Source organism: Komagataeibacter europaeus LMG 18890 (genome assembly GCF_000285295.1).
Lineage (GTDB): Bacteria > Pseudomonadota > Alphaproteobacteria > Acetobacterales > Acetobacteraceae > Komagataeibacter > Komagataeibacter europaeus.
This window is the reverse complement of the sequence record NZ_CADP01000001.1, coordinates 194,873-252,107: the sequence shown is the minus strand read 5'-3', so window position 1 is coordinate 252,107 and position 57,235 is coordinate 194,873. Positions and strand designations below refer to the sequence as shown.

The window sequence follows — 57,235 nt, the reverse complement described above, 5'->3', positions numbered from 1 at the left end:
ACGGTCGGGTCGCATACCGTGGCGCAGGGTGAATGGATCACGCTCGATGGCGGGACGGGGGCGGTCTATCTTGGCCGCGTGCCGACCATCGAACCCACGCTGTCGGATGATTTCAATACGCTCATGGGCTGGGCGGACGCGGTGCGCCGGCTTGGTGTGCGGGCCAATGCCGAAACGCCGGACGATGCGCGGACTGCCCGCCGCTTCGGGGCGGAGGGGATTGGTCTGGCCCGTACGGAACATATGTTCTTTGGTCCCGACCGGATCGGTTTCGTGCGCCAGATGATCATTGCCGATGACGAAAGCGTGCGCCAGAAGGCCATTGCCGCCCTGCTGCCGTTCCAGCGTGATGATTTCGCCAGCCTGTTCCGCATCATGGCGGGCCTGCCGGTGACGGTGCGCCTGCTGGACCCGCCGCTGCATGAATTCCTGCCGCATGCCGAAGCCGAAATGGCCGAGGTTGCGCAGGCGCTGGGCAAAAGCGTGGACGACGTGCGCACGCGCTGTGCCGCGCTGGCTGAAACAAACCCGATGCTGGGCCACCGTGGCTGCCGCCTTGGTCTGACCAGCCCGGAAATCTATGCCATGCAGGTGCGCGCACTGATCCAGGCGGCGGTCATGGTGGAAAAGGAACTGGGCAAGCCCATCCGTCCTGAAATCATGATCCCGCTGGTGGCGACGCAGGCGGAACTGGCTACCACCCGCCGTGCCGCCGAAGATGAGATCGCACGCGTGCTGAAGGAGGAGGGCACGAACCTCAACTACGACATCGGCACCATGATCGAACTGCCCCGCGCGGCGCTGCAGGCGGACAAGATCGCGGAATATGCCGATTTCTTCTCGTTCGGGACAAACGACCTGACGCAGACGACATTCGGCCTGTCGCGCGATGATGCGGGATCGTTCCTGCCGTACTATGTCGATCACGGCCTGCTGCCGCGCGACCCGTTCGTGTCCATTGACCGTGATGGCGTGGGCGCGCTGGTCCGCCTGGGTGTGGAACGCGGGCGGCAGACATGCCCGGACCTGAAGCTGGGCATCTGTGGTGAACATGGCGGTGATCCGGATTCCATCGCCTTCTTTGATGAAGTCGGGCTGGATTACGTCTCGTGCTCGCCCTTCCGCGTGCCGGTGGCCCGCCTTGCCGCGGCACAGGCGGCGCTGGCCACACGGCAGAAGGCCGGGCAGGCTGCCTGAGGCAGGCCGAACGGACGCAACATAACCATTAAGGACGCCCCACCCGTGGTGGGGCGTCCTGTCAGGCAGGGCCATGGGCGAAGTTATCCTGCATCTTGTCTCCGAAGCGACAGGACAGGCGCTGGAGGCGGTCATGCGCGCCTGCAGCGCCCAGTTTCAGGGGGCGGCGTTTTCGCCACGTAACTGGAACCTGATCCGCACGCGCGTGCAGGTTGCGCGCGTGCTGGCCGGGATCGGGGATGAACCGGGACCGGTGCTGTCCTCGCTGACCTCACCAGACCTGCAGAACATGCTGCGCATGGGGTGCGCGCGCATGGGGGTGCAGGTCAAGAACATCCTGGATGGCACCATCCATTTCCTGGAACAGCAGACCGGGATCGTGGCCGAACGCCATCCCGGCGGCCAGTATGTGATGGATGATACCTACCGGCGGCGTATCGACGCGATGCAGTACGTCATTTCCCATGATGACGGACAGAAGACGACGGACCTGACCAAGGCGGATGTGGTTCTGGTGGGCGTGTCGCGCACTTCCAAGACACCAACCTGTTTCTACCTTGCCAACCGTGGAATACGGGCGGCCAACATCCCGCTGGTGCCGCATGCGTCCCTGCCGGCGGCATTGCAGGATTTTCCCGGCCTGGTGGTGGGGTTGACGATCGACCCGTATACCTTGCTGGAAATCCGGCGTTCGCGCGTGGGGATGATGCTGCCCGGCCGTTCGATTGCAACCCCCGGCATGTCCGCCACCTCGGTCCGGCCTTACATCGATCCGCAGAGCGTGCAGGAAGAACTGCAATGGGCGCGGCGTCTGTGCACACGACATAAATGGCCGGTCATAAACGTGACCCATCGTTCGGTAGAGGAAACGGCCGCCGCCATTATCGACATGCTGGAGCATGATGGCGTGACCGGTACCTCACCGGATCTGGACTGGCCCGGACCGTAAGCCCGCGCGCCTTGGGTTGAACGTGCCATTCTGCGTGGCATGGGACTGCAATACAGCCTGCCGGATGTCATGGAATGTGGCGCGGCAGGCATTCCCTGGACTGGAATGCAGATATGCAGCAGGCTTTAACCAGATATGTGTAATATTCGAGTTTAGATAGAGATTTAAATACTAATAAGAAATTATATAAATAATAAAAAAGTAATAATAGTAATAATGCAATAAATAATCATGCAATTTTTTGATAGGTGAAATATGTGCATTCTATACAAAGGTGAATGATTAGGTGCTGTTTATTTCGTGCAGTGGACATGTGGGACAAAAAACGTACGATATGAGAAAGAGTTATTTATCAGGATATTCCTTACCACATTCGGGTCCATAGAGCTGAAGCATGTCCAAGACAGATCTCAAGCTGCTGATTATCCAGCCGTCGCATTACCGGTCCAAGACCGACCGGACCATTTTCAAGACCAAGCGACGGCAGATGGTACCACTCGCGCTGCCATACCTGGCCGCCCTGACGCCGCGGGAATGGACCGTCACCCTGCTGGATGAACAGCTTGAGGACATTGACTTCGACGTGCCGGTGGATGTGGTCGCCCTGTCGGCGTGGACGCTGCATTCCCCACGCGCCTATGACATCGCGGCTGAATTCCGCCGCCGTGGGGTAAAGGTCATCATGGGTGGCCCGCATGCCTTCTTCTATGCCGATGAAGCCGCCGAACACTGCGATGCCGTGGGCGTGGGCGAAGCCGAACCGATCTGGAAGACCATGCTGGAGGACGCGGCCGGCGACCGGCTGCAGAAAATCTACCGTGCCGCCCCGCTGAAGGAACTCAACGACCTGCCGCCACCGCGGTATGACCTGCTGGACCTGAAGAAATTCGGTCCCTTCCGCACGTTCGCGGTGCAGTCCTCGCGCGGGTGTCCGTTCGTGTGTGATTTCTGTTCGGAACGTTTCTATCTTGGCGGGCGCTATCGCTGGCGACCGGTGGACCAGATGGTGGCCGAACTGGAGCGGATCAAGAACAAGGGCAGCCATTTCTTCTTCGGGGAAAGTAATTTCGGCGGCAAGAAAAGCCGCGCGATGGAACTGATGGAAGGTCTGGTGCCGCTGAAGATCCGCTGGTCCACGCTGTGGTCATCCAATCTGTGCCTTGATACCAATTTCCTTGACCTGGCGCAGCGCAGTGGCGTGATGCACGTCAATATCGGCATCGAAAGCATTGATGAAGAAATGCTGCAGGGCATGAAGAAGGGCTGGAACAAGGCCAGCCGTTATGGGGAGATGTTTGACAACCTGCGCAAGCGCGACATCAGCTACTCGCTCAACTTCATCTTCGGTTATGATGATGAACATCCCGATGTCTACAATGCGACCCTGTCCTTTCTTGAGGCGCACAAGGTGCCCGCGGCGTATTTCAACATCCTGACCCCTACCAAGGGGACGGCCCTGTTCGAACGCATGAAAAAGGCCGGTCGCATCATTGACCCCGAGGACATCGACCGTTGGCCCGGGCAGGTCTGCCATATCTGGCCCAAGAACTGTACGCCCGGCCAGATGGAACAGCGCATCCAGACCATGTACCGCAAATTCTACAGCATGCGTTCCATGGTGCATCGCCTGCCGTTCCCCCGGACCCGGTCGGACATGTCTTCATGGATCCTGAACCTGACCGAACGTCGCATGGCCTTTTCATCCACGGGAAACAATGATTTTGATATCTATTGAATCCCGCCCGGCCAATTCAGGCCGGGCAGCAACAGGTTAGGGAAGTGACGGCATGCGCGGATCAATCGGAAGTATGCTGCTGGACCGGCTCCGGCATATCGGTGTTTCGCGCATTTATGGCGTCCCGGGGGATTACAACCTCGAATTCCTTGAACTGGTCGAACGCACGCCCGGCATTCAGTTCATTGGCACCTGCAATGAGCTGAATGCCGCTTATGCGGCCGATGGCGATGCGCGGATGTCGGGTATCGGGGCCGTGCTGGTAACCTATGGCGTGGGGGACCTGTCCGCGCTGTCAGCCGTGGCGGGTGCGTGCGCGGAAGGCGTGCCGGTGGTGGTGATTTCGGGCATGCCGCCCCTGCACGCCATCGGATCGCGCGCCCTGGTGCATCATACCCTGGCCGATGGCAATTATGATAACGTCATGGCCTGCTACCGTCAGTTTACGGTAGCCAGCGCCCGCCTGCGGCCTGAAACCGCAGTGATGGAAACCGATCGTGTGCTGCACGCCGTGCAGACGCTGAAGCGCCCGGTATATATCCAGTTCCCTTCCGACATCTGTTACGTGGATGTTGATGCGCCGGCGCCGGTAGCGGCGGTTGCAAAACCGGATCCCGCCCTGCTGGCGCAGGCGGCAGGATGGATCGTGCAGCGTCTTGCGCAGGCACGCCAGCCCGTGGTGCTGGTGGATGGCATGGTGCGCCAGTACGGATTGCAGGATCTCGTGCTGCGCCTGTGTACGCAGCGCGGCATTCCCTATGCCGCCCTGTCCACCGCGCGTACGCTGCTGCCGGAAACCGGGGCATTGTGGCTGGGTCCATATGGGGGGCATGCGTCCGCCCCGGGCGTGGCGGACTATGTGAAGAACGCTGATTGCGTGATCGGCCTGGGTGTCCGGTTTGTCGATTCCACGTCGGGTTATTTCTCACAGGAACTACAGCCCGGTGCGCTGATTGACGTGCAGCCGTTCAGCCTGACCTGTGACGGTAAAAACATGCAGGGCCTTGTCGCTGCCGACCTGCTTGATGCCGTGGCGCGGAAAATGGGGGACATGCCGCCCGCGTGTCCGACGCTGCCTGCATCGCCCGATCATGCCGCGTCGGCATTGCCTGATGCGCAGCCATGGGGGCAGGCGGCGTTCTGGCAACAGGTTGAAGCCTTCCTGCAGCCGGGCGACATCGTGGGGGCCGATAACGGTTCATCCATGGTGGCAATGCTGCATGCCCGCCTGCCTGCCGGGTGCAGCCTGCTGGTCCAGCCGGTCTGGGCCGCAATCGGTTATTCGCTGCCTGCAAGCCTTGGGGCATGCCTGGCCATGCCGGAGCGGCGGCATGTGCTGTTTATCGGCGACGGATCGTTCCAGATGACGGCGCAGGAACTGTCCACCCTGCTGCGGCACCGGTGCAATATCACGATCTTCCTGGTCAATAACGGTGGCTATACCATCGAACGGATGATCCTTGGCCCGCAGGCCGCCTATAACGACATCGCCAACTGGAATTATGCAGCCCTTCCCGCGGCGATGGGCGGTGATGCCGCAGCGGTGCTGTCGCTGAAGGCCGGTGACCGGGCGGCACTGGATACCGCGCTGGCACAGGCGCGGCAGCATGAAGGACTCGCCTTTATCGAAGTCGGCTTTACCCCCATGGATGCCCCGGCCGGTCTGGAGGTGATGGGGCAGGCGGTGCGGCGGTACGATTATGGAATCGAAACCCCTGAATTGCCCTGACTGGCGGCGGACAGGTCATTTTTCGATTAATCGGGAATGACCTGTTTTTAGGCTGGACGGGAGGAGTAAGTCAGGTTATTGAAAATACGACTGTTTTTTCAGTGCGCCTCCAAGGCGGGGTTCGGATGCCTCCCGTATGGTCCGGTAGAAGGCGAAAAAGAGCCAATCAACCTCACGAAATCGTGAAGTGGAGTGATTAAATTCTATGCACATGCATGAATTTTAATCTGCTTCATGATGCCGATGGCAGACCTGTAAAAGGGTTTGCCATTTTTTTTGGCATCTTCTTCCGTCTGTCCAAAATAAAGACCTGATGGCTTGTGGTCTTCTGAGTATTTGTTGGACAGTTATAATATTTTCATCATGTAATGATCGGTAAAACGCCCCAGACGGGCATATGATTTCCATTGCGAGTATTTCGGTTCTGGTGTTCTTTCCGGCTTACCAACTCAACACCAAAGGAACTGAAACATGTTTATTGAAAACGTCAGCACCATGATTGCCCATTCCGTGAACGCCATGTCTTCCCTGACCATGGTTGCTTTCCTGCCCATGATCGCCGCCCTGATGGTTGCCACCATCGTGTCCGATCGCGCTGCCTGAGCCCGGGGGTTTCTGTCCTGATACCCCTGCAGCCGGAATTCCCACGTTAATGTGGGAATGGCCGGCGGCCAGCAGGTCATGATGAATAAGACGGGTCAGACGCTTCGGCGTCTTTTTTTATGCCTGTAGGATGGGGCTGGAACGCCCTTTTCTGCATGAAGGCATGATGATGGCCCTGATTGACGACCTGCTGCCCTGTTTTACGTTCACGGAACGCCACGCGCTGCGCATCCATGCCACGGGTGCGACCATTATGGATTGCGTCAGTCGTTATCGTGCCCAGGATGATCCCCTGATCCGCCTGGCCATCAGCCTGCGCGAAGGCCCTGCGCGCCTGCTGGGCCTGTCGCAGCGCAAGACACTGGATCTGGACGACTTCACACCGCTCGGCCGTGTGGGCGACCGGGAAATGGTCATGGGACTGGCCGGGGCGTTCTGGCGAATGGATTACGGACTGGTCGATATCGCATCGGTTGCGGATTTTCTGGCCTGCCGGCACAGGAATGTCTGCAGGCTGGTCATGGGTTTTACGGTCGGACCCGCTGCAACCGGGCAGTCCCTGCTGGTAACCGAGACACGGGTGTCCTGCCCCACGCCAGCCTTGCGGCGACGTTTCGCGCCGTACTGGTATATGATCCGGCCCGTAAGCGGCCTGATCCGCAAGCGTATGCTGGCCCGCATCCGGCAACGGGCCGAAGCCATGGAACAGGACGGGGCAGGACGCTGCGGATAGCGCGGCAGGCCACGTAATATTTTGAAAAAACATGTCACTGAAAGGCGGAAGAAACGTTTTCCGCCCTTTATGGCCATTGACGGGCGAAACCGCCCGGATGGGATGTGTCCGCGCAGGCTTGTAGGCAGCCCGGCATGGGTGTATCGGCGACAAAACGAAGCGTACGGAAGTGCGCTTTTTTATTTTTGTCCAGAGCATATGCATGACTGATACAATCACCATCGCGCGTGGGGGCGTTCGTGCGCCCGTGCAGCCTTCCGGTCATCCCGGCCTGATCTTCTTCATCCTGGCGCTGGGCGGATTTGCCATCGGCACAGCCGAATTCGCGGCCATGAGCCTGGTGCCCATGATTTCGGCGGACATGCATGTCACCGTGCCCGAGGCCGGTCATGCGATCGAGGCCTATGCCGCCGGTGTGTGTGTCGGCGCCCCGTTGATCGCCATGCTGGGTGCGAAATACAGCCGCAAATACCTGCTGATCGGCATGATGGTCCTGTATGTGATTGGTAATGGCCTGACCGCGCTGGCCCCCAATTACCTGTGCCTGCTGCTGTGCCGGTTCATAAGTGGACTGCCGCATGGCGCGTATTTTGGCACGGCGGGTATTGTCGCGTCCTCGCTGGTGCCGGAAAACCGGCGCACGCAGGCGGTGGCGCGGGTCGTGCTGGGCCTGACCATCGCCACCATTGGTGGCGTGCCCATGGCCAACGGGCTGGGCATGCTGGTGGGGTGGCGATGGGCCTTCGTGCTGATCGCGGCGCTGGCGCTGCTGACCATGCTGCTGATCATGCGTTTCGTGCCCACCGACCCGGCGCGCCCCAATGCCAGCGCCATGACCGAAATCCGCGCCCTGCGCAACCGGCAGGTCTGGCTGACACTGGGCATTGGCGTCGTGGGGTTCGGGGGGATTTTCTGCGTCTATACCTACCTTGCTTCCATCCTGCAGGAAGTGACCCATGCGCCTGCCTACATGACGCCGGTGATGCTGGCGGTCTTTGGCGTGGGCATGACGGTGGGCACCATGGCCTGCGCATGGGCGGCGGATCGCAAGATGATGCCGACCATTGGCGGCACGCTGCTGGTCAATGCCGCCGCCCTGGCCGGTTTTCCCGGTTCGGTGCATTCCGTGTGGGGCATGATGCCGATCGTGTTCATGATCGGGTGCGGGGGCGGACTGGGCACCGTGATCCAGTCGCGACTGCTGAGTGTCGCGGTCGATGCGCAGGCACTGGCGGCGGCCATGAACCAGAGCGCATTCAACATGGCCAACGCGATTGGCCCCATGCTGGGCGGCATGGCGATCAGCGCGGGTCTGGGTTGGGAATCCGTGGGCTGGGTCGGGTGCAGTCTGGCCATGGGCGGGTTCGTGATATGGCTGCTGACGCTGAGTGATATTCGCGCCGCCGCCCGCCGGCAGGCTGGCGGCTGACTCGACCGGGGCAGGGCGGTTGATGCCCTGTCCCATCATGCCTATCTTTTTTGCATGACAACTGTACCGATGCGGGATCATCCGCTGCCACCCTTGCTGCGTGACCTGTTCCCCGTGCGGCAGGTTTCCGGGCCAGTGGGCGCGGTGATGCTGCGGGTGCAGCATGTGCTTGATAGCGAAATCGCGCCGACCGCCGCAGCCCGTGACCGCGCGGGGGGCTATCCCCATCAGGTAGTGGCGGCGCTGAAGGCCACGGGCATCCTTGCGTTGGCCGTGCCATGCGCATGGGGGGGGCTGGGCATGGCGCAGGACCTGTCGCTGGAACTCATGCTGCGTATTGCCGTGGCCGATCCGGCGGTGGCCCAGATCTACAAGGTGCATGATGACCTGGTGCGCGAGATTTTCGCCTATGCTCCACCCGATCTGCGCCAGCGCCTCGCGCATCGCATCGTGCACGATCACGTCATCCTTGGCATGGCGGTAGCGGAAAACGGGCGCACGGCTGATGGTTTCCTGCAAACGCTGGCGCGCCCTTGTCCCGATGGCACGCATGTCCTGTCGGGACGCAAGATCTATGCCACCGGCGCATCCGGGGCAGACCTGATCGCGGTGTCGTCCTTTGATCCCGTGCGGGCGCAACGGCTGGGATCGGTTCGCGCGGGCGTACGCATGGACCTTGTGCCACGTAATGCGCCCGGCCTTGTCTTTCATCACGACTGGGACCGCATGGGCCAGCGCGCGACGGATTCCGGCACCGTAACGCTGGCAGACGTGAAGGTGGACGGGCAATGGAACGCGCTGGACCCGGATGCGGCGCTGCCCCAGCATGTCGCCCTGCGTTTTCAGGCCGGTTTCAGCGCCATCCTGACCGGAATCGGCATCGGGGCGGTGCGCGCGGTCTGTGCCTTCGTGCCCGCCCGCGCGCGACCGTGGGGTGCGGCGGGCGTGGACAGCGCGGACCAGGACCCCTATGTGCGTCGACTGCTGGGTGAAATCGGGGCGGACCTGTTTGCCGCCTATTGCAGCGTGATGCAGGCGGGCACGATGCTGGTGCAGTATGAAAATGGACAGGTATCGCGCAATGCGGTCGCCATGGCCGCCAGTGCCGCCCGTTCGGTTGCAACCCGCGCGGCCCTGCGCGCGGCGTCGGATGCCCCGGCGGCAGCGGGGGCGCGGGGTACGGATAACGTGAACGGACTGGACCGCTACTGGCGCGATGCTCGTACGCTGTCGCTGCATGACCCGGTGGACTGGAAAAATGCCGAAATCGGGCGTCATCTGCTGACCGGGTGGGAACCGGAACCGGGTCCCTATCAGTAATCCCGGTCGCGCGTTCAGAAAGCTTCGAAGAACGTCGCATTTTTGAAAAAAGGCGACACCTATAAACTTTTATATTTATTTATCAACAGGTTAATTTAAAACAATTGCCCATGTCTACGTGATTGATCACGGGCAGGATATGAACCGGGGAACAAGCCAGATGCAGCGACCTGTCATTGCCATTATCTCGACCGGTGGCACCATTGCCCGGCGGTCCATGGATCCCCGTGATACGGTCGATTACGCGGAAATTGGCGCAAGCATAGGGGGTAGCGACCTGCTGGCCGCCCTGCCGGAAGCCGTGCGGGCGCGGTTCGCGGTGTGCGACATTCCCTTTTCAAGCTGCGACAGTGTTGAGATGACGCTGGCGCGCTGGTTCGATCTGGCCAGTGTTGTGAACCGGACCATCGTGGCCCGGCCGGATCTGGATGGTGTCGTCATCACGCATGGCACCTCCTCGCTGGAGGAAGCGGCCTGCTTTCTTGATCTCGTGCTGGATGCGCCCTGTCCCGTGGTGGTCGTGGGCGCGCAGCGTCCCGCCAGCGCCATCAGCGCCGATGGCCCGGCCAACCTGTATGCCGCACTGTTGGTGGCGTCATGCCCCGATGCGGCCGGGCGTGGCGTGCTGGTGGTGGCCAATAACGAAATCCATGCGGCGCAGGAAGTGACCAAGGCATCGACCTACCAGCTTGAAACTTTCCGATCCCCCGATTTCGGGCCGCTTGGCATGATCGAGGCCAATCGTGTGTTCTTCGGGCGTGCCGCGGGGTATCGCCGTCATGTCGGCTGGCCGGAGGGATATGGCAGCGGGGGTGAAATCCCGCGGGTGGACATCAGCTACAGCCATGCGGGCGCGGATGGCGTGGGCATACGGGCTTTTATGGCCGCCGGGGCGCGCGGTATCATCACGGCGGGCATGTTGCCGGGCATGTGTACGCCTGCGGAAAACGTGGCGCTGGATGAAGCCGTGGCCCGTGGTGTCGTGGTGGTGCAGGCCAGCAGCGGATATTGCGGCGGCGTGGTCCGGCGACAGGAATTATGCCAGCGCGGTATCCTTGCCGCCGGTCACATGCGCCCCCGGCAGGCCCGTATCCTGCTGTCCCTTGCATTGATGATCGGGGCGGACGGGGATGCCATACAGGCGTTGTACGACATGCCGTAAATGATGGGTCCGGAAAGAAGGTTTTGGTGAAGCGTTTTTCAAAAAGCTTCAGGTAAGGCCGCCCTTTGAAAATGGCGGTACCCAAAAACCTTTGTCATTCTGAATATGCCGGCGGCATCAGAACACGCTGTTGAACGCGACCTGCGGTGAAATGACCTGTCCGGTATTGTGACCCGCAAACATCGCGGTGACACCGGCAATGACGCCAAAGCGGGGGGACCAGTTATATTCGACCGCAGGGGCGATGACCCAGTCCCCCGATGCCTGCCCCAGAATGTTCTGGTATTTTCCCTGTGCATTGTAACCGCGCACCACGGACCCGTTGGCCCAGTCGCGGGCCATGTCCATGGCGATCACCCATTTCTGGTTGACGCCATATTCCAGCGAAAAGCCGCTTTCCCCGTACATGCCCGGATGCGCCAGCCCCCGGAACCCGGCCGAGGTGCCATAGCTGCTGACATCGGCAATATGCGCCTGCGTCAGCGCGCGACGGAACGTGCCCCACATGCGCAGCCGCAGTTCATGATGACCGGGCAGGGTATAGGTGGACTGTTCCGTCAGCGCCACGCGAAAGGTGTAGGTGCCGGTGCCCACCCCGTCCTCATCCCGTCCCAGCTTGGTGTAGTCACCCGATGGAAACGCCACCCCCACGAACAGGCTGAGGGCCGGGATGTAACGCTTCGGGTCGGCATCAAGGTAGCGCCACATCACATCCACCGGCAGGTCGCCCATTTTCAGCCCGCTGGTCGTGCCGCCATGGTGCCCCCTGCGCCAGCCATAGCTTATGTCCGGTGTCATCTGCAGGCTGATCGAATTGGTGATGGAATACTTGTACAGCGTGAAGTTCGATACACTATGCGCCTTGTCCTTCAGCGACATGCCCCGTCCCGTGCTGTCCAGGTAGCCGACAGGCTGGCTATAGGCGAAATAGGGTTCCCACGCGAACACGCCCTTTTTCGTCAGGGCGCCCGACGGTGATACCAGTGACCCGGTGTACCACTGGGCATAATCCTCATGCAGTCCCTGTGACCCGGCGGCCGTGCCATTCCCCGTGCCACCCGCATGGGCCGTGGGCAGGCCGGCGCAGGTCGATGCAATCGATACCGCAACAAATAACATTGATTCCGATATCGAAATATATGATGCTCGTTTGCGGGGGCGACCGGCATCATGTGGTAATGCGGTTGCATTGCGCAGGGATGCGCTGCCCCGCCGCCTGTCGGCGTGGGCACGTATGAAGGAAATCATGGTTGTGGCCATTTCCTGATCGGGGCGTCCCTTCACGCATGGCAGTGCGTGCCGGGCCTTGCTGGTATTGGGGGCAGGGTTGGGGTGTCTGCTACATGCGCTGCAGCGGCAGGTATGGGGATATCAGGACATCAATGCTGTGCTCCCTGGCCGGCAGGCCGGTTGATCTGGCGGGGGAATGGCAGTTCCCCCGCCAGTTTCCTTTCAGGTGGTCGGGATCCGTGGCTGTTCGCCCGTGCTGTCTGATGTCGTGCCGTTGCTGCTGAGGTATTTCCATCCCAGCACCAGCATGATGGCGACCACGGGCATGGTGGCCAGCGTGCAGGTGCCGTTGGGGTAGTCAAACAGCATCAGCACCAGAACGCTGGCCAGAAAGCCAAGCGTCAGCCATGAGGTGAAGGGCGCCCCAGGCATTTCAAAACCGGCTGACCGGATGCGCCCGCTGCGGACCGCCTGGCGCAGTTTCATCTGGCTCACCACGATGAAACCCCACGTGCTGATGATGCCGATCGCGGCCATGTTCAGCACGATTTCAAACACCTGTGACGGGACGACATAGTTCAGCCCGACCCCCACCAGATAGACCGCGACTGTCAGCCAGATGCCGTTTGCGGGCACCGAACTTGCATTCATGCGGGCAAGGGATTGCGGTGCGGCCCCGCCCAGCGCCATGGCGCGCAGCACGCGCCCGGTGGAATACAGGCCGGAATTCAGGCTGGACAATGCCGCGGTCAGCACCACGATGTTCATGATCGTATCAACGCCGGGTACGCCCAGGGCCTGGAAAAAGGTTACGAACGGACTGGTTCCACCATGATAGGCCGTCCATGGCAGCAGGTTGACCAGCAACACGACCGACAGCACGTAGAACAGGCCGATACGCCAGATGACACTGTTGATGCTGCGGGGCAGCACGGTGCGTACATCCGCGCATTCCCCGGCCGCCGTCCCGATCAGTTCAATACCGGAATAGGCGAACACCACCCCCTGTATCAGCAGCAGGCTGGCGATCAGGCCATGGGGGAAAATGCCGCCATTATCGGCAATCAGGTGCAGCCCCGTCGTGTGGCCGCCCACCGGCATGCGCACGCCCAGGATGACACTGCCAATGACCAGGAACAGGCACAGCGCCACGATCTTGATGAGGGAAAACCAGAATTCGATCTCCCCGAACCACCTGACCCCCACCATGTTCAGCGTGGTGACGATACATAGCGCCATAAGGGCGAACACCCATTGCGGCACGGCGGCGAACGTACCCCAGAAATGCATGTACATCGCCACTGCCGTGATATCGACGATCCCGGTCGTGGCCCAGTTCATGAAGGACAGCCAGCCTGCGACAAAGGCGGCCTTCTCCCCCAGGAATTCCCGTGCATACGATACGAAGCTGCCGCAGGTGGGGCGGTACATCACCAGTTCACCCAGCGCACGCATGATCAGGAACGAGAACACGCCACATATAAGATAGACCAGCGCCAGCGAGGGGCCAGCCACCTGCAGGCGCGACCCGGCCCCCATGAACAGGCCCGTCCCGATCGCGCCACCCACGGCGATCATCTGGATCTGGCGCGCGCCCAGCCCCTTGTGATAGCCATCGTCATCTTCAGGTATGATGGGGATGCTGTCTTCCAGCGCGGGGTCCGGTTTGCTCATGCTCTGGTCTCCGCCATGGTCGGCGCGGGGGAAGGGAAGAACGAAGGGACTGTTTCCGCCAGGATGGAAAGCGAAGGGCTTACCGTGAATTCAGCAGGCATCTGCACGGTCTCCGTGAAGGGAACTGTATAAAAAATATGCAGTCCCTGTTTCCGGTATCGGATGGCGGGCCACCGCCGCCGGAAACAGGGCATTTGCATGGGACAGGATATGGAACGGGGCAGAAACAGAACGAAATATCATGCAGCATCAATTGGTTGTTCTGTCATGAACATTGTCATACGAAATAACCACTGACAAGTACGGATGCCTTAATAAAAGCGCTATGATTAAAAATTAAACATTTTTTCCAAAACTTTGGCAGTAAATGCACAATGGTTAATCAGTGAGAAAGCCTTTCGACATGCTTAAAAAGGAATCTGCACGGCGGGTATTATGCGCCGGTGTGATCATGGGGGCGCTGGTGGTTGCCGGTCTGGCAACAGTGCCCGCCCGTGCCGATAACGAGCGTTTTGAAGGCAGCGAACTGACACGGGACGCCCCGCAGTATTTCGTGCTGCGCCCGCAGGACAGCCAGACCGCCGCCACGACAGGGGAACTGCGGCTGTCGGAAAGCGGGATCGATTTTACAAATGGCGAACTTCTGGAAGTATCGCTGGAACGGGGCGGGGACAGCCATCTTGTGTACAAGGTGGATTATGGACAGAACCCGACCCTGCCATCGGGGCGGATGCTCTGCCCGCCGCCGCTCAATCCGGTCTATCTGGATTTTGCCAGCCAGCCCGATGATGCGGACAGCTATCGCATGACCCTGTATTGCGGATCACGTCCCGTGCCGTTTCGGGCCATTACGCCCGATCGCGCGGCGGCGGTGTTCAGTTACCGCCGGGCGGCGGATGCGCAGTGGGCGCACAGTGCGGCCGAAGGGGGGTACCTGCATGGGGCTGTGGCGCAGTACTGCACCCTCCATCATGACAGTGCGGGGGTGAATGCCTGCACAACGCGCGAAGAAGCGGCATACGCCACCATCATGTCCCGCCGGATTGCCCCGCCTGTCCTGAAACAGTGCGCAGCCTATGTCACGGGACTGCGTGACCATGCGGGATATGTCAGTTTTGTCGGCTTGCTGAACTGCACGCGCGTGCGTGACAGCCGTACGCTGTTCGATTACTGCAGCCAGCGCATGACCGGGCAGAAGCGTGAGGATGATACCCGTTTTCTGGATGGCAACCCTGTTCAGGCACAGGGCGCGGCGCTGTGCTTCAACGCGCTTGCCGCCCGTCAGGCGCGGCGGGAATGACGGGCGCTACGTTTGCGTGGGGACTTCAGGCGACATCGGGCACTTCTATGCCCGATACGAATTTGAACACATCTTCATGATGGAGCAGGAAGATACGGTGTTTCTTGCCCAGTTGCAGCGCCTCTTGCGTATAGGGCGCATTGGATACGATCGCGCCCACGCTGGCCTTGCTGTCGGTTTTTTCCTTTATACCCTGCCAGATCACGTCATCATGCACCGGCTTGCGATCCATCCAGCAGTGCACCAGCATTTTCAGGTTGTTGCGGTTGCACTGGATGACGGACCCCAGGCCCGTGGCCACCGGGGGGTGGGTATCCCATCCCGCCTTTTCAATCCATTGTGAACAGAAGGCGGCGTATTCCGCCTGGTTCATGTCCTGGTGATAGGTGCAGGGCGTAATGGCGACGGCCGGCTTGCTGGACGTGCTGGCGGCCAGGGTGGTGATGTGTCCCTGCACGGTCTTGTGAATGCTGGGCCACAGCGTGTGATATCCTTGCCGCGTCAGGGTGGGCAGCAGCGTGCTGCGCACGAAGCGGTCCAGATATGTTGGCCATGAGGTATGGGAGTGCGCGGCCGCCGTCGTGTCATGCGCGTTCTGGTACCACCGTCCCAGCATGGCGGAATGCCGCTGCGCCAGTTCCAGGCAGATCCTGATGGCCCTGCGCCGCCGCGCCATGAGCCAGCATGCCCGCAGGATCAGGACCATGATCCATCCCGTCCCGCAGACCAGCATCAGCGTCAGGATCAGCGATCCCAGTTTCTGGAAACCGCGCGTCATGAAAAAGATGTCGGTCGGTCGCGGCGTTTCCGCCTGCTGCACGATGACCGGCGGGGCAGGGGGCGGACTGTCGTCCGCTTCGGTATGCTGCGGGCCGGTGGGGGTGGGCGTATCGACGGCGGCGGGCGCGGGGGGCGCGACCGGGGCGCGGGGGGCAGGGCGTTCCTCGGCCGCGGGGGACGGGACGGACCCGATGGGGACGATGTCGCCCGTCATGAAATACAGCGGCGGCAGGCCCGGCACCGGCGGCACGCGCCGCATCAGCGGCAGGCCGTTGCGGTTGGCTATTTTTTCCCAGCGGATATCGGGCGTGACATTATGGCAGTCGCCCTGCCGGATCAGCGTCCTGCGCGATGCGGGTGACTGCTGCGCGGCGATGGTCCGGTCGGACAGGGTACGCAGGATGGCATCATCCCCACACGCCAGTGTGGGATGGACGGCACTGAACAGGCCAGCGGCGATCGCGCTTGCCGGCAGGCACAGAAGCAGGCAGGCACTGGCCCATATCCGCATGATGCTCGTTATCCTTCCGGTCTGGGAACGGGAATGTGCAGACCCAGGGTATCAGCAAATTGGAATGTGTTAATGTACAGATGCCGATATGCAGAATACATACCTTTTTGTAAACAGGCTTTATTTAGTCCTGTTTGTCGGTATCGATCCTGCCCCGGCATCGTAGGGCAAAAAAGTGGCATGTCCTTATCGGGGGGCTGCCCCCTTATCCGACTTATGGCGATGTTCACGAACTTCGCGGATGTTCAGAAGGACAGATTGGAAGGCAGGAGCGGATGACTGACCGTTTTGCAATTGTGCTGGCGCGCCATCCCGCGGTCATCGGGGCGGAAGGCCTGTGTTACGGCCAGCGGGACGTTGCCCTGGCGGATGGATGGGAGCGCATGGCCGATGGTTTGCGCACCGTCATGCAGGGGGTGGGATGCAGGATTCTGTTCTCTTCACCGGCCCGGCGCTGCCAGATGGTGGCGGAACGGGTGGCGGAGTTCATGAACCTGGAACTGAAGGTGGATTCACGTCTGCGTGAAATCAGCTTTGGCGAATGGGAAGGTCGTCCATGGACTCACATTTCACGTACCGCGCTTGATGCATGGGCGGCCGATGTTAGTGATTTCACCCCCCCGGGTGGCGAAAGCGGTCGCGACCTGCGCGCCCGTGTCCGGCAGTTCTGGAATGATATGCAGCAGTATGGCCAGTCCTGCGCCGTGCTGACCCATGGGGGGCCGCTGCGCCTCATGCAGGGGATGGTCCATGGCATGCCCGGTAGCCTGCTGGCCCCGTCGCCGCCCATGGGTTCGGTGCGGGTGATCGAACAGGGGCCACCCGGCATCAGGACAGGGCAGCCAGAATCGCACATTCCGTCACAACTGCCGTTGCACCAAGAACGTCTCCGGTTTGGCCGCCAACCTGCTGTCGTGCGAACCGGCACATGACAAGGGCCGCCATGATCGCGACGGCGCAGGCGGGGACCGCACGGGCAGGGGGCAGCAGTACGACCGCGCTTGCGGCGGCCAGAACCATGCAGGCTGCCAGCGCCTGACCCGGCAGGCGCGCCATGGAACTGGCCAGCCCGTCACCGCGCGCGGGCGGCAGGCGCCACAGCACCACCACCATGGATGCGCGTGCCAGCGCACCAGCCACCGGCATGGCCATGACAGCCACGGCCCCCGGCATGGCGGCCAGTGCCGTAACCCGCACCAGCAGCGCAATGACCAGCGCCATCACCCCATAACTGCCCACCCGGCTGTCACGCATGATTTCCAGCTTGCGCGCCCTGTCTTGCCCTCCGCCACAACCATCGGCCATGTCCGCCAGCCCGTCTTCATGCAGTCCGCCACAGGCCAGCAGCAGCATGCCGACACTCCACCCCGCAGCAGGCAGGGGCGCGATGCCCATCCATAGCAGCCCCGCATAAAGCAGGCCGCCGCATGCCCCCACCCCCGCGCCGACCAGCGGCCAGCACCAGATGCTGCGCGTCATGGAATAGGGCGGGTCGTCCCGCGCCAGTCCCCCCACCGGCAGGCGGGTCAGCAGCCCGATCCCGCAGACAAGGTCGGCACGCAGGCGGCCCATGATGGTCATGCCTTTTCGCTGACCCGCGCCTGTGCGAACGTCGCCATGCCGCACAGGCAGGCGATGGCGGAACGGACAAGAGGAATGGCCAGCCCCGCGCCGGACCCTTCCCCCAGCCGCAGTCCCAGTTCCAGCAGGGGGGACAGGCCGAGTGCTGCCGCCAGGTGGGCATGTCCCCCTTCGGCCGAACAGTGGGACAGGCGGGTATGCGCCAGCCCGTGGGGGTGCAGCAGCGCCAGCGGGCTTGCCGCCGCCGTGCAGATGAACCCGTCCAGCAGAACGGGAATGTTCCCGTAACGCGCGGCGATGACCGCCCCCATGATCGCCGCCAGCTCATGCCCGCCAAGGCAACGCGCAATAGCCAGCGGATCGGTCAGGTGCATGCCGTGGTGGTGCAGTGCGCGGTCGATCACCGCCGCCTTGTGCCGCACCCCGGCGTCATCCAGACCAGTGCCGCGTCCCGCCCATTTTGCGCCCCCGCCGCCAAACAGGGCGGCACAGAGGGCAGCGGCGGGGGTCGTGTTGCCAATGCCCATTTCCCCCAGGCACAGCAGGTCCGTATCCGGCCGCACGGCCCGCATGCCGGCGGCCAGCGCGCGCAGGAATGTCGCCTCGTCCATGGCCGGGGCATGGGTCATGTCGGCGGTGGGGCGCAGGTCCTCGACCTCAACCACATGCAGGCATGCGCCGCTTACGCGGGCGATCTGGTTGATGGCGGCCCCGCCATTGCGGAAATTTGCGACCATCTGGCGCGTGACGTCAACGGGCCACGGTGTCACGCCCTGCGCTGTCACGCCGTGGTTGCCGGCAAAGACGATGATATCCACCCGTTCGGCGCGGGGGCGGTCGGTATGCTGCCACTGTCCGGCCCAGCGGGCCAGTTCCTCCAGCCGTCCCAGGCTGCCCGGTGGCTTGGTCAACTGGCTGTCATGCCCGGTTATGGCGGCATCCGCCCCCATGTCGGGCGGCGGCAGGTCACGACATAGCTGGCGCAGCGCGGCCATGTCGCATGGAAAGGAAAGACGGGATGGCATGGGCAGCGTTGTGTGGTCTTATGCGCCCGGATGCAAGATGGCGGAGGATAAAATGAAGATGGCGGCCCAATCCGATACGATGTCCGGCATGCAGGGCTGCATTTTCGTGCTGGGGGGCGCACGGTCGGGCAAGAGCCGTTTTGCCGAAAACCTGTTCCCCCAATGGCCCGCGCCATGGACCTACCTTGCCACCTGCCAGCCCCATGACGGGGAAATGACCGAGCGCGTGGCCCATCACCGCGCGCGGCGGGGGGCAGGCTGGCATACGGTCGAGGAACCGCTGGATCTGCCCGTGGCCCTTGACGCTGCCGGGACATCGCCCGTTCTGGTGGACTGCCTGACGCTGTGGCTGACCAACCTCATGCTGGGCGAACATGATATTGCCGCTGCCACGCGGGCGCTGCTGGCCGCCCTGGGGCGTCGCGCGGGTCCGACCGTGCTGGTGTCAAACGAGGTGGGTCAGGGCATCGTGCCCGATAATGCGCTGGCGCGTCGCTTCCGTGATGAGGCAGGCTGGCTGCACCAGTCTGTTGCGCGGGATGTCGCGCGCGTGGTTTTTGTAGTGGCTGGCCTGCCGATGGAGATGAAATGACCCTTACCCCCGAAGAAATCCGTCACCGTGAAAAAATGGCCAGGCGCAAGGCCGTGCAGGACCGTGAAGTCAGCAGAAAATCCATCGAGAAGGGATTGCTGGCGGTGCATACCGGCGCAGGCAAAGGCAAGTCCACCGCCGCCTTTGGCATGGCGTTGCGCACGCTGGCCCATGGCGGGCGCATCGTGGTGGTCCAGTTCATCAAGGGGGCGTGGAACACGGGGGAGCGCAAGGCGCTGGAACGCTTTGGCGACCAGGTGGAATGGCATGCGCTGGGCGAAGGCTTTACATGGAACACGCAGGACCGCACCCGCGATATCGCCAACTGCCGTGCGGCATGGGATCAGGCGCGCGCAGCCATGAGACGTGCGGACGTGGCGATGGTGATACTGGACGAACTCAATATCGCGTTGCGGTATGACTACCTGCCGGTTGATGAGGTACTGGCCGATATCGCCGCCCGGCCCGCCATGCAGCATGTCGTCGTGACGGGCCGCAACGCCCGCCCCGCCATGATCGAGGCCGCCGATCTGGTGACCGAAATGACGCAGGTCGCCCATCATTTCAAAAACGGGGTCAAGGCGCAGGCCGGGATCGAATTCTGATGGCCCCGCGCGCACTCATGTTCCAGGGCACCGGGTCCAGCGTGGGCAAGTCGGTGCTGGTGGCGGGGTTGTGCCGCGCGCTGACGCGCCGTGGCCTGCGCGTGCGTCCGTTCAAGCCGCAGAACATGTCCAACAATGCCGCCGTTACAGCGGATGGAGGCGAAATCGGGCGCGCGCAGGCGCTGCAGGCGCGGGCCTGCGGGGTGGCGCTGTCGGTGGACATGAATCCCGTGCTGCTCAAGCCGCAGGGCATGACCGGATCGCAGCTTGTGGTGCGCGGGCGCATGCGCGGGCAGGTACGTGCACGCGATTTCCAGTCCTTCAAGCGCGGCCTGATGCCCGAGGTGCTGGACAGTTTCCATACCCTTGCCGGTCAGGCGGACATCGTGCTGGTCGAAGGGGCGGGGTCCGCGTCGGAGGTCAACCTGCGGGCCGATGATATCGCCAACATGGGCTTTGCGCAGGCGGCGGACGTTGATGTCGTGCTGGTGGGGGATATTGACCGGGGCGGCGTGATCGCCAGCCTTGTCGGCACGCAGGCGGTCGTGGCCGATGCGGACGCGCGGCGCATAAAGGGTTTTATCGTCAATCGCATGCGCGGCGATCCATCCCTGTTTGATGCCGGGATGACGGCGATTGCCGACATGACCGGCTGGCGGGCCGTGGGGCTTGTGCCCTTTCTTGACCGCGTGCGTGACCTGCCGGCGGAAGATGCCGCCGACCTGCGCGCCGGTCGCGGCAGTGGGACGCAGGGCGTGCGCATTGCCGTGCCCTGTCTGCCCATGATCGCCAATTTTGATGACCTCGACCCGCTTGCGGCGGAAGACGCGGTCAGCCTGACCATGGTGCGGCGGGGACAGGTGCTGCCGCCCTGTGACCTTGTGATCCTGCCCGGGGCGAAGGCGACCATCGGCGACCTCGCGGCGTTGCGGGATGAAGGGTGGGATATCGACCTCCATGCCCATGTGCGGCGTGGCGGGCATGTCATGGGCATATGCGGTGGCTACCAGATGCTGGGGCGCAGCATTGCCGACCCGATGGGGATCGAGGGCGCGCCATGCACCGTGGACGGCCTTGGGCTGCTGGATGTCGCCACGGTGCTGGAAGGCAGCAAGCGACTGGAGGATGTAGCCGGTCACCTGTTGCCCGAAGGGGCCGCCATGCGCGGATATGAAATGCATATCGGCCGCACCACCGGTCCCGATCATGATGCGCGTCCCCTGATTGACCTGGGCAATCGGTATGATGGCGCGGTCAGTCCGTCGGGCCGGATATGGGGTACCTATGTGCATGGCCTGCTGGCCGATGGCGGGGCGCGGGCGGCATTGCTGGCGCGGCTGGGTGGCCGGTCGGACGGGCATGACCATGACGCGACGGTGGACGCGGCGCTGGATGCGCTTGCCGATCATCTGGAAACGCATCTCGATATCGACGGCCTGCTGGCCATGGCGCGCCCGGTACGGGGCTGAAACGTCCGTCGCCATCCCGATCACGCGGGGCGCGCATCATCATCGCGGGAAGCGGTCTGCAGTGACCCATCGCTTTGTCTGTCTGGATGTCATTGCTGAAATCCGGGCCAGCAGGGCCGTGGCTGTCACACCCGCCAGTGTCTGGATCAGGCAGGCGCGACGGTACAGCGCAAGGGCACGGTGCAGGTCGGCAGGAAGCAGTCCGGACCGGCCATCCCCCACCCACGGTTCCGCCACGCTGACACCGTTATAGGCGCGGGGACCGGACAGGCGTACGCCCAGCGCGCCCGCCATCGCAGCCTCCGGCCACCCGGCATTGGGGGAACGATGGTGACGGGCGTCGCGCCGCAGGATGCGCACGGCGTCCCGCGCATGCATGCCCTTCAGGGTCAGGGCGGCAAGGATGATCCACAGTGCCGACAGCCGGGACGCAGGCAGGTTGACCAGATCATCCAGCTTCGCCGCCGCATAGCCAAAGGCTTCATGCCGGGGCGTGCGGTGGCCGATCATGCTGTCCGCCGTATTGACCGATTTGTAGAAGACCGCGCCCGGCAGGCCGCCCACCGCCATCCACAGCAGGGGGGCCACGATGCCGTCTGAAAAGTTTTCGGCCAGCGTCTCGGTCGCGGCGCGTAGTACGCCTGCCTCATCCAGTTGTTCAGGGTCGCGGCCGACAATGTGGGAGACTGCGCGCCGGGCGGCGGGCAGGCTGTCCTGCGCCTGTAGCGCCACGGCTTTGACATGGTCATGCAGCGAACGCTGGGCCACAAGGGAACTGGCCAGCACCGCCGTCAGTGGCAGCGCCAGCCACTGTGGGAGGATGCGGTGGATGGCACGATCCACCAGTATGGCAGTTGCCGTGGGCACCGATACAATCAGCACGCTGGCCACAAAACCGTTGGCCCGGCGTCGTGCCGGGGTGGCGTCTGGCGTATTGAGACGCCTGTCCAGCATGCCGATCAGTCCCCCGGTCCACATGACCGGATGTCCGACACGGCGCACCAGCGCCTGCGGGTAACCCACGGCCATGTCGGTCACTGACGCGATGCAGGTGGTGCCAAGATTTCGCAGCATGAAAAGGGCAGGGCGCATGCCCGCGTGGATATGGTGCGCCCCGTAACGGGTCAAGGGCGCGCGTCATGTCAGGGCGTATCTGGCAATATCCTGTTGATGAAAATAATAAAAGTTCTTCCGGGTGCTGCCTTTTTTCAAAGAGACGGCGTTTCGCTGAAATTTTGCTGAAAAACATCCCTGGAAAATTGATGCGATCTGCAACCGATCAAACCGGGAATGCCGGGATGCCGCCGTCATTGCGGAGCGGACTGGCGGAATGTGGAAAAGTTTACTCGCCACCCGTTATGCCGTGATCAATATTTCTTGCATTAATAAATATGTCGGAAAAATGGACTAGGCATTTATCCATACCTCACGGATATAGTGAGCATTCGGATCAAGAGAGACATGACAAACGGGTAGGCATTTTTGGGTATCAGTGGTTTACGGTTCACTTCGTCGCGGCGGCAGTTCATGCAGGGACTGGCAGGGGTTACCGCATGCAGTACGGTTCTTGCCTCCCCCCCGGGCCATACCAGTCGGCCCACGCCCTATGCCCCGCGTTTTTTCACCCCTGCCGAATGGGCGTTCCTGATCGCCGCGTGTGACCGCCTGATCCCGGCCGATGAAAACGGCCCCGGCGCACTGGCGCTGGATGTACCCCGTTTCATCGACATGCAGATGGGTACCCCCTACGCCTCTGGCGCGCAGTGGTACATGCAGGGGCCCTTCGTGCAGGGGCCGGACAACCTTGGCTACCAGTTGCCCTACGCCCCGCGTGACCTGTACCGGCGCGGGATCGCGGGCATGAACGCGCACGCCGCCACCCGCCATGGCAGGCCGTTCGCCGGGCTTGCGCCCGCATTGCAGGACGATCTGCTGCATGGTGCTGAAAATGGCAGCATGATCTTTGGCGACATGCCATCCACTGTGTTCTTTGACCAGTTGCTGGCCAATGTGATGGAAGGCGCGTTTTCGGATCCCGTACATGGCGGCAATACCGGCCTTGGGGGCTGGACCATGCTGGGCTTTCCCGGTGCGCGGGCGGATTTCATGGACTGGGTGGACCGCTACGGCGCGCATTACCCGCTGGGCAGTGTCTCCATCTCGGGGGAAACGGCATGAGCGACGACGCACGCAGGCTGCACCCGGTTGACGTGGTGATCGTGGGCGGTGGCTGGGCCGGGTCGATCATGGCCAAGGAAATGACCGAGGCCGGGCGGTCGGTCGTCATGCTGGAACGCGGGCCGTACCGTAGCACGGCGGCAGATGGGGCCTATCCCGCCTCGATCGACGAACTGGAAGCCAATTTCCGCTATAAACTGTTCCAGGACCTGTCGAAAAACACCGTCACCATCCGCAACAACAGCCAGCAGACGGCGCTGCCCTATCGCCGCATGGCCGCCTTCCTGCCCGGTGAGGGCGTGGGGGGCGCGGGCCTGCACTGGTCGGGCGTGCATTTCCGCATGCCACCCGATGATCTGCGCCTGCGCACGCGCGTGATCGAGAAATACGGCGCCAAATTCATTCCCGAAGGGATGAACCTTCAGGATTACGGCGTCAGTTACGAGGAACTGGAACCCTTTTTCGACAAGGCGGAAAAGGTATTTGGCACATCGGGCGAAGCGTACATGGTCAAGGGACAGGTTGTGGGGAAGGGAAATGTGTTCTCTCCCTCACGCTCGGACCATTTCCCGCTACCCGCGCTGAAGGATGTCTATACCGCCCACCTGTTCCGCAAGGCGGCGGAGGAAGTGGGCTTCCACCCCTATTCCCTGCCTGCGGCCAATGCATCGCGACAGTACATCAACCCGTATGGCGCGCAGATGGGCCCGTGCAATTTCTGCGGTTATTGCAGCGGGTATGCCTGCTACATGTATTCCAAGGCATCGCCCAACGTGAACATCCTGCCGGTGCTGCGGCGGCATCCGCTGTTTGAACTGCGCGCAGGCTGCCATGTGCTGAAGGTCGAACTGGATGCGGATGGCAGGCGCGCGACCGGCGTGACCTATACCGACCCCGACGGCAGGGTTGTGACCCAGCCTGCGGAAATGGTGATCCTGACGGCGTTCCAGTTCCATAATGTCCGGCTCATGCTGCTGTCGGGCATCGGCAGACCTTATGATCCCGTACACAACGAAGGGGTGGTGGGGCGCAATTTCGTCTACCAGAACGTGACGACCAGCAATGTCTGGCTCGACCGCAGCATTGATACGAACCAGTATATCGGCGCTGGCGGCGGCGGTGTCGCGTTTGATGATTTCAACAGCGAAAACTTCGACCATGGACCGCTGGGTTTCGTGGGGGGATCGCCGGTCTGGGTGAACCAGGCAGGCGTGAAGGCCATTGCCGCCGCCCGTTCCGGCGGGCCGCCGGGCACGCCGCGCTGGGGCAGTGCGTGGAAGGCGGGCGTGATCGACACCTACCGCCATTCCCTGCGGATTGATGCGCATGGGGCGAACATGGCCTATCGGGACGTGTATCTCGACCTCGATCCGACATGGAAGGATGCCTACGGACAGCCGCTGCTGCGCATGACGTTTGACTGGAAAGACAATGACATCCGCATGAACCGCTATGTGGTGGACAGGATCGGCGATGTGGCGAAGGCCATGGGCGCGCGGCGTGTCAACCTGACAAAACGCGAATTCGGCAAGCCGTTCGATACAAGACAGTACCAGACCACCCATCTGGGTGGGGGGGCGGTGATGGGCAACGACCCCGGGACCAGCGCGCTCAACCGCTACCTGCAGTCATGGGATGTGCATAATGTGTTCGTGATCGGGGCGAATGCCTTTCCGCAGGGAACGGGGTACAACCCCACGGGCATGGTCGCGGCGCTGGCGTACTGGGCCGCCCACCATATCCGCACGACCTACCTGTCCCATCCCGGGCCGCTGGCGGGATGAGGGCCGTGGCATGGGCAGGCCGGTTCTGCATGCTGGCCAGTGCAATACTTGCGGTGACGGTGTGCGGGCCGTCCGCACGCGCGCAGGAACCGGCGCGGGATGATGTGATTGCGCGCGGGGAATACGTGGCCCGCGCAGCCGATTGCGCGGCCTGCCACAGCGTGCCCGGTGAAGCGCCATTTGCCGGGGGCATGGCCTTCCACCTGCCGACCGGCACGCTGTACGCGCCCAACATCACGCCGGACCGGCAGACCGGCATTGGCCAGTATTCCGAAGCCGAGTTCAGTCGTGCCCTGCGCCGGGGCATCCGGCGCGACGGGACGACGCTGTACCCGGCCATGCCCTATCCATCCTATGCACGCCTGACGGATGAGGACGTGCATGTGCTGTATGTCTATTTCATGCAGGGCGTGAAACCCGTCGTGCATGTGGTGGCGCAGGATGGCATGTCATGGCCGATGTCCATGCGCTGGCCGCTTTCCATCTGGCGCATGCTGTATGCCCCCGACCCGAAGGCCGTGCGGCAAGACATGGACCGTCGCACCTTTGCCGACCCGCTGGTCGCCCGTGGCAGCTATCTGGTCGAAGGGCCGGGACATTGCGGCGCATGCCATACGCCGCGCGCCCTGACCATGCAGGAAAAGGCCCTGACGGCGGAGGACGGACCGCTGTACCTGTCGGGGGGGGACGCAGTGGATGGCTGGCGTCCCGTCAGCCTGCGCGGGGAAAACCGCACCGGGCTGGGACGGTGGAATGAACAGGACATCGTGCGTTTCCTGGCCACCGGGCGCATGCCACTGGGGGCTGCCTTTGGTGGCATGACGGATGCCATCGGCCATGGCACGCAGCACATGACGGATGAGGACCGCCTGGCGATCGCGCGGTACCTCAAGACCATCTCTCCCGCGGCACCGGCGCTGGCGCGGGGCTGGACCTATGACCCGGCAGTGACCGACGCCCTGCACGCGGGTGATGTCTCCGCCCGGGGGGCGCGCGCCTATGTCGACAGTTGTGCGGCCTGCCACCGCACCGACGGCCATGGCTATCCCACCACGTTCCCGCCACTGGCGGGCAATCCGGTGGTCATGGACCCCAAGCCCGATTCCCTGATCCGCATCGTGCTGGAGGGAAATACCCTGCGCGCCACGCGGCAGGCGCCCTCCGCCTTTGTCATGCCCGGGTTCGCCGCGCGCATGGATGACAGTACCGTTGCGGATACCGTCACCTTCATCCGCGCGGCATGGGGTAATGACGCGCCTGCCGTAACGGTTACGGATGTCGCGCGGATACGGCGCACACTGTCGCCCGAACACCCGCCCGTATCCGTGCCCATGAACTGATTGTGAACCATGCGCGGGGACGGGTTCGGTTGCCCTTGTTCCCCGGACTTGCATGAATGGCCTGATATCCGGCACCGGGGGGAGACGATGACCATGTCCATGCACAGGCGTGACCTGTTCCGCGCCATCCTGCCACTGGCCATTGGCATGGCAGGTGTCGCGCATGCGGCGGAACCGGCGCATGACACCACCAACCGCGACCACGGCGTGGCGTCGTCCGGCCCGTTTGAAATCGTTGCCCGGTTTGATGGTCCCGGCCCATCGGGGATTGCGGTGACGCATGGGCGCGTATTCGTGGGCTTTCCGCGCCATGCGGTCAATCACCACGGGGCGACCCTGGCGGAGCTGAAGGACGGGAAGCTGTATCCCTATCCCGATGCCGCGCACAGCATGCCGTCCGATCAGGTTCCCGCCAACCGCCTCATGTCCGTGCACGGCATGACAACCGATGCGCGGGGCCGGTTATGGGCCATTGATGATGGCAAGCTGGCGGGGCAGCCACTGGCGCCGGGTGCGGCGAAGGTGATCGGGATCGACCCGGAAACGGACCGGATATTCGCCAGCATCATCCTGCGCGCGCCAACCCTGCTGCCGGACAGCCACATGAATGACCTGCGGGTGGATCTGACGCATGGGGCGCAGGGCACGGTTTATGTGACTGATTCCTCCTTCGGCCTGTCACCCGCCCTTGTGGTGGTGGATATCGCGACAGGACGGCAGCGCCGGGTGCTGGCCGATCATCCCTCCATTCAGGCGGAGCGCCCCTTCATGGCGGTGGTGGAGGGACGGCCGCTGGTATTCGATCCCCCACAGCACCCGCCCGCCTTTGTCTGGGGCGGTGTGGATGGCATTACCCTGTCACCCGACAGCACCACGCTGTATTACAGCCCCCTGACCAGCAGGCGGCTGTACAGCATTCCCACCAGCCTTCTGGCTGATTTTTCCAGGACCGACGCGCAGCTTGCCGCCGGGATCCGTGACCTGGGGGAAAAAGGCGTGGCCGATGGCCTGGCCAGTGATGCAAGGGGGCGGATCTACACCACCAATTTCGAACATGACGCCATCTTCCGTCGCAATGCCGACGGGACGTTCGACACCATGGTGCATGACCCGCGTATCCTTTCGCCCGACGGAATATTCGTTGATGGCGACATGGTTTACTGCACGCTGGGACAGTGGAACCGGCTGGGTGGACTGAATGGCGGGCATGACCTGCGGGTGCCGCCCTATTACCTGATCCGCTTTCCCACCGATGCGCCCATGCCCGTGGACGCGACAAAGCCCGCACACGGTTAGTTGCCCCTTTCCCCCGACGCTGAATTGCGGCAACAATCGCAGCCATGAATATTATGTCGCGTATGATCCTGCCGCTCATGCGGCGTCTGGAACCCGAGACCGCCCATCGTGTCGCCCTTGATGCCCTGCAGCTTGGGCTGGGCGGGGTATCGTGCCCGGGGAAAGATGACCCGGCGCTGTCGGTGCGGGCCATGGGCCTGCGGTTTCCCAACCCCATCGGCATGGCGGCGGGGTTTGACAAGAATGCACTGGTCGTGCGCCCGCTGGCGCGTTCGGGCTTCGGTTTTGTCGAAGCCGGGACCGTGACCCCGCGCCCGCAGCCCGGCAACCCGCAGCCGCGCCTGTTCCGGCTGACGGAAGACCGCGCCATCATCAACCGCATGGGCTTCAACAATCAGGGCATCGACCGCTTTGCCGTGCGCATGGCCCGCCTGCACCGCGTGTCATCCCCGCGCCGCACGCCGGGCGCGCAGGTGCCGGTAGGTGCGAACCTTGGCATCAACAAGACCGGGGCGGACCCCGAACGTGATTATCCCATGCTGGTCGGGCGCGTTAAGCATTATGCCGACTACATCGTCATCAACCTGTCGTCACCCAACACGCCGGGCCTGCGTGACCTGCTGGAGGCCACGCGGCTGAAGGGCATCCTGGACGCCATCAACGCCGCCCACCCCGAACGGCCGCCACTGCTGGTCAAGATATCACCCGACATCGCGCATGATGACGTGGCGGCCGTGGTCGAGGCCGCGATTGCCGGTGGCGCGCAGGGGCTGATTGTCTCCAACACCACCATTTCCCGCCCGGCGGGGCTGCGCAGCCCGTATGCCGATGAGGCTGGTGGCCTGTCCGGTCGGCCACTGCGCACGCTGGCGCAGGACATGCTGACCCGTGTGGCGCAGGTGGCGGCTGGCCGCGTGGCGCTGGTGGCCTGTGGCGGGATCGAAACCGGGGCGGATATCGTGGACCGGGTGCGTGCGGGCGCCGACCTTGTGCAGATATACACGTCCTATGTTTACGAAGGGCCGGGCATCATTGCGCGCCTGAAGGCCGAAACCCTGCGCGCACTGCGCGCCGAAGGGTTCGAGACGCTGGCCGACGCCAGGGGGACCGCACTCAAATGAAATGGCATGACGGGCTGTCCACGCTGAACGATGATTATGACGGCTACATCCTCGACCTGTGGGGTGTGGTGCATAATGGGGTGCAGCCCTATCCTGGTGTTCTGGAATGCCTGCAGCGGCTGCGTGAGGCGGGCCGTCGTGTCGTGCTGCTGTCCAACGCGCCACGCCGGACCGCAACGGTGGAGCCAAACCTGCGCCGCATGGGCGTCAGCGCCGACCTGTATGACGCCATCATGACCAGTGGCGAATGCACCCACCGCATGCTGTCCAGCCGCGATGACCCGTGGTTTGCCGCACTGGGGCGACGCATGATCCATCTGGGGCCGGAAAAGGACGTGGATGTCTATGCCGGGCTGGACCTTGATGTGGTCACCGACCCGGCCCATGCGGATTTCGTACTCAATACCGGGCCTGATGCCGAACTGGGGGAAGAAGACATCGCCCCCTACCTGCCGCTGCTGGAACGCTGCGCCGTGCACGGGCTGCCCATGATCTGCGCCAACCCGGACCAGCAGGTCATCCGGGGCACGCAGCGCCTGATCTGTGCCGGGGCCATGGCGGGCTGGTATGCGGAACATGGCCGTGACGTGCGCTGGATCGGCAAGCCCTATCCCGAAGTGTACGGGCTGGCGCTGTCACTGCTGGATGTACCACGCGACCGGGTGCTGGCATTGGGGGATGCGCTGGCGACCGACATGCGTGGCGCGGCGACTGTCGGGATTGACGGCTGCTGGGTACTGGGCGGCATCCATCAGGAAATGCTGGGTGGCAGCTGGGCGCAGGGGCGTAACCCGGATTACGATCTTGCGGTGGAAGAAGCCACGGCCGCCGGGCTTGCGCCGGTGGCCTGCGTGCCCTCCCTGCGCTGGTAAGCGGCCGGTCCGCGCCTGCGTTCAGGCGTGGCCGGTGGCGGAACTGTACCACGCGGGGTCAATGTGCACGCTGGCCAGCGCCTGCCGCCACTTGGCGTTGTGATCGGCCCCGAATACGATCTTTTCTGTGGCCGGGGCCGCGATCCATGCATCATGGTGCAGCATTTCTTCTTCAAGCTGTCCCGCTTCCCAACTGGCATGGCCCATGGCCAGCAGCGCATGGGCGGGGCCATTGCCGTCGGCTATGTCACGCAGCACGTCCAGGCTGGCCGTAAGCGTGGTGGTGCGGTCCACCGGCAGGCTGCCGTCACCGCTCCAGTCCGATGTATGCAGCACGAATCCCCGCCCGTTATCCATCGGTCCGCCCGCGCACAGGTTGATGCGGCGACGCGGGGGGACGGGGGCGATACCAAGCTGTTCCAGCACATCATCAAGGACAGGCTGGGACAGGCGACGGTTGACGACCAGGCCCATGGCCCCGTCCTCGGGCGAATGGGCGCACAGATAGATGACACTGCGCGCGAAAGCGGGATCAGTCAGGGCAGGGGTGGCCACAAGCAGGTGACCCGTCAGGCTGCAGCCTGGAGTTGTCGCAAAGGAAGCCATACACCACCATAGAACCGGATTTGTCCTCCTTTGCAACCATTTCAGGCGTGATCCGTGGTGTGATTGTTCTCAATGACGGATGTCCTGCAATATGCAAGGCTTGCCGTTACATGCAGGAAGGAGACCGACCATGAAGCAGACCGCATTGGTAACCGGTGCCACAGCCGGATTCGGCAAGGCGATTGCCCACCGTCTTGTGCATGATGGATACCGTGTCATCGCCACCGGCCGCAGGCAGGAACGCCTTGACGCCCTGGCGGCGGAACTGGGGCCGGACCTGCTGCCCTTCCGGCTGGACATGGATGATGCCGCTGCCATCGCGGCCCTGCCGGGCAGCCTGCCGGAGGGATGGCGCGATGTGGACGTGCTGGTCAACAATGCCGGGCTGGCGCTGGGCATGGAAAAGGCGCAGGACGCGGATATCGCCAACTGGCAGACCATGATTTCCACCAACGTGACCGGCATGGTCGAACTGACCCGTGTGCTGCTGCCCGGCATGGTGGCGCGTGACCGCGGGCATGTCGTCACCCTGGGCAGCACGGCTGGCACCTACCCCTATACGGGCGGCAATGTGTATGGCGCGACCAAGGCGTTTGTCAGGCAGTTCACGCGCAACCTGCGCTGCGATCTGCTGGGCCATAATGTGCGCGTGACGAACCTTGAGCCCGGCCTGTGCGGGGGGAGCGAGTTCAGTCAGGTGCGCCTGCGTGACGATGCAAAGGCGGCGGCGGTGTATGAAGGCACGAAGCCGCTGCTGCCGACCGACATTGCCGAGACGGTGGCCTGGGTCCTGTCGCTGCCGCGTCATGTCAACATCAATGAAATCGAGATGATGCCGGTCTGTCAGGCGGCGGGCGGGCTTGCGGTGGCGCGGGGGATGAAGGACTGATCATGGCCCGCAAGACCAAGGATATGAGTAACAGGCTGGCGCGCCAGTTCTGCGTGCGCAACGGACATGATTTCTCCCTGGCGTCCTGTCCCACGCGGGCGGCGGAAGCCTGCGGACTGGACAAGAAAACCGGCAAGCAGTTGCTGAAGGAACGCATCGGCCGCCTGTCGCAATTGCAGTCGGTGCTGTACGCCAATGGCACATGGTCCGTGCTGGTCGTGCTGCAGGCGCTGGATGCGGGGGGCAAGGATGGCGTGATCAAGCATGTCATGTCCGGCATCAACCCGCAGGGTGTCAGTGTTACGTCGTTCAAGCAGCCCGGCCCGGTTGAACTGTCGCATGGTTACCTGTGGCGGGAACATCTGGCGGCGCCCGCGGCGGGCCGCATCGGCATTTTCAACCGCAGCCATTATGAGGAAGTACTGGTCACCCGCGTACATCCCGAACTGCTGGATCATGAATGCCTGCCCGCCTCCCTGCGCAGGAAGCCGACATTCTGGCGGGACCGTTATCAGGATATCAGCCATTTCGAACAGTACATGGCGCGTCAGGGCACGATCGTGCTGAAGTTCTTCCTGCATCTGTCAAAGGAGGAGCAGCGAAAGCGCTTCCTGCGCCGGATCGACCATCGCGCCAAGAACTGGAAATTCTCGCCAGCCGACATCCATGAACGGCAGTACTGGGATGATTACCAAAGCGCGTATGAAGAAGCGATCCGTCGCACCGCCCACCCCGATGCACCATGGTTTGTCGTGCCCGCCGACCAGAAGTGGTTTGAGCGTCTGGTAGTGATCGAGGCTATTATTGACGCGCTGGAAAAACTGCACCTGAAAATGCCGGCATCCGATCCCGCCATGGCGGCGGAAATGGAAAAGGCCCGCAAACAGCTTGAAGCGGAGGCACCAAAGGCCCCCCATCACGCCGTTCATTGACGTGCGTGCCCACACCCCGCAAAAGATTGTGATCTTGTGTGAATGGAGAACAGTCATGGCGGCAACGCGCTGGCATATACGTGGGGTGATGGGACTGGCGGCAGTCCTGGCGGTGCAGGGCGCACTGATGGTACCGGCCGAGGCGCGTCGCCATCATCACCACAGGCGGGGACAGGCCGGGGAAGAATACCAGCAGTCCGGCAGTGAGAAGGACAATGCGCAGACCCAGGCCATTGCCAGTCCCGTGCCGGAAACCTGCGATGACCGCAAATTCCTTGCCGATGTCGAAGCGGCGGAAGGCAGGCAGGGCGACCAGCCAGATCGTGTCGAACATGTCTGTGGCCGCGTGATCGCGGTATCCGCGTCAAAACGGACCCGCAGCGGCCTGCATGGCTATTTCTATGTTGATGTCGGCAACGGCGTGTCCATCCGCATCGTGTCCGATCTGGATCGTATGTCCGCACCCGCATGGCCGTGGGTGGCGAAGGGGGATCAGGCGGATGTGCTGGGCCGGTATTATTACGACAACGCCCGTAGCCAGGGCATTGACTGGACCCATCACGGCACCGGTCGTACGTGGCCTGTGGCGGGATATGTGACGGTCAATGGCACGCGTTATCAGTAAGGGACTGTTTGAGATGTTGGAGAAGTTTTTGGGTGCCGCCTTTTTTTAAAGACGGTGTTCCCTGAAGCTTTTTTGAAAAAGCTGCACCAAAAACTTTTACCTTTATCGGCGCATCATTCAGCCGCGCGGGGCCAGCAGGATGATGGCGGCGCCAACAATGCAGATCGCGGCCCCGCCGATATCCCAGCGATCAGGTGGCAGCTTTTCCACCAGCCATGACCAGATCAGGCTGGCGGCAATATAGACCCCCCCATAGATGGCATAGGCCCGGCCCGCGTTATCGGCCGGACTGAATGTCAGCAGCCATGCAAACAGCACCAGCGACAGGCAGCCCGGCACCAGTACCAGTGCCGAACGCCCCAGACGCATCCATGCCCAGAAACAGAAACACCCGCAGATTTCCGCGAATGCGGCGGGAATATAAATGGCGGCCGTCAGCATGGGGTTCCTTTCGGGGGCAGGGGTACAAAAAAAACAGGGACCATTTCTGGTCCCTGTCAGTTTCAGGATGTCGCCACAAGGGCTTTATCAGTCGGCGGCTTCTTCTTCCCGGGTGCTGTCGCCTTCATCCCCTTCGGTGGACGGGTTTTCCGCCTGCGAGATGTATTCAAAGTCCAGCTTGCCATCCTTGAGCGTGATCTTGGCCACGCCTCCCTTGGTCAGCTTGCCGAACAGCAGTTCTTCCGCCAGTGGCTTCTTGATGTATTCCTGAATGACACGGCCCAGCTGGCGGGCGCCATACAGGCGGTCGTAACCCCGTTCCGCCAGCCATTCGCGTGCTGCGGACGAAATCTCGATCATCACGTTACGGTCCGCCAGCTGGGCTTCCAGCTGGAAGATGAACTTCTCCACCACCCGGTCAACCACATGCGGCGACAGGTTGGCAAACGGGATGATCGCATCCAGCCGGTTACGGAACTCCGGCGTGAACAGGCGCTTGATCGCATCCTCGTCCTCGCCTTCGCGGGACGTGCGGCCAAAGCCGATCGCTTCCTTGCTCAGGTCGGCGGCGCCCGCGTTGGTGGTCATGATCAGGACCACGTTACGGAAATCGACCGTCTTGCCGTTATGGTCGGTCAGCCGTCCATGGTCCATCACCTGCAGCAGGACGTTGTACAGGTCCTGATGCGCCTTCTCGATTTCATCAAGCAGCAGGACCGCGTGCGGGTGCTGGTCGATGGCGTCGGTCAGCAGGCCACCCTGGTCAAAGCCGACATAGCCCGGCGGCGCACCGATCAGGCGCGAGATCGAATGCCGTTCCATGTATTCCGACATGTCGAAACGGATCAGTTCGATCCCCAGCGTGCTGGCAAGCTGCTTGGCCACTTCCGTCTTGCCAACACCCGTGGGGCCGGAGAACAGGTAGTTGCCAATCGGCTTTTCCGGGTCACGCAGTCCGGCGCGCGACAGCTTGATCGCGGCCGTCAGGGCCTCGATCGCCTTGTCCTGCCCGTAGACCATGCCCTTGAGGTCACGCTCCAGCGAACGCAGCGTTTCCTTGTCGTCGGACGATACGCTCTTGGGCGGGATGCGCGCGATCTTGGCGACGATATCTTCCACATCCTTCAGCGTGACCGTCTTGCGGCGGCGGTTTTCAGGCACCAGCATGCGCGATGCACCGACTTCGTCGATCACGTCGATGGCCTTGTCCGGCAGCTTGCGGTCATGGATGTACTTGGCCGACAGTTCCACCGCGCCCTTGATCGCATCATCGGTGTAACGCACCTTGTGGTGCTTTTCGTAATTGACCTTCAGGCCACGCAGGATCTTGACCGCGTCATCGACCGAGGGTTCCGCCACATCGATCTTCTGGAACCGGCGCACCAGCGCGCGATCCTTTTCAAAGTGCTGGCGGTATTCCTTGTACGTGGTCGAACCCATGCAGCGCAGCGTGCCAGCAGCCAGCGCGGGCTTGAGCAGGTTGGACGCGTCCATGGCCCCGCCCGACGTGGCGCCCGCGCCAATGACGGTATGGATTTCGTCAATGAACAGGATGGAGCCGGGGTTGTTGTCCAGTTCGGTCACGACCGCCTTCAGCCGTTCCTCGAAATCACCACGGTAGCGGGTGCCCGCCAGCAGCGCGCCCATGTCCAGCGAGTAGATCGTGGAATTGAGCAGCACTTCAGGCACGTCGCCCTCGACAATCCGCTTGGCCAGCCCTTCGGCAATGGCGGTCTTGCCCACGCCGGGGTCGCCCACATACAGCGGGTTGTTCTTGGTGCGGCGGCACAGGATCTGGATCGTGCGCTCGATTTCGGAGTCGCGGCCGATCAGCGGATCAACCTTGCCTTCCTGCGCCTTCTCATTGAGGTTGGTGCAGTAGGTGGACAGCGCATCCTGGCTTTTCTGCCCGGTCTTGCCGCGTTCCTCGCTTTCACCGCCTTCGGGCGCGCTACCGGCAACAGGCCGGCGCGTGGAGCGATCAGGCGCCTTGGCGATTCCGTGGGAGATGAAGTTGACCGCATCCAGCCGCGTCATGTCCTGCAGCTGCAGGAAATAGACGGCGTGGCTTTCGCGTTCGGCGAACAGGGCGACCAGCACGTTCGCCCCCGTCACCTCGTCCCGCCCGGTGGACTGCACATGGATCGCGGCACGCTGGATCACGCGCTGGAAGGCGGCAGTGGGCTTGGGATCAACGGTACGGTCGGCGGCCAGCCCCGCGAGGTCCTTGTCAAGGAAGTCGGTCAGGTCGGTGCGCAGCTTGGTCAGGTCAACCCCGCAGGCGCGGAATACCGTCACGGCGTCCGGATCATCGATCAGGGCGAGGAGGAGGTGTTCAAGCGTTGCGTATTCGTGCCGGCGGTCGCCAGCCAGTGTCAGCGCACGGTGAAGCGTCTGTTCAAGATTACGTGACAACATGCCGAGACGCTCCTTTTCCAAGAGGGGCCACCCGGGCCCCGGAGATCATAACCGGTAGGTCAGGACAATCCTTGCCCCGTTGTAGTGGAAATGCCAGCACAAAATGCCATGGAACGCGATCGGATCGCGACGGGGGCGGTAAGATGCGCTTGTCCGTGGGGTCAGTCCTTCTCGATGGTGCATTGCAGCGGGTGCTGGTTCTGGCGTGCCAGATCCATCACCTTTGTTACTTTGGTTTCCGCAACCTCATACGTAAAGACCCCGCACACGCCGACGCCACGTTTGTGAACGTGCAGCATGATGTCCGTCGCCTCCTCGCGGTTTTTCTGGAAAAAGCGTTCCAGCACATGCACCACGAATTCCATCGGGGTGTAGTCATCGTTCAGCAGCAGCACCTTGTACATCGCCGGCTTGCGGGTCTGCGGGCGGGTGCGGATGACAACGTCAATCATGCCGTCATCATTGCCGGGGGGGGAATCCTGCCCACCGTTGCGGCGTGGTGGCGTGTTGCCACCATGTCCGTGCGGATACGTGCCGCCCATTTCGGGCGACGACACGGGGCGGAACAGGGAAGGGCGAGCAATAGCAGACATGACAGGTACCATATTGGAACTTTGCCGTCAGTTGGAAGGGGTGGCGCGACATGGATACAAGGATTTTTTTGCAATCCCGGTCCCGGGCCTTCTGTCCGCCACAATCGGCGGGCATGGAAATACGCTCTGGACGAATAGAAAACCTTTCTTTTAGAATGGTTGCAGCCAAGCAACCCATGAATGGATGGAGGGGCGCCGGGTAATACCCGTGTGCTCGGAAGCCGTATGATTGTCATCGCACGCGCAGGTTTCACCATTCCATGAGCCGTATTCCCATGTCCCGTCTTTCCCGCCTGAAGGTAACCGCAACTGTCGGGCTGTGTGTCGGCATCGGCGGCATGCATGCCGCCCGTGCCCAGTATGTAGGGCAGGTCAGCGCCATCGTGCTGGACGCCCGCACCGGTGCCGTCCTGTCACAGCAGGATCCCGACCTGCGGCGTTATCCTGCCAGCCTGACAAAACTTATGACTCTGTACCTTGCTTTCAAGGCCGTGCGTACGGGTCAGGTCACGCTGGACCAGCCCATGCCGGTTTCGATACATGCCGCCTCCATGGAACCATCCAAGCTGGGGTTGCGGCCGGGCAGCACCCTGACGGTGGAACAGGCGGTGCTGGCGCTGGTCACCAAATCAGCCAACGACGCCGCCTGCGCGCTGGGTGAATTCCTGGGTGGCGGGGATGAAACCCGTTTTGCCGCGATGATGACGCGTGAGGCCGGGCGTCTTGGCATGTATGACACCGTGTTCCGCAATGCCTCCGGCCTGCCGAATCCCGAACAGATGACATCGGCGCGCGACCTTGCGGTGCTGGCGCGTCACCTGATCGTGGATTACGGCGAGTACTATCATTATTTCGCGGTGCCCGGCTTCTATTTCCATGGGCATGAAGTCCCCAACCATGACCCGATGCTGGGCGCCTATCCCGGCGCGGACGGGCTGAAGACCGGTTATACCGCCGTGGCGGGGCATAACCTCGTCACCTCCGCCGTGCGCGATAACGTACGCCTGATCGGCGTGGTGATGGGGGCGAAATCCAACAACCGCCGCAACGCCACCATGACCGCCCTGCTGGATAACGGTTTCGAGGCAAAGGGGATCGCCCCGGTCGCCCCGACACCCGCTGCCCGTCCCGCCACGCGTCCGCTGCTGCTGGCACGTGCGGGGGGTGGCACCGTGGCGGGGCGGCATGGCGCGCATGGCGTAAGCCTTGCTTCCATGCGGCTGAACCCCGTGCAGCCTGATGAGGTGGCCGAGGCCCCCTCGATTCCCGCATCCTACACCCGCATCCGCCGGGGGCATGGCACGGTCGTGCATGTCCATCCCGCGACCGTGCATGCGCGTGTGCACCTGGTTGGCATGGGGCATGTCGCCCATGCCACGCATGCCCGTGCGAAGGCGCGAAGCTGACAGCGCGTTCCGGGCGCTGTATAGAAGGCATGACATTATCCATCCGGCGCGGCTGGCATGCGGGTCAGGCGTGTTCCTGTCGTCCCGTTCATGACTGCGGGCGGGTGGTCATGTGACGAACACAGGAAAGGATAACGCCATGGAAGGCGATATGCGCGGCGGCGGGGTGCAGATCCACTCCCCCGAGGATTTTGCCGGAATGCGTGCCGCAGGCCAGCTTGCCGCACGGACGCTGGACATGATCACGCCGCATGTGCGCGCCGGGGTCACCACGGGCGCACTGGACAGGCTGATCCACGATTTCATGATCGCCAATGACGCGGTGCCGGCCACACTGGGTTACCGGGGGTATCCGGCCTCCAGCTGCATTTCGATCAACCATGTCGTCTGCCATGGCATTCCCGGTGATCGGGAACTGAAGGATGGTGACATCCTGAATATCGATGTGACCGTTATCCTGGATGGCTGGTTTGGTGATACCAGCCGCATGTACACGGTCGGCAAGATACCCATAAAGGCCCAGAAGCTGATCGAGGCGACGTACGAATCCCTCATGCTGTCCATTGATGCGGTGCGTCCGGGCGCGACGCTGGGTGATATCGGGCATGTTATCCAGACCTATGCCGAAGCACGCCGTTTTTCGGTGGTGCAGGATTTCTGTGGCCATGGAATCGGGCGTACCTTCCATGCCCCGCCAAACGTGCTGCATTATGGCCGCCCTGGTGAGGGACTGGTCCTGCGTCCGGGCATGTTCTTCACCATCGAACCAATGCTGAACACCGGGCGTCCGGATGTGAAGATCCTGGAAGACGGATGGACCGCCGTTACGCGCGACCGTTCCCTGTCAGCCCAGTTCGAGCATATGCTGGGCGTGACCGAGGACGGGTGCGAGGTCTTTACCCTGTCACCCGCGGGCTATACCTGCCCGCCTTATCCAGTTGATGGAAAATAAACGTTTTAAAGCGCCGTCTTTTTTAAATAAAGACGGCGTTTCCTGACGATTTCTGCACAAAGCGTCCCCCAGAAGTTCTTATGACTGAAGGATGTCCCGGGGGCTGGCTGTTCAGGCAGCCTTCAGGGACAGGCCCGCTGCCTGACACGCAGGGGAAACGGAAATCAGCAACGGAGCGAGCCAACATGCCTTTTTCCCGTAACCTGCGGTATGGCGCGATCCTTCTTGCCTGCCTTGTGACCGGCATGCCGGATGCCGGGCAGGCCGCAGTGGCCGACCCGCTGGCCTTTGCAACCACCCGGACGGGACAGGCCGTGGGCCTTGCCCCCGTGCCCGGGCGGCACGCGATGGTGGTCAGCGCGCAGGATCTTGCATCCCATGTGGGCGCGGACATCCTGGCGCATGGTGGCAATGCGGTGGATGCCGCCGTTGCCGTGGGGTACGCCATGGCTGTGGTTTATCCGGCGGCGGGAAATATCGGTGGCGGCGGGTTCATGACCCTGCGTACGCCGGACGGGCATGTCACCTTTGTCGATTTCCGCGAACACGCGCCCGGTGCCGCGACCCCCACGATGTATCAGGATGCGTCGGGCCATGTCATCGCCGGGGCATCCACCGCAGGCTGGCGGGCCGTGGCGGTGCCGGGCACCGTTGCGGGGATGGAGGACGTGCATGACCGCTGGGGCAAGCTGTCGCGTGCCGATGTCATGGCTCCCGCCATTGCCCTTGCGCGTGACGGGTTCATCCTGAAACAGAGTGATGTCGAACTGCTGCATACCATGACCGCGGCCTTTGCGCGGGACCCGTATGCGCGCGCGATCTTCCTGCACCCCGATGGCACGCCGCTGGAGGCAGGCGACCGGCTGGTGCAGGCCGATCTGGCCCGGACGCTGGAACGGATCGCGCGTGATGGCGCGCGGGCGTTCTATGATGGCCCGATTGCAAGGGAAATCGTCAGAAGCAGCCAGAAGGGCGGTGGTATCCTGTCGCGAAAGGATTTCACCAGTTACCACACGCGCATGATGGCGCCGATGTCCTGTGACTATCGCGGCTATCATATCGACACGGCCCCGCCACCCAGCGGCGGTGGTGTCGCATTGTGCGAAATGCTCAACATCCTGTCGGGCTACGACATGCATGCCCTTGGCCTGCACACGGCGGCCAGCGTTCAGCGTGAGGTCGAGGCCATGCGCCATGCCTATGCCGACCGGCAGAACCTTGGCGACCCGGCTTTCGTGACCAACCCGGTCTCCCACCTGACCGACCCGGCCTATGCACGGCAGGTCCGTCAGTACCTGCCGCTCAACCATGCCGTATCCTCCGCCAGCCTGCACCCGGGTGAAGCCGGGGGCGAGAAGGAAGAGACCACCCATTATTCCATCGCGGATCAGGACGGGACCGCCGTTGCCGTGACCTATACCCTGAATGGCTGGTTCGGGGCCGGGGTGGTGGCGGGAAAGACCGGCATCGTGATGAATGACGAGATGGACGATTTTTCCAGCCGTCCGGGTGAACCCAACATGTTCGGCATCGTCGGCAGCGCCGCCAATGCCATCGCACCGGGCAAGACGCCACTGTCATCCATGGCGCCTACCATCGTCTCACGCAACGGGCAGCCGGTCATGGTGCTGGGCAGTCCCGGTGGTTCGCGCATTCCCACCATCATCCTGTCGGTCCTGACCGGCATGGTGGATTACGGGCTGGATGTGCAGCAGGCGGTTGACCTGCCACGCATCCATGAACAGTGGCAGCCCGATGTGGTGCAGGTGGAACATGGCGCGCTGTCGCCCGCCGTGACGCATACCCTGACGCGTGAGTGGTACCATATTGAAGAACACGCCCCATGGGGGCTGGCCGAAAGCATCCTGTCCGGTGGCCCGCGCATCGGGAAGGTGGGGCAGGCGCGTTATTACGGCGGGGCGGACATGCGCCACCAGTCCGGTGTCGCCGTCGGGGAATAAGTGGACGAAGGGTGTGATTTTTTCCAACGCCCCCTTGTGCATGGGGCGGGTGTATGTGTTAGAACCCGCTCGGGAGATCGGTTGTAGACGGATACCTTGCTAACCTGGTCAGGTCCGGAAGGAAGCAGCCGTAGTGAGTTTCGTCCGGGTTATGGCCGGTCTTCCACCCGAAAGTTTCCATGTCGCGATGGCGCCCTGGGCGCGGTTGCCACTTCTCCAGCCCGGATGCATCAATGACCGTCCCGTCGGATCAGGATCGTTCCGAGGAGGCCGGGCTGCCTGCACCGCCCGCAGACGGTCCCGGACTTTTTGGTGACGCAGGGCCATCGCCCGCCCCCACCATGCCGGATGCGGCCCCTGCGGCGCCCTACCGGGTACTGGCCCGGAAATACCGTCCCACAACCTTTGATGACCTGATCGGGCAGGAAACGACTGTCCGTATCCTGCGCAATGCCTTTGCGCTGGGGCGGGTCGCGCACGCGTTCATGCTGACCGGCGTGCGGGGGGTGGGCAAGACCACCACGGCCCGCATCATCGCCCGTGCCCTGAACTGCACCGGACCGGATGGCAGGGGTGGCCCCACGGCCGACCCGTGTGGCGTCTGCCCCAACTGCGTCGCCATCCTGGCGGACCGGCACCCCGACGTGCTGGAAATGGACGCCGCGTCGCGCACCGGCGTCGATGACGTGCGCGAAATCATCGAAGCGACCCGATTCCGTCCCATGCAGGGACGGATGAAGGTCTTCATCATCGATGAAGTGCACATGCTTTCGCGCAACGCGTTCAACGCGCTGCTCAAGACACTGGAAGAACCGCCGGCGCAGGTCACCTTCATTTTCGCGACCACCGAACTGCGCAAGGTTCCGGTCACCGTCCTGTCGCGCTGCCAGACCTTTGCCCTGCGTCGCGTGCCGCAGGTGGAACTGGCCGCGCATTTCGACCGGGTGGCGCAGGCCGAACATGTCCGCTTTTCCCCCGATGCGCTGTCGCTGATCGCCCGCGCCGCGGACGGGTCGGTGCGGGACGGGCTGTCGCTGCTGGACCAGGCCATTGCCCAGGGCACGCTGGATGGGGAAGGTGGCACGGATGCGGCCCCCATCGGCGTGGACCTCGTGGCGGGCATGCTGGGGCTGGCGGATCGGGGGCTGGTGTTCGACCTGCTGGATGCGGTGCTGGCGGGCAAGCCCGACCGGGCGCTGGCCATCACGGCGGATGTCTATGTGCGTGGCGGCGATCTGGGCGTGCTGCTCGGCGATGTGCTGGAACTGGTGCATACCGTGTCGCGTATCAAGGCGATTCCGGCACTGCGTGATAACCCCGAACTGCCTGAAGCCGAGCGCGAGCGGGGCGCGGCCCTGGCCGAACGCGTGCCCGTGCCGGTGCTGGGGCGGACATGGCAGATGTTGCTCAAGGGCCTGTCGGAAGTGGAACAGGCCCCTGACCGCAGGCAGGCGGCCGAAATGGTGCTGATCCGCCTGTGTTACGTGGCCGACCTGCCGCCGCCGGGCGATGTCGTGCGCAGGATGCTGGGGCAGGATGCCGCGGCGGCCCCCCTGCAGGTGTCGGAACCGGCAGGGGATGGCGGCGGCGCGACCATGTCAGCCGTCTCCGCGTCGTCCCCCACCGGCGGGAACCCGCATGGTGGCGGGATCCGCATGGTGGCCAATGGCGGCATGCGGGTTGAAACCACGCCGCAACCCGCGCCCCGGACCGGAAAGGTGGCGGAAACCGCCCCCACGCCGCAACCCGTCGCCCCGCCGCGCACATGGCGCGAGACCGTGGCGTTTGTATCAGGCCGTGACGCCATGCTGCATGGGCACCTGCGCCATGCGACGCATCTGGTGTCCTTCGCCCCGCCACTGATCGAGATACGGATCGAGCGCAACAGCCTGCCCGGTCTTGCCCGGCGGCTGGAAACCGTGCTGCGTGAGGGCACCGGCGATTCCGCATGGCAGGTGCGCCTGTCGGAAGAGCAGGGGGAAGCAACCCTGGCCGAACAGGGGGCGGAGATCATCCAGTTGCATCGTGCCGCGGCGCAGGCCCATCCGCTGGTGCAGGCCGCGATGCAGGTCTTCCCGACAGCCCGCCTGGGTGAGGTCACGGACCACGCGCTGGATGACTATGGCCTGCCACCGGAAGAAATGGCGGCCGGAAATCTGGCCCCGGATCTCGAATTCGCGCCTCTTGATGCCGATCTGGTAGAAGAGGACGATCTGGATTCAGATGATTTTGCCTGAGGAGAGCAACTGAACATGAAAAATCTTGCCGGCCTGATGAAGCAGGCCACACAGATGCAGGCCCGCATGGAAGAAATGCAGGCCAAGCTGGAAGACATGACGATCGAAGGCAGCGCGGGCGCTGGCATGGTGACCATCACCATGAACGGCAAGGGCGACATGAAGGCGATCCGTATCGACCCCAAGCTGGCTGACCCGGCCGAGATGGAAATGCTGCAGGACCTGATCCTTGCGGCCAGTGCTGATGCGCGCAAGAAACTTGACGCCACCGCCAGCGAGGAAATGAAGAAGGTTACAGGTGGCCTGAGCCTGCCGGGCGGGATGAAATTCCCGTTCTGATCCATGACACCGGGGGACATGCATGAGCGGCAGGGGCGAAATTGACCGGCTGGTGACCCTGTTGGGCCGCCTGCCGGGACTGGGGCCACGTTCGGCCCGCCGCGCGGCACTGGCCCTGCTGCGCCAGCCCCATGCGCGGATGCTGCCCCTTGCCGAAGCAATGGAACAGGCGGCCCGCGCCGTGCGCACCTGTTCAACGTGCGGTAACCTCGACACGACGGATCCGTGCGGTATCTGCGCCGATCCCACGCGTGATGACGGACTGGTCTGCGTGGTGGAAAACGTGGGCGACCTGTGGGCGCTGGAGCGTGCGGGCGTGCATCGCGGCGTGTACCAGGTGCTGGGCGGTACGCTGTCCGCCCTGTCGGGCATGGGGCCGGATGACCTGAACGTGCAGCCCCTGTTCGACCGTATCGCCGCAGGTGGCGTGCGTGAGGTCATCCTTGCCCTGGGCACGACGGTGGAAGGCGCGACCACCATGCACTGGCTGCATGAGCGCCTGGCCCGTTTCGATGTGCAGGTCAGCCGCGTGGGGCAGGGCGTGCCGGTAGGCGGCGCGCTTGACGTGCTGGATGACGGGACGCTGGCCGCCGCCATCATGGCGCGCAGGCCGGCGTGAGCGATATCGCTGCATGGCCCGTGCCCGCCGCCATTCCGCGCGTGGCGCTGGTGACGGGGGGCGCTGCCCGGCTTGGCCGCGCCATTGCGTTGGAACTGGCGCGGGCGGGCTTCGATATCGCCATCCATTACAATGAATCCGCTCATGCGGCCGGACAGGCGGCGGCGGAAATCCGTGCTCTTGGTCGCAGGGCACGGGTATTTCAGGCCGACCTGTCACATGAAGCATCGGTCCGTCCCCTGCTGCCCGCCGTCATGGACGCGCTCGGGCCGGTGGGTATGCTGGTCAACAATGCCAGCACCTTCCGCCGCGATGAATGGGATGACGCCACACGGGCAGGGTGGGACGGGCATATGGAACCCAATACCCGCGCGCCGTTCGTGCTGATGCAGGAATTCGCACGCCTGCTGCCCCCGGGGGCGGAAGGCATGGTGCTGAACATGCTGGATGAACGCGTATGGTCGCTGACCCCGCATTTTGTCAGCTATACCGTGTCCAAGGCCGCGTTGTGGACCCTGACGCAGACCATGGCGCTGGCGCTGGCGCCGCATCGTATCCGGGTAAACGCCATCGGTCCCGGCCCGGTACTGCCCACGCCACGGCAGACGGCAGACCATTTCGCCCGGCAATGCGCCTCCGTCCCGCTGGGGCATGGGGCGACGGTGGATGAAATCGCCCGCGCGGCGCTGTCGCTGCTGTGCCTGCCGTCCGTAACCGGGCAGATGCTTGCCCTTGACGGGGGGCAGCACATGCAGTGGTCGCCCGCCCCGCGCCCGGCCTGAACATTTCAACCGACTGGATCCGCCATGTCCCTGCTGCCGCCATGGAATGAACCGCAACCGCTGCGCTGCCTGTTTGTGCGCAACATGGTGCTGGACGCCCATATTGGCGTGTTTGAACATGAACAGGGCGTGACCCAGCGCATCCGTGTCAACGTGGTCTTCGGCGTACCGGACAGTGCGACACTGGACGTGGGGCCGGACGATCTGGAACGCACGGTATCATATGAACGTGTGGTGCTGCTGGTGCGCGAAATCGTGGCGCGTGGCCATGTCGCGCTGGTGGAAACGCTGGCCGAACGAATCGCGGCGGGCGTGCTGGAGGACAGGCGCATCCGCATCACGCGCATCTGCGTGGAAAAGCTGGATATCTTTGACGATGCCGAATCGGTTGGCGTCGAGATCGAGCGCCGCAATCCGCGCACCTGATGCAAAAACGGCCCGGGACAGTACGCCCCGGGCCGGATCAGGTCAGTTGTCGTGGTCGTCCTTGTCGGTCTTCACGTCGATGTCGGCGCGGCTGATATCGTCGTCATCATCGTCATCAAGGCCCGCATCGTCCGGCAGGACGGCGGCATCATCATCATCGGCGTCGGTATCCAGATCGACGTCGACATCGTTTTCGAGTGCGTCATCAGCCGTCTTGGGCTTGGATTCGGGGGCAGCTTCCACCGGGCGACGGACGCGGGGCAGTTCCACGGGCTGTTCAGCCCCGCATTTGGGGCAGACGGCCGGATTCTTGTTCAGATCGTAGAAACGGGCGCTGCAGGAGACACAGACACGTTTGGTGCCGAGGTTGGACTGAGCCATCTTGAACCTGTCGATCCTGTTTTGATTATGAATGAAGCCACGATATCCGGAAGTGGCAAAAGGCGCAGCCCCATGCCAGTTTGTAGGCGCAATGTCAAACACCGGGGCATGCGCCGGCAGGCCGATCATGCCGATCTGTGATTGACTTTGCCACCCGGAATACGGAATTGGAGGACGTATGAAAACCGATCACGTCCAATCTTCCGTCCGCGCGCTGACGGTCCATGCCCCGCGCGCGCCCCTTTCCGGTTCGCTCCAGGTGCCGGGTGACAAATCGATCAGCCACCGTTCGCTGATGTTCGCGGCCCTTGCGCGTGGCACGACCCACATCACCGGCCTGCTGGAAGGGGAGGACGTGCTGCGCACCGCCGATGCGATGCGCGCGCTGGGCGCGGACATCACCCGCACGGGAACCGGGAACTGGACGGTGCAGGGATGCGGGCTGGATGGGCTGCGTGAACCGGCGGACGTGCTGGACATGGGCAATTCGGGCACGGCGGCGCGGCTGCTGTCGGGCATTCTGGCCAGCCATGGCTTCACATCCGTCATGACAGGGGACGCCAGCCTGCGCGGTCGCCCGATGAAGCGGGTGATGGACCCGCTGGCGGCTACCGGCGCGGTGTTCCTGTCGCGCCAGGGCGGNNCGCCTGCCGCTGGCCATACAGGGCAACGCCAACCCGCCCCCGCTGTCTTACCGCCTGCCGGTGGCGTCGGCACAGGTGAAGTCGGCCGTGCTGCTGGCCGGCCTGAACGCGGTGGGGGAGACCCGGGTGGAAGAACCCGTGGCAACCCGTGACCATACCGAAAACATGCTGCGTCATTTCGGCGCCACCGTGCGCGTCGAACCCATGGGGGCCGGTGGCCGGGTCATTACCCTGCAGGGGCGGCCCGAACTGGTGGCGCGTGACATCGTGGTGCCGGGCGATCCGTCATCGGCGGCGTTCATCCTGGCGGCGGCCCTGCTGGTGCTGGGATCGAAGGTCAGCGTGCGCGGCGTGGGGCTGAACCCGCTGCGCACCGGCCTGTTCACGTCGCTGAAGGAAATGGGCGCGGATCTGGTCATCAGCAACGAGCGCGTGGAAGGCGGCGAGCCTGTGGGCGACATCACCGCCACCGCCGGTGCGCTGCATGGCGTGGACGTGCCCGCCACCCGCGCGCCGTCCATGATTGACGAATATCCCGTCCTTGCGGTGGTCGCGGCCCACGCTGCCGGGCAGTCCCGCTTTCGCGGGCTGGAGGAACTGCGCGTGAAGGAAAGCGATCGCCTGTCCGCCACCGTCGCCCTGCTGGAAGCCAACGGCGTGAAGGTCGAGGTCGTGGGCGATGACATGATCGTGCACGGCACGGGCGGGGCGATTCCCGGCGGCGGCCTGGTCCAGACCCGCATGGACCACCGGCTGGCCATGAGCGCGATCGTGATGGGCCTTGCCGCCCGGAAGCCGGTCTGTGTGGATGATACCGCGTTCATCGACACCAGCTTCCCCGGTTTCATCACGCTCATGAACAGCATTGGCGCCGGGCTGCCGGCATGACCCGGCGGCTGGTCATAGCGGTTGACGGACCCGCGGCTGCGGGCAAGGGCACGCTGGCGAAGCGGCTGGCGCAGGCCCTCGACCTGCCTTACCTCGATACGGGGCTGCTGTATCGCGCGACGGGGCGGCGCATGATCGACGCGGGCCATGACCCGGCGCAGGGGGAGGCGCAGGAATTCGCCGCCAGTGTCGGGCTGGAGGATCTCAGCCGTACCGACCTGCGCGTGCCCGAAGTCGATCGCGCGGCCAGCCTTGTCGCGGCGCAGCCTGCCGTGCGCCGCGTTCTGGTTGACGTGCAGCGCCGTTTTGCAGGCGAACATGGCGCGGTGCTGGACGGGCGCGATATCGGGACGGTCATCTTCCCCGATGCATCGGTCAAACTGTTCATTACCGCGTCACCGCGCACGCGCGCCACGCGCCGGTGGGAACAGCTGGCGACCGATCCCCACGCACCCGACCGCGAGGACCAGATCACCCGGGTCGAGCGTGAGATCGAAGCACGCGACATGGCCGATTCCAGCCGTGCCGTCGCCCCCCTGCGTGCCGCCGGGGACGCCGTGCGCATCGAGACCGATGGCCTGAGCGCGGATGAGGTGCTGGCCGAAGCCCTGCGGATCGTGGCGCGCATGACGCGCTAGGGTGATTTTGTGCGGGAACCCGGCCCCATATTGCGGGTTTTTATTGACATGCGCCGCCCATAGGGTGTCTGTGCTGAACGGTATATGCCCCACGCGCCCGCGTGGCGCGGGGCATGGCGTCAATTTTGGCCGTCAGGCGAGCCGCGACCGTGTCGTGGCGTATCCGCCGGGCAAGTCGTTCCCATTGTCCCATTCCATGCGGACAGGCGGGGCGCAGGATTGTCCCTTATCCACCCCATGGGGTGGAACAGGGTTACAGGATTTACGAGTAGCTCATGGCTTCAGCCACAACACAGCCCGTCGCCGACCATAAGGGTGGCGAGGACTTTGCCGCCCTTCTTGAGGAAACCCTTGGTCGCGACTCCGCATTTGACGGTTCCGTTGTCACCGGCCGCGTTGTCCGCCTGACGGATGAATACGCGATCGTCGATGTCGGCCTGAAAAGCGAAGGGCGCGTCGCCCTGAAGGAATTCGGCCCGCCGGGTGTGACCCCCGATGTCAAGCCGGGCGACGTTATCGAACTGTTTGTCGAGCGGTACGAAGACCGTGACGGGTCCATCGTCCTGTCGCGCGAGAAGGCCCGCCGCGAGGAAGCCTGGTCGAACCTGGAAAAGGCGTTCGAAAACAACCAGCGCGTCAACGGCACCATCTATGGCCGCGTCAAGGGCGGCTTCACCGTTGACCTGGGTGGCGCGATGGCGTTCCTGCCCGGCAGCCAGGTGGACATCCGCCCCGTGCGCGACGTTACCCCGCTGATGGGCGTGCCCCAGCCGTTCCAGATCCTGAAGATGGATCGTGCGCGTGGCAACATCGTCGTCTCGCGTCGTGCAGTTCTGGAAGAGACCCGTGCGGAACAGCGCAGCGAGCTGATCCAGGGCCTGAAGGAAGGCATGATCCTTGATGGCGTGGTCAAGAACATCACCGATTACGGTGCGTTCGTGGACCTCGGCGGCGTCGATGGCCTGCTGCATGTGACCGATATCGCATGGAAGCGCATCAACCACCCGTCCGAAGCCCTGCAGATCGGTCAGCCGGTCCGCGTGCAGGTCATCCGCTTCAACCCCGACACGCAGCGTATCTCGCTGGGCATGAAGCAGCTTGAAGCTGACCCGTGGGAAAACGTGGCGATCAAGTACCCGCCGGGTGCCCGCTATACCGGTCGCGTCACGAACATCACCGACTACGGTGCATTCGTGGAACTGGAGCCGGGCGTCGAGGGTCTGGTGCACGTGTCCGAAATGTCCTGGACGAAGAAGAACGTCCATCCGGGCAAGATCGTCGCCACTTCGCAGGAAGTCGATGTGATGGTTCTGGATGTGGACAGCGCGAAGCGCCGCATCTCGCTGGGCCTGAAGCAGGTGCAGCGCAACCCGTGGGAGCAGTTCGCCGAGGAACACAAGGTTGGTTCCGTGGTGGAAGGCGAGATCCGCAACATCACCGAATTCGGCCTGTTCATCGGCCTGTCCGCGGACATCGACGGCATGGTCCACATGTCCGACCTGTCCTGGGACGAGCCGGGCGAAGTCGCCATGAGCCATTACGAAAAGGGTCAGGTCGTAAAGGCCAAGGTTCTGGATGTGGACGTGGAGAAGGAGCGTATCTCGCTGGGCATCAAGCAGCTGCAGGAAGATCCTGCTGCTGACACGCTGAGCAAGGTGCAGAAGGGCGCGATCGTGACCTGCATTGTCACCGCTGTTCAGTCGAACGGCATCGAGGTGAAGGTTGACGACGTCCTGACCGGCTTCATCCGCCGTGCGGAACTGGCCCGTGACAAGGCCGACCAGCGTCCGGAGCGTTTCGCCGTTGGTGAACGCGTCGATGCGAAGGTCGTGTCGGTTGACCGCGCAGCCCGCAAGCTGGCCCTGACCATCCGCGGCCGTGAGGTCGAGGAAGACAAGCAGGCGATCTCCGACTACGGTTCGTCCGATAGCGGGGCTTCGCTGGGTGACATTCTGGGTGCCGCGATCCGTCGCCGTAACGCCGAGAGCTGATCCCGTCCGTATGACCCGGCCTGCCTTGGCGGGTCGGGTGATACGTCGGAAAAGGGGCGANGATGCAGGAATGCATCGCCCCTTTTTATATGGGTGTGGGTATTATTGGGCGCATGTCACAGGGGCTGATGCCCCTGTATGAGAAAGCAGGAAGATAAAATCCCGGTATCCATGCACGGAACACAATGCAAGAGGCTGTCTGAAAAGCCAGCCCTGGCAATATCATGCAAATGATAAAGAAGTTTTTGGTGAAGGTTTTTTCAAAAAACTTCGAAAAACGCTGTCTTTTCAGGATGTAGTAATACTCAGGAACTTTTAATTAAATTTTCAGGCCATCTCTAAGGCGGTCCATGCCAATAATGCTTATATAGACCGCATTGATATATTTCCTGTAATAATCTATCTCACCGCCGCAATTATCAATTCATGACAATTCCCGGCAGACCCCAGAAACATCTTTATAATTTGCACGATATTACAAAAATTGGCTGTGCAATATGGAATTGCGTTCTGGAGGAATGGCCGGGTTTTCCGTTGTTATGGAAACGGTGCCCTTCGATATTTCTTAACTATTGAAAATAAGATTGTGCAGGGGCTGGCAGATGCCAGCCCCGTAAAGCCATCAGGGCGCTGTCGCCGGTCCCTTGATGATTTCCGCAAGATCGGCGGGCCGTATCCACTTACGGAATGCATCGCGTATGGCCGTGGCGTCCAGCGTGTAATAGGCTTGGGCTGCGATATCATTCTGGTTCAGCGGCAGGCCCAGGTCACTGAAATGCAGGTAACCCGCCGCAATGGTGTCCAGACTGGCGGATTGCAGGGCCAGGCCACGCAGCATGCCCGCGCGGGCCATGGCCAGTTCGTCTTCGCTGACTGGCTGTGCCTGCATTGCCATGATGTCATGGATGGCCGCATCACGTGCCGCCGCGACCTTGTCGGGATCCGCGCCAAAGGAAATGCTGTAGGCGCTGCGGTGGCGCTTCCATGTCAGGTGGCTGCGTACGGTATAGACGTAGCCACTCCGAACCCGCAGGTCACGGTACAGGCGGGACGAAAAACCCGACCCAAGGATTTCGTTGCCAAGGTTCAGCGCGAAATGTTCCGGGTTGGCGACATTCAGTGACAGGCTTTCGGGCAGGGAAACCGTGGCCTGCGTACTGGATGGATCGGGCACCTTCATCACGCTGGTATGGCTGTCGGGACGGGGGGGCAGGTCAACCACCGGCATCGGCCCGCTGGCGCGCCATGCGCCAAACGTGCGTGAAACCGCGCGATAGGCGGCGGCGGGCGTAATATCGCCGGTAATGACAATGGTGGCCAGGTCCGGCCTGTAGGCCGCTTTCCAGAACGCGCGGCAGTCCGCCAGCGTCAGTTTCATCACCTCGTCCGGTTGCGCCTGCCGCAGCGACGGGTCGCCCGCGGGTGACACCGCGCCCTGCATCGCGCGCTGGAACAGGTATTCGGGCGAATGCAGCAGGCCGGACAGGGATGCGGCCGTATTGGCGCGCACCACCTTGAACCCCTGTTCAGGCAGGGCGGGGTGCAGTTCATTTTCCGCCAGCAGTTCCAGCCCCCGGTCAAAATCGGGCGTCAGCACGTTCAGGCTGAAATCGGCGCCGGCATTTTCGCTGGCGGCAATATCGTCAAACGCTTTCTGCAACCCGACCCGGTCATGCGTCGTGCTGCCGTAATTGAACAGTTCATTCGTAATATCGGCAATGCCCTCCTTGCCCGGTGGTTCCTGCATGTCCTCATTCTGGCGGATGGTGCCGTAAAGGTTGATGGTATGGCTGACGGAAGCCGGGCGCACGATCAGATGCAGGCCATTGGGCAGGGTGTACTGGGCAGGCTGGACCGATGCCTCGGGCGGTCGCAGCGCCAGCAGGCTGTCATTGGCCCAGCGCGGCAGGGTTACGGGGTGGTCGGGTGTGCTGGCAAAGGATTCCGCGCCGCCAAATCCCTTGTCGGCCACCGGGTGCCCGCCATCGCGCGGGGTCAGGATGGCCGTGATGGACTGCTGCGGGTCCAGCACCGTGCGCGCCAGGCGATTGACGTCTTCCGGTGTGACAGCGGCAAAGGCGGCGGCTTCATCATCGGGGGACTGCAGGCCCATGACGGCCTGTGCTTCCGACCAGCTTTCGGCAAGGCCGGAAATGCTGTTGGCGGCAAAGCCCAGCTGCGCCAGTTCCTTGCGTCTGGCCGCATCGACCAGATCGGACGGTACGCCGTTTTCCCGCAGGTTGCGCAGGATGTCCTGCATGCGCGCCTGAAGCGGGGCGGGGTTGCTCCCCTTGGGGAAAGCCGCGATCGCAATGCCGATCCCGGCATCCGCCTTGGTCACGAAATCGAAGCTGGACAGCAGCGCGCGTCCCTGCGGCACAAGATCATATAACGCACCACGCTGGCTGCTCAGCACATCGGACAGGATACGCGCTGTGGCGTAATCCCGGCTGTTCTGTCCCGGCATGCGGCTGGCAATGGCGACAAGGCCCACGGGGTAATCGGTCGGGAACTGCAGGGTCTGGGCATGCACGGGGCCGGGGTGGATCTGCGGGCGTGCGGGCAGCTTGCGCGACGGAATCGGGCCGAAGGTGTCGCGTACCATCGCCAGCGTGCGGGCCGCATCGATATCACCCGTTATGACCAGAATGGCATTGTTGGGCGCATACCACTGCCGGTAGAACCGGCGCAGCAGGGCCGTATCCGTCCTGTCAAAGGACGGGCGGCTGCCCAGTGCATCATGTTCATAGGGCGTGCCGGCAAACAGGATCGACTGCAGGCGCGCCAGATAGACATAACCGGGGCTGGACAGATCGCGTGAAACTTCCTGCTCGATCGCGCCACGTTCATGCGTCCAGTCTCCGGCCGCAAGCGTCAGGCCCTTCATGCGCATGGCTTCGATACGCAGCAGGACGTCAAGGTTGTCCGCAGGCGCGGTATAGAAGAACTGTGTTACGTTTTCCGTCGTGTCCGCATTGTAATCGCCCCCCAGCCGCGCGCCGATGGCGGCCATCTGGTCACGGTCCAGCCCCTTGCTGCCACGGAACATCATGTGTTCCAATGCATGCGCCGTGCCGGGAAAGCCTGCGGGCGCCGCAGCCGAACCCACCAGGTAATTGATTTCGGTGCTGACAACCGGGGCCAGGCGGTCGGCCACGATCACGACGCGCAACCCGTTGGGCAGCGTGGCCTGCAACGGGGCTTCAGGCTGGGCAACGGTGGGCACAGATGCCGCGGCGTGGGCCGCAGGCGGTACCAGGCAACTGCCACATAGCAGGAGGGAGAGGCATAATGTTTTGGAAAACAGGCGTGCTATCATATCCCCAGATTACGCTGCTTTACCCATGGCGACCAGTTCATGCAGCCCCTACCTGTCATAACGGCCCGTTATAAAGGATCAGACCATGTCCCGTGTTCCGGTGGAGAAAGTCCACATGCGTGAACGTATCCGCCATGTCATGGATACGGCCGTGGAAACGTCCCGGCTGGTCGGTGCCGTGGTCATGGTGGCCGTGGATGGCGAGGTCGTGGTGGCGGAAGCCGCAGGCCAGGCCGATCGGGAGGGCGGCATTCCCATGCAGGCCGATGCCCTGTTCCGCCTTGCTTCCCTGACCAAGCCGGTCGTGACCGCCGTGGCGCTGGCCATGGTGGAGGAAGGACTGCTGGACCTGCATGCCCCGGTCACGCGTTACCTGCCGCATTTTCGTCCCGCCCTGCCCGATGGGCGCGCGTGCGAGATCACGCTGCACCAGCTGCTGACCCATACCAGTGGCCTGACCTATGGATTCGCTTTCCCGCGCGATGACAATCCCTATACCCGCGTCGGGGTCTCCGACGGGATTGCGGAACCGGGACTGTCGCTGGCGGACAACCTTGCCCGGCTGGCATCAACCCGGCTGATCTTCGCGCCGGGGCAGGGATGGGCCTATTCGCTGGGGCTGGATGTAATGGGCGGCGTGATTGAAAAGGCATCCGGCCTGTCGCTGCCTGCTGCGGTGCGGCGTCATGTCGGCGCGCCGCTGGGCTGGCGCGACAGTGGCTTCATGCTGACGCCATTGCAGTCCCCCGCCGCCTGCTATGCCGATGTCAGGCCCGTACCCATCCGCATGGGGGCGGAATATGCCATGCCGCGCCTGCTGCCCGGTGGCGGGGTGGGGGAAATCCGTTTTGCGCCCGACCGCATCCGCAACCCCGGTTCCTATCCATCCGGCGGTGCGGGCATGGTGGGGACGGCTGCGGAATTCCTTGCATTCCTGGAAGCCGTGCGCATTGGTGGCGAAGGCATGCTGTCGCCCGCATCCGCCATGCTGTTTGGCCGGAACGCCATTGGCGACATTGATATGGGACCGCTGGCGCGCGGGCGGCGCTTCGGTTATGGGGCCGCGGTCATAGCGGACCCGTCGCTTGCACGCACGCCACTCAGCCCCGGCAGTTTTACATGGGGGGGCGTGTACGGGCATCAATGGGCGGTGGACCGCGCGCGCGGCATGAGCATTGTCATGCTCAGCAATACCGCGCTGGCGGGCATGGCGGGGGCGTATCCTGACGCAGTCGTCGCCGCCGCCTGTGGCGCATGACGGGACATGCGCCCACATTACGACGGATATGAGGATACTGGGAACTGTCATGTCATTTGGTGATCGCGTCAACCAGTTTGACGCCTGGCTGCTGGACCGGGTTTTCCAGCCTTTTGCCGACGCCCTGCCCGAACGCCTGACGGCCATGGAAATGGGCATGAGCTTTCAGGTCGGGTCCATCGTCCTGTCGGCCGCGTCCATTTCCGCCCTGCTGGTGCTGGAGGGCATGACGCTGGATAACCTGATCGCCAACGTGCTCGGCTGGTTTTTCGAAGTGGTCTTCTATATCGGCATCCACCGTATGCGCAGGCTGGTAAAGCCGGGGTACCAAAATCCGCTGCGCGTCATGCTGGCGGGCATGCGGCCCATTTCCATCCCGTTTGCGGCCTATGCCTTCTATCAGGCGGTTACGGCGGACCGGGCGTATGAACTTGCCCTGTGGTTCAATTCCCTGTCGCAGCTTGTATTCGTTGCCGGGATCTACCTGATTTCGTGCAACGTGCCACCACCGGGGCACCGGGCACGGCAGACGTCCTTCGGGCGTGGACCGTTGCCCAACGAAATCGGCTGACCACCATGCCAGACGTTGGTCAGAAACTGCAAGAAGTTTTTTGGTGAAGCTTTTTTCAAGAAGCGTCAGGGAACGCCGCCTTTCTGAAAAAAGGCGGCACCCAAGAAGCTTTTATTTTCATCAGTGGTTTTCAGGGCGTGTTTTTCAGAAATCCACGCACCGTCCCTTGACCGTCCAGTCACCATAACGGGTCGGTTCCGGCCCCTTCGGGCCACCGACTTCATCCGCCTCGGCAGGCTGTTTCAGCAGCGCGGCTTCCTTGGCCGCTTCGTCCTGCGCCATATCGGCGGCAGGGGCGGGGGAGGGGGTCTTGTCCTTGTTCATGCCGTCAGTGTCCGCCCAACGCCCCGGAACTGGCAAGCCCAAAACGCCCCTGTGGGTGCCGGGGTAGCGCGTTATTGATGTTCGGACTGCGCGATGCGCTGCTGCACCGTCATCCGCCATGGGGCGTTCGCGGGGGCCGCGTCCAGCGCACGACGGTACAGGTCCGCCGTCTCAGGGGAGATATGGCCGCCATCGGCCATCATCTGCGCTTCGGCCGCGCGGGCGGCGACTTCGGGGTCGAAGCGCTGTTCTATGGCGTTGCGCCATGCCTGCGCTGCGGCGGCGTAATGGTCGCGCCCGGCTTCGGCCTGACCCAGCAGCACGTAGCCCTGGAACAGGCTGGGATCACCGGCGGGGATCTGTTTCAACTGGTCGCGCAGCCGGTCGATGATCGCGTCATTGCGGTGTTCCTCATGCTGCAGCGCCACAAGGCGCGGGGCCAGCGGCTGCGCCGGAAGCGACGGATGCCCGACCGTAAGGTACAGTCCGATGGCGGCGACAGGCAGCGCAACCAGGGCCGCGGTAATGACGCCCGTAGAGGAACCCTTGCCCGCGACGAAAGCAGGCAGCATGTCGGTGCCCAGCACCCGGCGCTGGATTTCCAGCCGCGCGCTGTCATGTTCGGATGGCGCGATCATGCCTTCGACCAGATCGCGTTCCAGTTCCGCAAGCTGCGCCTGATGCAGGACAAGGGCCGTCTCGCGCTCATCCCGCAGCAGGGTCGTGCGACGGAACGAAATCAGCGCGGGCAGCAGTGCGATCACGCCAAGCAGGCAGATACCAATCCAGATCATAAGACTCTCAGCGTGTTTCGGTCAGGTCGGACAGACGGCGGCGTTCCGCGTCCGTCAGGGGCGTGGGCGTTGCCGTGCGGGGCCTGCGGAATGTCCACCACGCCACCCCGACGCCAATGCACAGCGCCAGCAGCGGCATGACCCACAGCAGCAGCGTGCCGATGGTCAGCGGCGGCCTGAGGCGGATGAAATTGCCATAGCGGTTGACCATCCAGTCCATGATCTGCTGGTTGCTTTCGCCCTTGGCCACGTGTTCACGCACGACATGGCGCAGGTCACGGGCCAGGTCGGCGCTGCTGTCCTCGATCGATTCGTTCTGGCACACAAGGCAGCGCAACTGGGACCCGATCGCCTCGGCGCGCTGTTCCTGCGCCGGGTCGGGCAGCATTTCCGACGGGTCATCCACCGCCATCGCCACGAACGGGGCAAACAGCAGGCAGGCCAGCAGGGCAATCACGCCATAACGGCGCAGGGGGTGTGTTTTCATGACTTCAGGCTGTCCGCCAGCGGCATGATCGTATTGGTGATCATGGTTTCGGTAATGGGCGAGGCCGTATGCCAGCGGATCACGCCACCCGGCCCGATCAGGAAGGTTTCCGGTACGCCGGACACGCCCCAGTCGATCGCGGCCAGCCCATCGCGGTCAGCGGCGATGCGGGCATAGGGATTGCCCGCGCGCTGCACGAAGCCCAGCGCGTGTTCAGGCTTGTCCTTATACGCAATGCCCCAGATCGGCAGGCGTTCCTTCAATGCGTTCAGCACCGGCATTTCGGCAACGCATGGAATGCACCAGGATGCAAAATAGTTCACCAGCACCGGGGATTTCAGCGAACGAAGGTCCCGTGCCGAAAAGCCCTGTCCCGGCGCCTGGTCCGGCAGGGCGAAATCCGGCACGGGGCGGTTCAGCGCCGGGGCATGGATGTCATGCGGATCGAATGATCCCCTTGTCATGCCCGACAGCATGCGCCAGAACCCCACGCCCACCC

The 57,235-nt window shown here is 63.1% G+C and carries 52 protein-coding genes, 1 other RNA gene and 1 pseudogene (1 of these 54 only partly in view); 38 read left to right on the top strand and 16 right to left on the bottom strand.

From position 1 onward, the window contains the following. The 9 genes from ppdK to GEU01_RS01205 form a co-directional block, all read left to right on the top strand. On the top strand, positions 1-1,197 hold the end of the coding sequence (gene ppdK, locus GEU01_RS01250) for a pyruvate, phosphate dikinase (protein ID WP_019084615.1). 1,479 nt of this gene lie to the left of the window's left edge; only the last 1,197 of its 2,676 coding nucleotides appear in the window; its start codon lies beyond the left edge, outside the window; its stop codon occupies positions 1,195-1,197. A 73-nt stretch (positions 1,198-1,270) separates the two neighbouring features. Then, positions 1,271-2,146: a pyruvate, water dikinase regulatory protein gene (locus tag GEU01_RS01245; RefSeq protein WP_019084614.1), complete on the top strand. Its 876-nt coding sequence runs from the start codon at positions 1,271-1,273 to the stop codon at positions 2,144-2,146. 394 nt (positions 2,147-2,540) lie between these two features. After that, complete coding sequence (locus GEU01_RS01240) at positions 2,541-3,881, top strand: B12-binding domain-containing radical SAM protein (RefSeq protein ID WP_019084613.1); 1,341 nt, start codon at positions 2,541-2,543, stop codon at positions 3,879-3,881. 52 nt (positions 3,882-3,933) lie between these two features. Beyond that, positions 3,934-5,610, top strand: coding sequence for an alpha-keto acid decarboxylase family protein (locus GEU01_RS01235; RefSeq protein ID WP_026018392.1), 1,677 nt, complete (start codon positions 3,934-3,936; stop codon positions 5,608-5,610). A 471-nt stretch (positions 5,611-6,081) separates the two neighbouring features. Further along, positions 6,082-6,213: a hypothetical protein gene (locus GEU01_RS27225; protein ID WP_010506875.1), complete on the top strand. Its 132-nt coding sequence runs from the start codon at positions 6,082-6,084 to the stop codon at positions 6,211-6,213. A gap of 130 nt (positions 6,214-6,343) precedes the next feature. Beyond that, a complete protein-coding gene (locus GEU01_RS01220; RefSeq protein ID WP_019084610.1) occupies positions 6,344-6,946 on the top strand; it encodes a hypothetical protein in 603 nt (200 codons plus the stop codon). A gap of 202 nt (positions 6,947-7,148) precedes the next feature. After that, entirely contained in the window at positions 7,149-8,375 is a 1,227-nt protein-coding gene (locus GEU01_RS01215) for an MFS transporter (protein ID WP_026018390.1), read from the top strand. 69 nt (positions 8,376-8,444) lie between these two features. Further along, positions 8,445-9,695, top strand: a complete 1,251-nt coding sequence (locus GEU01_RS01210; RefSeq protein WP_019084608.1) for an acyl-CoA dehydrogenase family protein — start codon at positions 8,445-8,447, stop codon at positions 9,693-9,695. 160 nt (positions 9,696-9,855) lie between these two features. Further along, positions 9,856-10,857, top strand: a complete 1,002-nt coding sequence (locus GEU01_RS01205; protein ID WP_019084607.1) for an asparaginase — start codon at positions 9,856-9,858, stop codon at positions 10,855-10,857. Between the two features lie 117 nt (positions 10,858-10,974). Here the strand turns inward: GEU01_RS01205 and GEU01_RS01200 are convergent, their stop codons facing one another. After that, the gene (locus GEU01_RS01200) at positions 10,975-12,117 is read right to left on the bottom strand and encodes a hypothetical protein (protein ID WP_019084606.1); all 1,143 of its coding nucleotides are present in this window, start codon (positions 12,115-12,117) and stop codon (positions 10,975-10,977) included. 192 nt (positions 12,118-12,309) lie between these two features. Continuing rightward, positions 12,310-13,761: an amino acid permease gene (locus tag GEU01_RS01195; RefSeq protein WP_010506865.1), complete on the bottom strand. Its 1,452-nt coding sequence runs from the start codon at positions 13,759-13,761 to the stop codon at positions 12,310-12,312. A 403-nt stretch (positions 13,762-14,164) separates the two neighbouring features. Between GEU01_RS01195 and GEU01_RS01185 the strand changes: the two genes are divergently transcribed. Next, positions 14,165-15,061 (top strand): hypothetical protein, encoded by an 897-nt coding sequence (locus GEU01_RS01185; protein ID WP_026018388.1) that lies wholly within the window; start codon positions 14,165-14,167, stop codon positions 15,059-15,061. Between the two features lie 25 nt (positions 15,062-15,086). Here the strand turns inward: GEU01_RS01185 and GEU01_RS01180 are convergent, their stop codons facing one another. Next, positions 15,087-16,352, bottom strand: a complete 1,266-nt coding sequence (locus tag GEU01_RS01180; protein WP_019084604.1) for a hypothetical protein — start codon at positions 16,350-16,352, stop codon at positions 15,087-15,089. A 275-nt stretch (positions 16,353-16,627) separates the two neighbouring features. Between GEU01_RS01180 and GEU01_RS24115 the strand changes: the two genes are divergently transcribed. Next, on the top strand, positions 16,628-17,284 hold the full coding sequence (locus GEU01_RS24115; protein WP_010506859.1) for a histidine phosphatase family protein: 657 nt from the start codon (positions 16,628-16,630) through the stop codon (positions 17,282-17,284). Here the strand turns inward: GEU01_RS24115 and cobS are convergent. Continuing rightward, positions 17,181-17,933 (bottom strand): adenosylcobinamide-GDP ribazoletransferase, encoded by a 753-nt coding sequence (gene cobS / locus GEU01_RS01165; protein WP_019084602.1) that lies wholly within the window; start codon positions 17,931-17,933, stop codon positions 17,181-17,183. The two genes, GEU01_RS24115 and cobS, sit on opposite strands and share 104 nt — an antisense overlap. Beyond that, a complete protein-coding gene (gene cobT / locus GEU01_RS01160; RefSeq protein WP_019084601.1) occupies positions 17,930-18,958 on the bottom strand; it encodes a nicotinate-nucleotide--dimethylbenzimidazole phosphoribosyltransferase in 1,029 nt (342 codons plus the stop codon). The genes cobS and cobT overlap by 4 nt, the downstream gene beginning before the upstream one ends. Between cobT and cobU the strand changes: the two genes are divergently transcribed. The 3 genes from cobU to GEU01_RS01145 are packed head-to-tail and all read left to right on the top strand — an operon-like array spanning position 18,957 to position 21,624. Beyond that, positions 18,957-19,550, top strand: a complete 594-nt coding sequence (gene cobU / locus GEU01_RS01155) for a bifunctional adenosylcobinamide kinase/adenosylcobinamide-phosphate guanylyltransferase (protein ID WP_019084600.1) — start codon at positions 18,957-18,959, stop codon at positions 19,548-19,550. The two genes, cobT and cobU, sit on opposite strands and share 2 nt — an antisense overlap. After that, positions 19,547-20,155, top strand: coding sequence for a cob(I)yrinic acid a,c-diamide adenosyltransferase (gene cobO / locus GEU01_RS01150; RefSeq protein WP_019084599.1), 609 nt, complete (start codon positions 19,547-19,549; stop codon positions 20,153-20,155). The genes cobU and cobO overlap by 4 nt, the downstream gene beginning before the upstream one ends. Then, on the top strand, positions 20,155-21,624 hold the full coding sequence (locus GEU01_RS01145; RefSeq protein ID WP_019084598.1) for a cobyric acid synthase: 1,470 nt from the start codon (positions 20,155-20,157) through the stop codon (positions 21,622-21,624). Before cobO ends, GEU01_RS01145 begins: the two co-directional genes overlap by 1 nt. 39 nt (positions 21,625-21,663) lie before the next feature. Here the strand turns inward: GEU01_RS01145 and cbiB are convergent, their stop codons facing one another. Further along, positions 21,664-22,752: an adenosylcobinamide-phosphate synthase CbiB gene (gene cbiB / locus GEU01_RS01140; RefSeq protein ID WP_019084597.1), complete on the bottom strand. Its 1,089-nt coding sequence runs from the start codon at positions 22,750-22,752 to the stop codon at positions 21,664-21,666. Positions 22,753-22,763: 11 nt separating this feature from the next. Here cbiB and GEU01_RS25615 point away from each other — a divergent pair, with 11 nt between their 5' ends. From GEU01_RS25615 to GEU01_RS01110, 7 genes are all read left to right on the top strand, one after another. After that, on the top strand, positions 22,764-22,991 hold the full coding sequence (locus GEU01_RS25615; RefSeq protein WP_152927678.1) for a hypothetical protein: 228 nt from the start codon (positions 22,764-22,766) through the stop codon (positions 22,989-22,991). Between the two features lie 160 nt (positions 22,992-23,151). After that, positions 23,152-23,802 carry a gluconate 2-dehydrogenase subunit 3 family protein gene (locus tag GEU01_RS01135; protein WP_042710748.1) on the top strand — a complete coding sequence of 217 codons (651 nt, stop codon included), beginning with the start codon at positions 23,152-23,154 and terminating at the stop codon, positions 23,800-23,802. Then, positions 23,799-25,586: a GMC family oxidoreductase gene (locus tag GEU01_RS01130; protein ID WP_019084595.1), complete on the top strand. Its 1,788-nt coding sequence runs from the start codon at positions 23,799-23,801 to the stop codon at positions 25,584-25,586. Before GEU01_RS01135 ends, GEU01_RS01130 begins: the two co-directional genes overlap by 4 nt. 29 nt (positions 25,587-25,615) lie before the next feature. After that, positions 25,616-26,926, top strand: coding sequence for a cytochrome c (locus GEU01_RS01125; protein WP_019084594.1), 1,311 nt, complete (start codon positions 25,616-25,618; stop codon positions 26,924-26,926). Between the two features lie 87 nt (positions 26,927-27,013). Then, complete coding sequence (locus GEU01_RS01120; protein ID WP_019084593.1) at positions 27,014-28,222, top strand: L-dopachrome tautomerase-related protein; 1,209 nt, start codon at positions 27,014-27,016, stop codon at positions 28,220-28,222. Positions 28,223-28,266: 44 nt separating this feature from the next. Beyond that, the gene (locus GEU01_RS01115; RefSeq protein ID WP_010506842.1) at positions 28,267-29,343 is read left to right on the top strand and encodes a quinone-dependent dihydroorotate dehydrogenase; all 1,077 of its coding nucleotides are present in this window, start codon (positions 28,267-28,269) and stop codon (positions 29,341-29,343) included. Then, the gene (locus GEU01_RS01110; RefSeq protein WP_019084591.1) at positions 29,340-30,215 is read left to right on the top strand and encodes a TIGR01459 family HAD-type hydrolase; all 876 of its coding nucleotides are present in this window, start codon (positions 29,340-29,342) and stop codon (positions 30,213-30,215) included. The genes GEU01_RS01115 and GEU01_RS01110 overlap by 4 nt, the downstream gene beginning before the upstream one ends. Before the next feature lie 21 nt (positions 30,216-30,236). Here GEU01_RS01110 and GEU01_RS01105 read toward each other — a convergent pair whose 3' ends face one another. Then, a complete protein-coding gene (locus GEU01_RS01105; RefSeq protein WP_010506839.1) occupies positions 30,237-30,821 on the bottom strand; it encodes a YqgE/AlgH family protein in 585 nt (194 codons plus the stop codon). 130 nt (positions 30,822-30,951) lie between these two features. Here GEU01_RS01105 and GEU01_RS01100 point away from each other — a divergent pair, with 130 nt between their 5' ends. Genes GEU01_RS01100 through GEU01_RS01090 form a run of 3 tightly spaced genes read left to right on the top strand, consistent with a single transcriptional unit; the run spans position 30,952 to position 33,267 of the window. After that, the gene (locus tag GEU01_RS01100) at positions 30,952-31,710 is read left to right on the top strand and encodes an SDR family NAD(P)-dependent oxidoreductase (protein WP_019084590.1); all 759 of its coding nucleotides are present in this window, start codon (positions 30,952-30,954) and stop codon (positions 31,708-31,710) included. Positions 31,711-31,712: 2 nt separating this feature from the next. After that, a complete protein-coding gene (locus tag GEU01_RS01095; RefSeq protein WP_019084589.1) occupies positions 31,713-32,642 on the top strand; it encodes a polyphosphate kinase 2 family protein in 930 nt (309 codons plus the stop codon). A gap of 55 nt (positions 32,643-32,697) precedes the next feature. Further along, positions 32,698-33,267: a DUF3465 domain-containing protein gene (locus GEU01_RS01090; protein WP_019084588.1), complete on the top strand. Its 570-nt coding sequence runs from the start codon at positions 32,698-32,700 to the stop codon at positions 33,265-33,267. Between the two features lie 117 nt (positions 33,268-33,384). On the opposite strand, the gene GEU01_RS01085 is transcribed toward GEU01_RS01090, so the two are convergent. From GEU01_RS01085 to clpS, 3 genes are all read right to left on the bottom strand, one after another. After that, positions 33,385-33,708, bottom strand: coding sequence for a YnfA family protein (locus GEU01_RS01085; RefSeq protein ID WP_010506832.1), 324 nt, complete (start codon positions 33,706-33,708; stop codon positions 33,385-33,387). Between the two features lie 87 nt (positions 33,709-33,795). Further along, entirely contained in the window at positions 33,796-36,126 is a 2,331-nt protein-coding gene (gene clpA / locus GEU01_RS01080; protein WP_019084587.1) for an ATP-dependent Clp protease ATP-binding subunit ClpA, read from the bottom strand. 161 nt (positions 36,127-36,287) lie between these two features. Next, on the bottom strand, positions 36,288-36,668 hold the full coding sequence (clpS, locus tag GEU01_RS22175) for an ATP-dependent Clp protease adapter ClpS (RefSeq protein WP_026018387.1): 381 nt from the start codon (positions 36,666-36,668) through the stop codon (positions 36,288-36,290). A 311-nt stretch (positions 36,669-36,979) separates the two neighbouring features. Between clpS and GEU01_RS01070 the strand changes: the two genes are divergently transcribed. The 9 genes from GEU01_RS01070 (at position 36,980) to folB (ending at position 45,441) form a co-directional block, all read left to right on the top strand. Continuing rightward, positions 36,980-38,125 (top strand): D-alanyl-D-alanine carboxypeptidase family protein, encoded by a 1,146-nt coding sequence (locus GEU01_RS01070; RefSeq protein WP_026018386.1) that lies wholly within the window; start codon positions 36,980-36,982, stop codon positions 38,123-38,125. Positions 38,126-38,264: 139 nt separating this feature from the next. Continuing rightward, complete coding sequence (gene map, locus GEU01_RS01065) at positions 38,265-39,077, top strand: type I methionyl aminopeptidase (RefSeq protein ID WP_010506823.1); 813 nt, start codon at positions 38,265-38,267, stop codon at positions 39,075-39,077. 185 nt (positions 39,078-39,262) lie between these two features. Next, the gene (ggt, locus tag GEU01_RS01060) at positions 39,263-41,038 is read left to right on the top strand and encodes a gamma-glutamyltransferase (protein WP_019084584.1); all 1,776 of its coding nucleotides are present in this window, start codon (positions 39,263-39,265) and stop codon (positions 41,036-41,038) included. 72 nt (positions 41,039-41,110) lie between these two features. Beyond that, positions 41,111-41,205: signal recognition particle sRNA small type (gene ffs / locus GEU01_RS24110), an RNA gene on the top strand. 66 nt (positions 41,206-41,271) lie between these two features. Then, entirely contained in the window at positions 41,272-43,275 is a 2,004-nt protein-coding gene (locus GEU01_RS01055; protein WP_019084583.1) for a DNA polymerase III subunit gamma/tau, read from the top strand. Between the two features lie 15 nt (positions 43,276-43,290). Further along, positions 43,291-43,614: a YbaB/EbfC family nucleoid-associated protein gene (locus tag GEU01_RS01050; protein ID WP_010506817.1), complete on the top strand. Its 324-nt coding sequence runs from the start codon at positions 43,291-43,293 to the stop codon at positions 43,612-43,614. Between the two features lie 22 nt (positions 43,615-43,636). Beyond that, entirely contained in the window at positions 43,637-44,233 is a 597-nt protein-coding gene (gene recR, locus GEU01_RS01045) for a recombination mediator RecR (protein ID WP_010506815.1), read from the top strand. Next, a complete protein-coding gene (locus tag GEU01_RS01040; protein WP_019084582.1) occupies positions 44,230-45,015 on the top strand; it encodes an SDR family oxidoreductase in 786 nt (261 codons plus the stop codon). The genes recR and GEU01_RS01040 overlap by 4 nt, the downstream gene beginning before the upstream one ends. A gap of 24 nt (positions 45,016-45,039) precedes the next feature. Beyond that, positions 45,040-45,441, top strand: a complete 402-nt coding sequence (gene folB, locus GEU01_RS01035) for a dihydroneopterin aldolase (protein WP_019084581.1) — start codon at positions 45,040-45,042, stop codon at positions 45,439-45,441. A gap of 42 nt (positions 45,442-45,483) precedes the next feature. On the opposite strand, the gene GEU01_RS01030 is transcribed toward folB, so the two are convergent. Further along, positions 45,484-45,822 (bottom strand): TIGR02300 family protein, encoded by a 339-nt coding sequence (locus GEU01_RS01030; protein WP_026018385.1) that lies wholly within the window; start codon positions 45,820-45,822, stop codon positions 45,484-45,486. A 178-nt stretch (positions 45,823-46,000) separates the two neighbouring features. Between GEU01_RS01030 and aroA the strand changes: the two are divergent. The 3 genes and pseudogenes from aroA (at position 46,001) to rpsA (ending at position 49,983) form a co-directional block, all read left to right on the top strand. Continuing rightward, positions 46,001-47,354 (top strand): annotated as a pseudogene (aroA, locus tag GEU01_RS22170) (3-phosphoshikimate 1-carboxyvinyltransferase). Beyond that, positions 47,351-47,992, top strand: coding sequence for a (d)CMP kinase (cmk, locus tag GEU01_RS01020; protein ID WP_010506810.1), 642 nt, complete (start codon positions 47,351-47,353; stop codon positions 47,990-47,992). The pseudogene aroA and the gene cmk overlap by 4 nt, the downstream one beginning before the upstream one ends. 275 nt (positions 47,993-48,267) lie before the next feature. Then, a complete protein-coding gene (gene rpsA, locus GEU01_RS01015; protein WP_010506809.1) occupies positions 48,268-49,983 on the top strand; it encodes a 30S ribosomal protein S1 in 1,716 nt (571 codons plus the stop codon). A gap of 622 nt (positions 49,984-50,605) precedes the next feature. Here rpsA and GEU01_RS01010 read toward each other — a convergent pair. Next, on the bottom strand, positions 50,606-53,179 hold the full coding sequence (locus GEU01_RS01010; protein WP_019084580.1) for a M16 family metallopeptidase: 2,574 nt from the start codon (positions 53,177-53,179) through the stop codon (positions 50,606-50,608). A 208-nt stretch (positions 53,180-53,387) separates the two neighbouring features. Between GEU01_RS01010 and GEU01_RS01005 the strand changes: the two genes are divergently transcribed. Together GEU01_RS01005 and GEU01_RS01000 are read left to right on the top strand one after the other, a co-directional pair. Next, positions 53,388-54,560 carry a serine hydrolase domain-containing protein gene (locus GEU01_RS01005; protein ID WP_019084579.1) on the top strand — a complete coding sequence of 391 codons (1,173 nt, stop codon included), beginning with the start codon at positions 53,388-53,390 and terminating at the stop codon, positions 54,558-54,560. Positions 54,561-54,609: 49 nt separating this feature from the next. Next, a complete protein-coding gene (locus GEU01_RS01000) occupies positions 54,610-55,131 on the top strand; it encodes a hypothetical protein (protein ID WP_010506802.1) in 522 nt (173 codons plus the stop codon). Between the two features lie 144 nt (positions 55,132-55,275). Here the strand turns inward: GEU01_RS01000 and GEU01_RS00995 are convergent, their stop codons facing one another. The 4 genes from GEU01_RS00995 to GEU01_RS00980 form a co-directional block, all read right to left on the bottom strand. Then, positions 55,276-55,455: a DUF1674 domain-containing protein gene (locus tag GEU01_RS00995; RefSeq protein ID WP_019084577.1), complete on the bottom strand. Its 180-nt coding sequence runs from the start codon at positions 55,453-55,455 to the stop codon at positions 55,276-55,278. A 71-nt stretch (positions 55,456-55,526) separates the two neighbouring features. Then, positions 55,527-56,249: a c-type cytochrome biogenesis protein CcmI gene (ccmI, locus tag GEU01_RS00990; RefSeq protein WP_019084576.1), complete on the bottom strand. Its 723-nt coding sequence runs from the start codon at positions 56,247-56,249 to the stop codon at positions 55,527-55,529. Positions 56,250-56,256: 7 nt separating this feature from the next. Further along, the gene (locus GEU01_RS00985; protein ID WP_019084575.1) at positions 56,257-56,736 is read right to left on the bottom strand and encodes a cytochrome c-type biogenesis protein; all 480 of its coding nucleotides are present in this window, start codon (positions 56,734-56,736) and stop codon (positions 56,257-56,259) included. Next, a partial coding sequence (locus tag GEU01_RS00980) for a DsbE family thiol:disulfide interchange protein (protein ID WP_198284430.1) occupies positions 56,733-57,235 on the bottom strand: 503 nt, incomplete at its 5' end. The genes GEU01_RS00980 and GEU01_RS00985, both read right to left, overlap by 4 nt.

What these genes read in the sequence shown, in the direction of transcription:
- GEU01_RS01245 (WP_019084614.1), top strand. Translation starts at nt 1,271, where the DNA reads ATGGGCGAAGTTATCCTGCATCTTGTCTCCGAAGCGACAGGACAGGCG.
- GEU01_RS01240 (WP_019084613.1), top strand. Translation starts at nt 2,541, where the DNA reads ATGTCCAAGACAGATCTCAAGCTGCTGATTATCCAGCCGTCGCATTAC.
- GEU01_RS01235 (WP_026018392.1), top strand. Translation starts at nt 3,934, where the DNA reads ATGCGCGGATCAATCGGAAGTATGCTGCTGGACCGGCTCCGGCATATC.
- GEU01_RS27225 (WP_010506875.1), top strand. Translation starts at nt 6,082, where the DNA reads ATGTTTATTGAAAACGTCAGCACCATGATTGCCCATTCCGTGAACGCC.
- GEU01_RS01220 (WP_019084610.1), top strand. Translation starts at nt 6,344, where the DNA reads ATGGGGCTGGAACGCCCTTTTCTGCATGAAGGCATGATGATGGCCCTG.
- GEU01_RS01215 (WP_026018390.1), top strand. Translation starts at nt 7,149, where the DNA reads ATGACTGATACAATCACCATCGCGCGTGGGGGCGTTCGTGCGCCCGTG.
- GEU01_RS01210 (WP_019084608.1), top strand. Translation starts at nt 8,445, where the DNA reads ATGCGGGATCATCCGCTGCCACCCTTGCTGCGTGACCTGTTCCCCGTG.
- GEU01_RS01205 (WP_019084607.1), top strand. Translation starts at nt 9,856, where the DNA reads ATGCAGCGACCTGTCATTGCCATTATCTCGACCGGTGGCACCATTGCC.
- GEU01_RS01200 (WP_019084606.1), bottom strand. Translation starts at nt 12,117, where the DNA reads ATGGCCACAACCATGATTTCCTTCATACGTGCCCACGCCGACAGGCGG.
- GEU01_RS01195 (WP_010506865.1), bottom strand. Translation starts at nt 13,761, where the DNA reads ATGAGCAAACCGGACCCCGCGCTGGAAGACAGCATCCCCATCATACCT.
- GEU01_RS01185 (WP_026018388.1), top strand. Translation starts at nt 14,165, where the DNA reads ATGCTTAAAAAGGAATCTGCACGGCGGGTATTATGCGCCGGTGTGATC.
- GEU01_RS01180 (WP_019084604.1), bottom strand. Translation starts at nt 16,352, where the DNA reads ATGCGGATATGGGCCAGTGCCTGCCTGCTTCTGTGCCTGCCGGCAAGC.
- GEU01_RS24115 (WP_010506859.1), top strand. Translation starts at nt 16,628, where the DNA reads ATGACTGACCGTTTTGCAATTGTGCTGGCGCGCCATCCCGCGGTCATC.
- cobS (WP_019084602.1), bottom strand. Translation starts at nt 17,933, where the DNA reads ATGACCATCATGGGCCGCCTGCGTGCCGACCTTGTCTGCGGGATCGGG.
- cobU (WP_019084600.1), top strand. Translation starts at nt 18,957, where the DNA reads ATGGGCAGCGTTGTGTGGTCTTATGCGCCCGGATGCAAGATGGCGGAG.
- cobT (WP_019084601.1), bottom strand. Translation starts at nt 18,958, where the DNA reads ATGCCATCCCGTCTTTCCTTTCCATGCGACATGGCCGCGCTGCGCCAG.
- cobO (WP_019084599.1), top strand. Translation starts at nt 19,547, where the DNA reads ATGACCCTTACCCCCGAAGAAATCCGTCACCGTGAAAAAATGGCCAGG.
- GEU01_RS01145 (WP_019084598.1), top strand. Translation starts at nt 20,155, where the DNA reads ATGGCCCCGCGCGCACTCATGTTCCAGGGCACCGGGTCCAGCGTGGGC.
- GEU01_RS25615 (WP_152927678.1), top strand. Translation starts at nt 22,764, where the DNA reads ATGTCAGGGCGTATCTGGCAATATCCTGTTGATGAAAATAATAAAAGT.
- GEU01_RS01135 (WP_042710748.1), top strand. Translation starts at nt 23,152, where the DNA reads ATGCAGGGACTGGCAGGGGTTACCGCATGCAGTACGGTTCTTGCCTCC.
- GEU01_RS01130 (WP_019084595.1), top strand. Translation starts at nt 23,799, where the DNA reads ATGAGCGACGACGCACGCAGGCTGCACCCGGTTGACGTGGTGATCGTG.
- GEU01_RS01125 (WP_019084594.1), top strand. Translation starts at nt 25,616, where the DNA reads ATGCTGGCCAGTGCAATACTTGCGGTGACGGTGTGCGGGCCGTCCGCA.
- GEU01_RS01120 (WP_019084593.1), top strand. Translation starts at nt 27,014, where the DNA reads ATGACCATGTCCATGCACAGGCGTGACCTGTTCCGCGCCATCCTGCCA.
- GEU01_RS01115 (WP_010506842.1), top strand. Translation starts at nt 28,267, where the DNA reads ATGAATATTATGTCGCGTATGATCCTGCCGCTCATGCGGCGTCTGGAA.
- GEU01_RS01110 (WP_019084591.1), top strand. Translation starts at nt 29,340, where the DNA reads ATGAAATGGCATGACGGGCTGTCCACGCTGAACGATGATTATGACGGC.
- GEU01_RS01105 (WP_010506839.1), bottom strand. Translation starts at nt 30,821, where the DNA reads ATGGCTTCCTTTGCGACAACTCCAGGCTGCAGCCTGACGGGTCACCTG.
- GEU01_RS01100 (WP_019084590.1), top strand. Translation starts at nt 30,952, where the DNA reads ATGAAGCAGACCGCATTGGTAACCGGTGCCACAGCCGGATTCGGCAAG.
- GEU01_RS01095 (WP_019084589.1), top strand. Translation starts at nt 31,713, where the DNA reads ATGGCCCGCAAGACCAAGGATATGAGTAACAGGCTGGCGCGCCAGTTC.
- GEU01_RS01090 (WP_019084588.1), top strand. Translation starts at nt 32,698, where the DNA reads ATGGCGGCAACGCGCTGGCATATACGTGGGGTGATGGGACTGGCGGCA.
- GEU01_RS01085 (WP_010506832.1), bottom strand. Translation starts at nt 33,708, where the DNA reads ATGCTGACGGCCGCCATTTATATTCCCGCCGCATTCGCGGAAATCTGC.
- clpA (WP_019084587.1), bottom strand. Translation starts at nt 36,126, where the DNA reads ATGTTGTCACGTAATCTTGAACAGACGCTTCACCGTGCGCTGACACTG.
- clpS (WP_026018387.1), bottom strand. Translation starts at nt 36,668, where the DNA reads ATGGGCGGCACGTATCCGCACGGACATGGTGGCAACACGCCACCACGC.
- GEU01_RS01070 (WP_026018386.1), top strand. Translation starts at nt 36,980, where the DNA reads ATGAGCCGTATTCCCATGTCCCGTCTTTCCCGCCTGAAGGTAACCGCA.
- map (WP_010506823.1), top strand. Translation starts at nt 38,265, where the DNA reads ATGGAAGGCGATATGCGCGGCGGCGGGGTGCAGATCCACTCCCCCGAG.
- ggt (WP_019084584.1), top strand. Translation starts at nt 39,263, where the DNA reads ATGCCTTTTTCCCGTAACCTGCGGTATGGCGCGATCCTTCTTGCCTGC.
- GEU01_RS01055 (WP_019084583.1), top strand. Translation starts at nt 41,272, where the DNA reads ATGACCGTCCCGTCGGATCAGGATCGTTCCGAGGAGGCCGGGCTGCCT.
- GEU01_RS01050 (WP_010506817.1), top strand. Translation starts at nt 43,291, where the DNA reads ATGAAAAATCTTGCCGGCCTGATGAAGCAGGCCACACAGATGCAGGCC.
- recR (WP_010506815.1), top strand. Translation starts at nt 43,637, where the DNA reads ATGAGCGGCAGGGGCGAAATTGACCGGCTGGTGACCCTGTTGGGCCGC.
- folB (WP_019084581.1), top strand. Translation starts at nt 45,040, where the DNA reads ATGTCCCTGCTGCCGCCATGGAATGAACCGCAACCGCTGCGCTGCCTG.
- GEU01_RS01030 (WP_026018385.1), bottom strand. Translation starts at nt 45,822, where the DNA reads ATGGCTCAGTCCAACCTCGGCACCAAACGTGTCTGTGTCTCCTGCAGC.
- cmk (WP_010506810.1), top strand. Translation starts at nt 47,351, where the DNA reads ATGACCCGGCGGCTGGTCATAGCGGTTGACGGACCCGCGGCTGCGGGC.
- rpsA (WP_010506809.1), top strand. Translation starts at nt 48,268, where the DNA reads ATGGCTTCAGCCACAACACAGCCCGTCGCCGACCATAAGGGTGGCGAG.
- GEU01_RS01005 (WP_019084579.1), top strand. Translation starts at nt 53,388, where the DNA reads ATGTCCCGTGTTCCGGTGGAGAAAGTCCACATGCGTGAACGTATCCGC.
- GEU01_RS01000 (WP_010506802.1), top strand. Translation starts at nt 54,610, where the DNA reads ATGTCATTTGGTGATCGCGTCAACCAGTTTGACGCCTGGCTGCTGGAC.
- GEU01_RS00995 (WP_019084577.1), bottom strand. Translation starts at nt 55,455, where the DNA reads ATGAACAAGGACAAGACCCCCTCCCCCGCCCCTGCCGCCGATATGGCG.
- ccmI (WP_019084576.1), bottom strand. Translation starts at nt 56,249, where the DNA reads ATGATCTGGATTGGTATCTGCCTGCTTGGCGTGATCGCACTGCTGCCC.
- GEU01_RS00985 (WP_019084575.1), bottom strand. Translation starts at nt 56,736, where the DNA reads ATGAAAACACACCCCCTGCGCCGTTATGGCGTGATTGCCCTGCTGGCC.